The sequence below is a fragment of the Methylobacterium dankookense genome (genome assembly GCF_902141855.1).
Taxonomy (GTDB): Bacteria; Pseudomonadota; Alphaproteobacteria; order Rhizobiales; family Beijerinckiaceae; genus Methylobacterium; species Methylobacterium dankookense.
The window spans coordinates 1-53801 of record NZ_CABFVH010000016.1; the positions used below are offsets into that span (position 1 = coordinate 1).

General features: G+C 72.8%; 62 protein-coding genes and 2 pseudogenes (1 of these 64 running past the window's edge). 49 read left to right on the forward strand and 15 right to left on the reverse strand.

Annotation, left to right across the window (positions count from 1 at the left end):
* Positions 1-101 precede the first annotated feature (101 nt).
* The 7 genes and pseudogenes from MTDSW087_RS13655 to soxA form a co-directional block, all read left to right on the forward strand.
* Positions 102-572: pseudogene (locus MTDSW087_RS13655) on the forward strand (molybdopterin cofactor-binding domain-containing protein); the annotation flags it as partial.
* Positions 569-856, forward strand: coding sequence for a c-type cytochrome (locus MTDSW087_RS13660; protein ID WP_144764735.1), 288 nt, complete (start codon positions 569-571; stop codon positions 854-856). The pseudogene MTDSW087_RS13655 and the gene MTDSW087_RS13660, both read left to right, overlap by 4 nt.
* On the forward strand, positions 853-2109 hold the full coding sequence (locus tag MTDSW087_RS13665; RefSeq protein WP_186383838.1) for an NAD(P)/FAD-dependent oxidoreductase: 1257 nt from the start codon (positions 853-855) through the stop codon (positions 2107-2109). Before MTDSW087_RS13660 ends, MTDSW087_RS13665 begins: the two co-directional genes overlap by 4 nt.
* 10 nt (positions 2110-2119) lie before the next feature.
* Complete coding sequence (gene soxX, locus MTDSW087_RS13670) at positions 2120-2551, forward strand: sulfur oxidation c-type cytochrome SoxX (RefSeq protein WP_144764737.1); 432 nt, start codon at positions 2120-2122, stop codon at positions 2549-2551.
* Positions 2548-3000: a SoxY-related AACIE arm protein gene (locus MTDSW087_RS13675; protein ID WP_144764739.1), complete on the forward strand. Its 453-nt coding sequence runs from the start codon at positions 2548-2550 to the stop codon at positions 2998-3000. The genes soxX and MTDSW087_RS13675 overlap by 4 nt, the downstream gene beginning before the upstream one ends.
* Before the next feature lie 4 nt (positions 3001-3004).
* Positions 3005-3325 (forward strand): thiosulfate oxidation carrier complex protein SoxZ, encoded by a 321-nt coding sequence (locus MTDSW087_RS13680; RefSeq protein WP_142585848.1) that lies wholly within the window; start codon positions 3005-3007, stop codon positions 3323-3325.
* 6 nt (positions 3326-3331) lie between these two features.
* A complete protein-coding gene (gene soxA, locus MTDSW087_RS13685) occupies positions 3332-4099 on the forward strand; it encodes a sulfur oxidation c-type cytochrome SoxA (RefSeq protein ID WP_144764741.1) in 768 nt (255 codons plus the stop codon).
* 1003 nt (positions 4100-5102) lie between these two features.
* Here the strand turns inward: soxA and MTDSW087_RS31420 are convergent.
* Positions 5103-5204, reverse strand: a pseudogene (locus tag MTDSW087_RS31420) (putative selenate ABC transporter substrate-binding protein); the annotation flags it as partial.
* Between the two features lie 98 nt (positions 5205-5302).
* Between MTDSW087_RS31420 and selD the strand changes: the two are divergent.
* The gene (selD, locus tag MTDSW087_RS13695; protein WP_144764745.1) at positions 5303-6349 is read left to right on the forward strand and encodes a selenide, water dikinase SelD; all 1047 of its coding nucleotides are present in this window, start codon (positions 5303-5305) and stop codon (positions 6347-6349) included.
* Positions 6350-6412: 63 nt separating this feature from the next.
* Here the strand turns inward: selD and MTDSW087_RS13700 are convergent, their stop codons facing one another.
* Positions 6413-7327 carry a LysR family transcriptional regulator gene (locus tag MTDSW087_RS13700; protein ID WP_144764748.1) on the reverse strand — a complete coding sequence of 305 codons (915 nt, stop codon included), beginning with the start codon at positions 7325-7327 and terminating at the stop codon, positions 6413-6415.
* 124 nt (positions 7328-7451) lie between these two features.
* Here MTDSW087_RS13700 and MTDSW087_RS13705 point away from each other — a divergent pair, with 124 nt between their 5' ends.
* Positions 7452-8378, forward strand: coding sequence for a ring-cleaving dioxygenase (locus tag MTDSW087_RS13705; protein WP_144764749.1), 927 nt, complete (start codon positions 7452-7454; stop codon positions 8376-8378).
* Between the two features lie 56 nt (positions 8379-8434).
* Positions 8435-9079 carry an alpha/beta hydrolase gene (locus tag MTDSW087_RS13710; RefSeq protein WP_238179612.1) on the forward strand — a complete coding sequence of 215 codons (645 nt, stop codon included), beginning with the start codon at positions 8435-8437 and terminating at the stop codon, positions 9077-9079.
* 126 nt (positions 9080-9205) lie between these two features.
* On the opposite strand, the gene copM is transcribed toward MTDSW087_RS13710, so the two are convergent.
* The 3 genes from copM to MTDSW087_RS13725 are packed head-to-tail and all read right to left on the reverse strand — an operon-like array spanning position 9206 to position 12296.
* The gene (copM, locus tag MTDSW087_RS13715) at positions 9206-9592 is read right to left on the reverse strand and encodes a CopM family metallochaperone (protein WP_144764751.1); all 387 of its coding nucleotides are present in this window, start codon (positions 9590-9592) and stop codon (positions 9206-9208) included.
* 23 nt (positions 9593-9615) lie between these two features.
* Positions 9616-10977, reverse strand: a complete 1362-nt coding sequence (gene chrA / locus MTDSW087_RS13720; protein ID WP_144764753.1) for a chromate efflux transporter — start codon at positions 10975-10977, stop codon at positions 9616-9618.
* On the reverse strand, positions 10974-12296 hold the full coding sequence (locus MTDSW087_RS13725; protein WP_144764755.1) for a hemolysin family protein: 1323 nt from the start codon (positions 12294-12296) through the stop codon (positions 10974-10976). The genes chrA and MTDSW087_RS13725 overlap by 4 nt, the downstream gene beginning before the upstream one ends.
* Before the next feature lie 89 nt (positions 12297-12385).
* On the opposite strand from MTDSW087_RS13725, the gene MTDSW087_RS13730 reads away from it, so the two are divergent.
* Positions 12386-12712, forward strand: a complete 327-nt coding sequence (locus tag MTDSW087_RS13730) for a YnfA family protein (RefSeq protein WP_144764757.1) — start codon at positions 12386-12388, stop codon at positions 12710-12712.
* A gap of 64 nt (positions 12713-12776) precedes the next feature.
* Positions 12777-13346, forward strand: coding sequence for a peptidase S14 (locus MTDSW087_RS13735; RefSeq protein ID WP_144764760.1), 570 nt, complete (start codon positions 12777-12779; stop codon positions 13344-13346).
* 109 nt (positions 13347-13455) lie between these two features.
* Here the strand turns inward: MTDSW087_RS13735 and MTDSW087_RS13740 are convergent, their stop codons facing one another.
* The 3 genes from MTDSW087_RS13740 to MTDSW087_RS13750 are packed head-to-tail and all read right to left on the reverse strand — an operon-like array spanning position 13456 to position 15696.
* The gene (locus tag MTDSW087_RS13740; RefSeq protein ID WP_144764762.1) at positions 13456-13752 is read right to left on the reverse strand and encodes a hypothetical protein; all 297 of its coding nucleotides are present in this window, start codon (positions 13750-13752) and stop codon (positions 13456-13458) included.
* A 49-nt stretch (positions 13753-13801) separates the two neighbouring features.
* Positions 13802-14752, reverse strand: coding sequence for a glycosyltransferase family 2 protein (locus MTDSW087_RS13745; protein ID WP_144764763.1), 951 nt, complete (start codon positions 14750-14752; stop codon positions 13802-13804).
* Positions 14749-15696, reverse strand: coding sequence for a glycosyltransferase family protein (locus MTDSW087_RS13750; RefSeq protein ID WP_144764765.1), 948 nt, complete (start codon positions 15694-15696; stop codon positions 14749-14751). The genes MTDSW087_RS13745 and MTDSW087_RS13750 overlap by 4 nt, the downstream gene beginning before the upstream one ends.
* Before the next feature lie 147 nt (positions 15697-15843).
* On the opposite strand from MTDSW087_RS13750, the gene MTDSW087_RS13755 reads away from it, so the two are divergent.
* The 3 genes from MTDSW087_RS13755 (at position 15844) to MTDSW087_RS13765 (ending at position 18985) form a co-directional block, all read left to right on the forward strand.
* Positions 15844-16752: an aldo/keto reductase gene (locus tag MTDSW087_RS13755; RefSeq protein ID WP_144764767.1), complete on the forward strand. Its 909-nt coding sequence runs from the start codon at positions 15844-15846 to the stop codon at positions 16750-16752.
* The gene (locus MTDSW087_RS13760; protein ID WP_144764769.1) at positions 16742-17464 is read left to right on the forward strand and encodes an NADPH-dependent F420 reductase; all 723 of its coding nucleotides are present in this window, start codon (positions 16742-16744) and stop codon (positions 17462-17464) included. The genes MTDSW087_RS13755 and MTDSW087_RS13760 overlap by 11 nt, the downstream gene beginning before the upstream one ends.
* Before the next feature lie 192 nt (positions 17465-17656).
* The gene (locus MTDSW087_RS13765) at positions 17657-18985 is read left to right on the forward strand and encodes an NTP/NDP exchange transporter (protein ID WP_144764771.1); all 1329 of its coding nucleotides are present in this window, start codon (positions 17657-17659) and stop codon (positions 18983-18985) included.
* Here the strand turns inward: MTDSW087_RS13765 and MTDSW087_RS30140 are convergent.
* Positions 18967-19125, reverse strand: a complete 159-nt coding sequence (locus MTDSW087_RS30140) for a hypothetical protein (RefSeq protein ID WP_186383839.1) — start codon at positions 19123-19125, stop codon at positions 18967-18969. The genes MTDSW087_RS13765 and MTDSW087_RS30140 overlap by 19 nt on opposite strands.
* 282 nt (positions 19126-19407) lie before the next feature.
* On the opposite strand from MTDSW087_RS30140, the gene MTDSW087_RS30800 reads away from it, so the two are divergent.
* The 7 genes from MTDSW087_RS30800 (at position 19408) to MTDSW087_RS13800 (ending at position 22584) form a co-directional block, all read left to right on the forward strand.
* Positions 19408-19845, forward strand: coding sequence for a hypothetical protein (locus MTDSW087_RS30800; RefSeq protein WP_238179609.1), 438 nt, complete (start codon positions 19408-19410; stop codon positions 19843-19845).
* 4 nt (positions 19846-19849) lie between these two features.
* Complete coding sequence (locus tag MTDSW087_RS13775) at positions 19850-20269, forward strand: hypothetical protein (protein ID WP_144764773.1); 420 nt, start codon at positions 19850-19852, stop codon at positions 20267-20269.
* Between the two features lie 99 nt (positions 20270-20368).
* Positions 20369-20626 (forward strand): hypothetical protein, encoded by a 258-nt coding sequence (locus MTDSW087_RS13780; RefSeq protein ID WP_144764775.1) that lies wholly within the window; start codon positions 20369-20371, stop codon positions 20624-20626.
* Between the two features lie 87 nt (positions 20627-20713).
* Positions 20714-21136, forward strand: coding sequence for a DUF2934 domain-containing protein (locus MTDSW087_RS13785; RefSeq protein ID WP_144764776.1), 423 nt, complete (start codon positions 20714-20716; stop codon positions 21134-21136).
* 161 nt (positions 21137-21297) lie between these two features.
* Entirely contained in the window at positions 21298-21549 is a 252-nt protein-coding gene (locus tag MTDSW087_RS13790; RefSeq protein ID WP_144764778.1) for a hypothetical protein, read from the forward strand.
* Between the two features lie 13 nt (positions 21550-21562).
* Positions 21563-22249 carry an HAD family hydrolase gene (locus MTDSW087_RS13795; RefSeq protein WP_186383840.1) on the forward strand — a complete coding sequence of 229 codons (687 nt, stop codon included), beginning with the start codon at positions 21563-21565 and terminating at the stop codon, positions 22247-22249.
* Between the two features lie 131 nt (positions 22250-22380).
* Complete coding sequence (locus MTDSW087_RS13800; RefSeq protein ID WP_144764780.1) at positions 22381-22584, forward strand: hypothetical protein; 204 nt, start codon at positions 22381-22383, stop codon at positions 22582-22584.
* A 133-nt stretch (positions 22585-22717) separates the two neighbouring features.
* Here the strand turns inward: MTDSW087_RS13800 and MTDSW087_RS13805 are convergent, their stop codons facing one another.
* Positions 22718-22948: a hypothetical protein gene (locus MTDSW087_RS13805; RefSeq protein ID WP_144764782.1), complete on the reverse strand. Its 231-nt coding sequence runs from the start codon at positions 22946-22948 to the stop codon at positions 22718-22720.
* Positions 22949-23092: 144 nt separating this feature from the next.
* On the opposite strand from MTDSW087_RS13805, the gene MTDSW087_RS13810 reads away from it, so the two are divergent.
* The 14 genes from MTDSW087_RS13810 to MTDSW087_RS13875 all read left to right on the forward strand — a co-directional run bounded on the left by MTDSW087_RS13810 (position 23093) and on the right by MTDSW087_RS13875 (position 35184).
* A complete protein-coding gene (locus MTDSW087_RS13810; RefSeq protein ID WP_144764784.1) occupies positions 23093-23563 on the forward strand; it encodes a DsrE family protein in 471 nt (156 codons plus the stop codon).
* Between the two features lie 88 nt (positions 23564-23651).
* Complete coding sequence (locus MTDSW087_RS13815; protein WP_144764786.1) at positions 23652-24602, forward strand: LysR family transcriptional regulator; 951 nt, start codon at positions 23652-23654, stop codon at positions 24600-24602.
* Positions 24603-24751: 149 nt separating this feature from the next.
* The gene (locus MTDSW087_RS13820; protein WP_144764788.1) at positions 24752-25219 is read left to right on the forward strand and encodes a type II 3-dehydroquinate dehydratase; all 468 of its coding nucleotides are present in this window, start codon (positions 24752-24754) and stop codon (positions 25217-25219) included.
* Positions 25216-26148 (forward strand): 2-hydroxyacid dehydrogenase, encoded by a 933-nt coding sequence (locus MTDSW087_RS13825; protein WP_144764790.1) that lies wholly within the window; start codon positions 25216-25218, stop codon positions 26146-26148. The genes MTDSW087_RS13820 and MTDSW087_RS13825 overlap by 4 nt, the downstream gene beginning before the upstream one ends.
* A gap of 301 nt (positions 26149-26449) precedes the next feature.
* Positions 26450-27907, forward strand: coding sequence for a 4-hydroxyphenylacetate 3-hydroxylase family protein (locus MTDSW087_RS13830; RefSeq protein ID WP_144764792.1), 1458 nt, complete (start codon positions 26450-26452; stop codon positions 27905-27907).
* 223 nt (positions 27908-28130) lie between these two features.
* Positions 28131-29165 (forward strand): ABC transporter substrate-binding protein, encoded by a 1035-nt coding sequence (locus MTDSW087_RS13835; RefSeq protein ID WP_144764794.1) that lies wholly within the window; start codon positions 28131-28133, stop codon positions 29163-29165.
* A gap of 142 nt (positions 29166-29307) precedes the next feature.
* Positions 29308-30171 carry an ABC transporter permease gene (locus MTDSW087_RS13845; RefSeq protein WP_144764796.1) on the forward strand — a complete coding sequence of 288 codons (864 nt, stop codon included), beginning with the start codon at positions 29308-29310 and terminating at the stop codon, positions 30169-30171.
* Positions 30171-30989 carry an ABC transporter permease gene (locus tag MTDSW087_RS13850; protein WP_142583965.1) on the forward strand — a complete coding sequence of 273 codons (819 nt, stop codon included), beginning with the start codon at positions 30171-30173 and terminating at the stop codon, positions 30987-30989. The genes MTDSW087_RS13845 and MTDSW087_RS13850 overlap by 1 nt, the downstream gene beginning before the upstream one ends.
* Positions 30970-32139, forward strand: coding sequence for an ABC transporter ATP-binding protein (locus MTDSW087_RS13855; protein ID WP_144764798.1), 1170 nt, complete (start codon positions 30970-30972; stop codon positions 32137-32139). The genes MTDSW087_RS13850 and MTDSW087_RS13855 overlap by 20 nt, the downstream gene beginning before the upstream one ends.
* 133 nt (positions 32140-32272) lie before the next feature.
* On the forward strand, positions 32273-32698 hold the full coding sequence (locus tag MTDSW087_RS13860; RefSeq protein ID WP_144764800.1) for a GlcG/HbpS family heme-binding protein: 426 nt from the start codon (positions 32273-32275) through the stop codon (positions 32696-32698).
* A 15-nt stretch (positions 32699-32713) separates the two neighbouring features.
* On the forward strand, positions 32714-33325 hold the full coding sequence (locus MTDSW087_RS13865; protein WP_144764802.1) for a glutathione S-transferase N-terminal domain-containing protein: 612 nt from the start codon (positions 32714-32716) through the stop codon (positions 33323-33325).
* Positions 33326-33496: 171 nt separating this feature from the next.
* Complete coding sequence (locus tag MTDSW087_RS30145) at positions 33497-33664, forward strand: hypothetical protein (protein ID WP_186383841.1); 168 nt, start codon at positions 33497-33499, stop codon at positions 33662-33664.
* A gap of 155 nt (positions 33665-33819) precedes the next feature.
* The gene (locus tag MTDSW087_RS13870) at positions 33820-34038 is read left to right on the forward strand and encodes a hypothetical protein (protein WP_144764804.1); all 219 of its coding nucleotides are present in this window, start codon (positions 33820-33822) and stop codon (positions 34036-34038) included.
* A 363-nt stretch (positions 34039-34401) separates the two neighbouring features.
* On the forward strand, positions 34402-35184 hold the full coding sequence (locus MTDSW087_RS13875) for an endonuclease/exonuclease/phosphatase family protein (protein ID WP_238179648.1): 783 nt from the start codon (positions 34402-34404) through the stop codon (positions 35182-35184).
* A 116-nt stretch (positions 35185-35300) separates the two neighbouring features.
* On the opposite strand, the gene MTDSW087_RS13880 is transcribed toward MTDSW087_RS13875, so the two are convergent.
* Both MTDSW087_RS13880 and MTDSW087_RS13885 read right to left on the reverse strand, forming a co-directional pair.
* Entirely contained in the window at positions 35301-36803 is a 1503-nt protein-coding gene (locus MTDSW087_RS13880) for a phospholipase D-like domain-containing protein (RefSeq protein ID WP_144764808.1), read from the reverse strand.
* Between the two features lie 7 nt (positions 36804-36810).
* Positions 36811-37554, reverse strand: a complete 744-nt coding sequence (locus tag MTDSW087_RS13885; RefSeq protein WP_238179646.1) for a TVP38/TMEM64 family protein — start codon at positions 37552-37554, stop codon at positions 36811-36813.
* A gap of 252 nt (positions 37555-37806) precedes the next feature.
* Here MTDSW087_RS13885 and MTDSW087_RS13890 point away from each other — a divergent pair, with 252 nt between their 5' ends.
* The 4 genes from MTDSW087_RS13890 to MTDSW087_RS13905 all read left to right on the forward strand — a co-directional run bounded on the left by MTDSW087_RS13890 (position 37807) and on the right by MTDSW087_RS13905 (position 40819).
* Complete coding sequence (locus tag MTDSW087_RS13890; protein ID WP_144764810.1) at positions 37807-38241, forward strand: YybH family protein; 435 nt, start codon at positions 37807-37809, stop codon at positions 38239-38241.
* A 264-nt stretch (positions 38242-38505) separates the two neighbouring features.
* Positions 38506-39708: a LysR substrate-binding domain-containing protein gene (locus MTDSW087_RS30150; protein ID WP_186383842.1), complete on the forward strand. Its 1203-nt coding sequence runs from the start codon at positions 38506-38508 to the stop codon at positions 39706-39708.
* A gap of 15 nt (positions 39709-39723) precedes the next feature.
* Positions 39724-40140 carry a RidA family protein gene (locus MTDSW087_RS13900; protein WP_144764812.1) on the forward strand — a complete coding sequence of 139 codons (417 nt, stop codon included), beginning with the start codon at positions 39724-39726 and terminating at the stop codon, positions 40138-40140.
* Positions 40141-40144: 4 nt separating this feature from the next.
* Positions 40145-40819, forward strand: coding sequence for a DUF1028 domain-containing protein (locus MTDSW087_RS13905; RefSeq protein WP_144764814.1), 675 nt, complete (start codon positions 40145-40147; stop codon positions 40817-40819).
* Between the two features lie 7 nt (positions 40820-40826).
* On the opposite strand, the gene MTDSW087_RS13910 is transcribed toward MTDSW087_RS13905, so the two are convergent.
* Positions 40827-42377, reverse strand: coding sequence for an alkaline phosphatase D family protein (locus MTDSW087_RS13910; RefSeq protein ID WP_186383843.1), 1551 nt, complete (start codon positions 42375-42377; stop codon positions 40827-40829).
* Between the two features lie 262 nt (positions 42378-42639).
* On the opposite strand from MTDSW087_RS13910, the gene MTDSW087_RS13915 reads away from it, so the two are divergent.
* From MTDSW087_RS13915 to MTDSW087_RS13940, 6 genes are all read left to right on the forward strand, one after another.
* A complete protein-coding gene (locus MTDSW087_RS13915) occupies positions 42640-43149 on the forward strand; it encodes a (2Fe-2S)-binding protein (protein WP_144764816.1) in 510 nt (169 codons plus the stop codon).
* Positions 43146-44204, forward strand: coding sequence for an FAD binding domain-containing protein (locus tag MTDSW087_RS13920; protein ID WP_144764818.1), 1059 nt, complete (start codon positions 43146-43148; stop codon positions 44202-44204). Before MTDSW087_RS13915 ends, MTDSW087_RS13920 begins: the two co-directional genes overlap by 4 nt.
* Positions 44197-46449 (forward strand): xanthine dehydrogenase family protein molybdopterin-binding subunit, encoded by a 2253-nt coding sequence (locus MTDSW087_RS13925; RefSeq protein ID WP_144764820.1) that lies wholly within the window; start codon positions 44197-44199, stop codon positions 46447-46449. Before MTDSW087_RS13920 ends, MTDSW087_RS13925 begins: the two co-directional genes overlap by 8 nt.
* Positions 46450-47124: 675 nt before the next feature.
* Positions 47125-47412 (forward strand): hypothetical protein, encoded by a 288-nt coding sequence (locus MTDSW087_RS13930; RefSeq protein ID WP_144764822.1) that lies wholly within the window; start codon positions 47125-47127, stop codon positions 47410-47412.
* 233 nt (positions 47413-47645) lie between these two features.
* Entirely contained in the window at positions 47646-48344 is a 699-nt protein-coding gene (locus MTDSW087_RS13935) for a carbonic anhydrase (protein WP_144764824.1), read from the forward strand.
* Between the two features lie 11 nt (positions 48345-48355).
* The gene (locus MTDSW087_RS13940; protein ID WP_144764826.1) at positions 48356-49903 is read left to right on the forward strand and encodes a SulP family inorganic anion transporter; all 1548 of its coding nucleotides are present in this window, start codon (positions 48356-48358) and stop codon (positions 49901-49903) included.
* Positions 49904-50016: 113 nt separating this feature from the next.
* Here the strand turns inward: MTDSW087_RS13940 and MTDSW087_RS13945 are convergent, their stop codons facing one another.
* Positions 50017-50280, reverse strand: coding sequence for a hypothetical protein (locus tag MTDSW087_RS13945; protein WP_144764828.1), 264 nt, complete (start codon positions 50278-50280; stop codon positions 50017-50019).
* A 127-nt stretch (positions 50281-50407) separates the two neighbouring features.
* Positions 50408-50542 (reverse strand): hypothetical protein, encoded by a 135-nt coding sequence (locus tag MTDSW087_RS31220; RefSeq protein WP_280525267.1) that lies wholly within the window; start codon positions 50540-50542, stop codon positions 50408-50410.
* 198 nt (positions 50543-50740) lie between these two features.
* On the opposite strand from MTDSW087_RS31220, the gene MTDSW087_RS13950 reads away from it, so the two are divergent.
* The 3 genes from MTDSW087_RS13950 to MTDSW087_RS13960 all read left to right on the forward strand — a co-directional run.
* Entirely contained in the window at positions 50741-51925 is a 1185-nt protein-coding gene (locus MTDSW087_RS13950) for a sensor histidine kinase (RefSeq protein ID WP_144764830.1), read from the forward strand.
* A gap of 117 nt (positions 51926-52042) precedes the next feature.
* Entirely contained in the window at positions 52043-53134 is a 1092-nt protein-coding gene (locus tag MTDSW087_RS13955) for an efflux RND transporter periplasmic adaptor subunit (RefSeq protein ID WP_238179047.1), read from the forward strand.
* On the forward strand, positions 53127-53801 hold the 5' end (the start) of the coding sequence (locus tag MTDSW087_RS13960) for an efflux RND transporter permease subunit (protein WP_144764831.1). The gene runs 2514 nt beyond the window's last position; only the first 675 of its 3189 coding nucleotides appear in the window; its start codon is at positions 53127-53129; its stop codon lies beyond the right edge, outside the window. The genes MTDSW087_RS13955 and MTDSW087_RS13960 overlap by 8 nt, the downstream gene beginning before the upstream one ends.

Here is a 53801-nt window from a genome sequence, read left to right on the forward strand (position 1 = left end):
CCTCTCGAAAGAGAAGCTTCTCCACTGGCCGGCTTTTACGCCGCCCGCATCAGCACGACGCCGACGCTCCAGTGGATGGTTTTGTCACCGCCCTACACAGCATCGGCTGGGAGACCAAGCCGCCCGCCGGCGTGCACCGGGGGCTCGCCCAGATCATGGGCTTCGGCAGCTACGTGGCGGCCGCCGCCGAGGTCTCGGTCTCCGAGGACGGCAAGGTGAAGATCCACCGCATCGTGGCCGCCACCGATCCGGGCATCGCCGTGAACCCGCAGCAGATCGACGCCCAGGTTGCCGGCTCGTTCGTCTACGGCCTGTCGGCGGCGCTCTACGGCGCGTGCACGGTGAAGGACGGGCGCATCGAGCAGACGAACTTCGATTCGTATCCCGTGATGCGCCTCGACGAGATGCCGGCGGTGGAGACGATCCTGATGCCGTCCGGCGGCTTCATCGGCGGCGTCGGCGAGCCGACCATCGCGGTGGCCGCGCCGGCCGTGCTCAACGCGGTCTTCGCGGCGACCGGCAGGCGGGTGCGCCAGATCCCGCTCAAGCATACCGACCTCCGCCGGGCGTGAGGATCCTGCTGCTCCTCGCCCTCGCCGCGGCGGCGGGCACGGCCGGCGCCGCCGAGGAGCGCCCGCCGCCCGGCGCCTCCTCCTGTTCCGGCTGCCACGGGCCCGCCGACGGCGGCGCGGTGCCCTCGCTCGCCGGGCTCCCGGCCGAGGCCATCGCCGGGGCGCTCGCCGCCTTCCGGGCGGGGACGCGGCCGGCCACGGTGATGGACCGCATCGCCAAGGGCTTCACCGAGGAGGAGAGCCGGGCCATCGCGGCCTGGCTCGCCGCGCGGGGCGGCACATGAGCGGGCTCGACCGGCGCAGCCTGATCGGGGGGCTCGCCGCCGCGACGCTCGCGCGGCCGGCCCTGGCGCAGGGCGCGAAGGGCCGCGTCGTCGTGGTCGGCGGCGGCTTCGGCGGGGCCACGGCCGCCCGCGCCCTGCACGCGGCCGGCCTCGCCGTCACCCTGGTGGAGCCGGCGGAGCGCTACATCGCCTGCCCGATGAGCAACGCGGTGATCGCGGGCCTGCGGCCGGTGGACCTCCAGGTCTTCGTCTACGAGGGCCTGGCGCGCGCCGGCCTGACGCTCGCCCGCACCAAGGCCGTCGCGGTCGACGGCGCCGCCCGGCAGGTCCGGCTCGCGGAAGGCGGCACGCTCCCCTACGACCGCCTGATCCTGTCGCCCGGGATCGCGCTGCGCTTCGACGCGCTGCCGGGCTACGACGCGGCCGCGGCCGAGATCATGCCCCATGCCTGGAAGGCGGGGGCGCAGACCGAGCTGCTCGCCCGCCAGCTCGCCGACATGCCGGATGGCGGCACCGTGGTGCTCGGCGTTCCGGGCAACCCCTATCGCTGCCCGCCCGGCCCCTACGAGCGGGCGAGCCTGATCGCCTACCTCCTGAAGACCCGCAAGCCCCGCTCCAAGCTGATCGTGCTCGACGCCAAGGACACCTTCTCGAAGCAGCGCCTGTTCGAGGCGGCCTGGGCGCGGCTCTATCCGGACCATCTCGAATACGTGCCGCTGGCCGGGGGCGGGCAGGTGACCGCGGTCGACCCGAAGACGCGCATGGTCCGGACCGACTTCGCCGAGTACCAGGCCGACGTCGCCTGCATCATCCCGCCCCAGCGCGCCGCCCCGATCGCCGCGGCGGCGGGGGTCGCGGACCGCAGCGGCTGGTGCCCGATCGACCCGGTCACCTTCGAATCGCGCCTGACGCCCGGCATCCACGTGATCGGCGATGCGGCGATCGCGGGCGCCATGCCGAAATCGGCCTTCTCGGCCAATGCGCAAGGCAAGGTCTGCGCCGAGGCGGTGATCGACCTGCTGGCCGGCCGCGAGCCCGTCGTGCCGAAGCTGATCAACACCTGCTACAGCCTCGTGGCGCCCGATGACGGGATCTCGGTGGCGGGCGTGTACCACCCGGAGAACGGCGTGCTCGCCGACGTGGCCGGGGCGGGCGGCACCAGCCCGCTCGACGCCTCCGCGGAGATGCGCCACCGGGAGGCGGCCTACGGCGAGGACTGGTTCCGCACCGTCTCGCACGCGGTCTTCGGATGAGGCCGCCCGGATGCGGCCGCATCTCCTCGCCATCCTCGTCGCGCTCGGCCAGACGGCCCTGGCCCCGTACCGGATCGAGGGCGACGCGATTCCCCTGCCCCTCGGCGGGGCGGCGGGGGACCCAGCCCGGGGCCGGGCCATCGCCCGCGACCCGCGCAAGGGCCTGTGTACGCTCTGCCATGCCGGCCTCGGCGGGGCGCCCGAGGGCGATCTCGGGCCGGACCTCGCGCAGGTCGGGGCGCGGCTCGATGCCGGGCAGCTCCGCCTGCGGCTCGTGGACGGCCGCGCCTTGAATCCGGGCACGCTGATGCCCTCGTATTACCGGGCCGAGGGCGCCGAGCGGGTCGGCGCCGCCTGGGCGGACCGCCCGATCCTGGAGGCCGACGAGATCGAGGACGTGATCGCCTTTCTCCTGACCCTGCGGCCGGAGGCGCCGCGATGAGCCCGGACCGCCGCGCCGTCCTCGCCGGGGGCCTCGCCCTCGTCCTGCTGCGCCCGGCCGCGGCGGCGACCCTGCGCCCGGACCGGGAGCCGACCGCCGAGGCGATCCGCCGCTTCACCGGCGGCGCGCCCGTGAATCCGGGCCGGGTCGGCCTCGACATGCCGCCCCTCGTGGAGAACGGGAACACCGTGCCGCTGTCGATCACGGTCGAGAGCCCGATGAGCGCCGCCGACCATGTCCGCCGCATCGGCGTGTTCAACGAGAAGAACCCGCAGCCGCACGTGGTCACCCTGCATCTCGGGCCCCGCGCCGGCCGCGCCGCCGTCGCCACCCGGATCCGGCTCGCCGATTCGCAGCGCATCACGGCGATCGCCGAGATGAGCGACGGCAGCTACTGGTCCGCGAGCGCCGACGCGATCGTGACGCTGGCCGCCTGCGTGGAGGGCTGATCCTATGGCACGCGCGCTGATCAACATGCCGAAGACCGCGCCGGCCGGCTCGGTCATCGAGATCAAGACCCTGATCTCGCACCCGATGGAGACCGGCTACCGGCCGGGCCCCGACGGGCGCCTGAGGCCGCGCGACATCATCACGGAGTTCGTCTGCCACTACGACGGCGCGGAGATCTTCCGCGCCGAGCTGTCGCCGGCCTCGGCCGCGAACCCCTACCTCACCTTCACCACGCTCGCGACGGCGAGCGGCACGCTGCGCTTCACCTGGAGCGGCGATAACGGCTTCTCGCAGAGCCAGGACGTCGCGCTCACCGTCACCTGAACCACCATGCGCGGCCCCGCCCTGTCCGGCGTCTTCCTGCTCCTCGCGGGCCTTGCCGCCGCGCAGGAGATCCCGTTTCCTGAGCGCCGCTCCGGCCGCGACCAGATGGCGCCGGAGACCCGCGCCATGCAGGCCGACGACGAGGCCAATCCCGGCATGCTCTGGGTCCTCGACGGGGCGGACCTGTTCGCGCGCGCGCCAACCCCGGGGGCGCCGGCCTGCGCCGCCTGCCACGAGGCGGGCGCGCTGCGCGGAGTCGCGGCGCGCTATCCCGCCTGGGACGAGGCCGAGGCACGGCCCGTCGACCTCGAGGGCCGGATCAACCTCTGCCGCACCCGCCACCAGGGCGCGGCGCCGCTGCCGCGCGAGGGCCGCGACCTCCTGGCGCTCACCGCCTATATCGCGAACCAGTCGCGCGGCCTGCCCATCGCGCCGCCCGCCGATTCCCGGCTCGACCCCGCCCGCGCGACGGGCCGCGCCCTGTTCGAGCGCCCCCTCGGGCAGCTCCGCTTCTCCTGCGCCGGCTGCCACGACGCGCATTGGGGCCGGCATCTCGGCGCCGCCCCGATCCCGCAGGGGCACCCGAACGGCTACCCGCTCTACCGCCTCGAATGGCAGGGGCTCGGCTCCCTGCAGCGCCGCCTGCGCAACTGCCTCGCCGGCATGCGCGCCGAGCCCTTCGCGCCCGATTCGCCCGAGGCGACGGCGCTCGCCCTCTACCTGATGCAGCGCGCGGCGCCGCTGCCGGTGGAGACGCCGGCGGTGCGGCCGTGACCGTATTCCGGGCTCTGCCCGGACCCGCGAGAGGGGTGACCCCTCTCGACTCCCGGACCTCATGCGCCTCGGATCCGACCTCTCAGGCGGGTGGGGAGGCCGAGAGGCGCACCGGCAGGTCGGCGATGCGCAGGCTGCGGCGCAGGGCGCGCGACAGGGTGTCGACGGCGATGGCGAGCAGCGCGGTGGCGAGGATCAGCACGGCGGCGACGTCGAGGCGCAGCTCCGCGATGGCCGCGTCCACGTAGAAGCCGAGCGTCGCGACCCCCAGGATGCCGAAGATCGCGCTCTCGCGCAGGATGATCTCCCAGCGGTAGAGCAGATAGGCCAGGAACTGGCCGTAGAGCCGCGGCACCGTCTCGTAGGCGTAGCGGTCGAGGCCCCGCGGCGCGTCGGGGCGGTAGCGCAGGGCGTCGGCGTGGCGCCCGAGCAGGTAGCCGACGATGCCGGCATTGTGGATCGACAGCGCCAGGATCGCCGGCAGCATGGAGGGCCCGAGAAGCTGCAAGGCCACGTAGGCCAGCATGTATTCCGGCGTCGAGCGCAGGGTCACCAGCAGCACTCGGCCGAGGGGGCGCGCCAGCGGCCCGGCGAAATGCCGGGCGGTGAGGGGGAACAGCAGCGCCCCGATCGCGGTCGCCACCAGCGCCACCTGCGCGAGCACCAGGGCCTGCGCCGCGCCCGGCAGGATCTGGTTCCAGAGGATCGGCCGGAGCCACGTCCACAGCGCCGCCCAGCTCTCGGAGGCGAGGAGCGGCGCGTTCCGCAAGGGGGCCGGCACGATGTCGTGGCCGAGGAAGCGGGCGAGGTTCGCCCCGATCCCGGTCGTGCCGAGGGTCGCGGGCAGGGCGAGGACGGAGCCGAGGACGAGGAGGGGCAGGGTCCGTGCCCGCACCCAGAGCCGCCGGGTGCCGATGAGCGCGTAGAAGGCGAGGAGCAGCGCCCCGGCCTCGCCGTAGCGCCCCTGGCGGAAGGCCGATTCGAGGTAGAAGCCCATGGTCGGCAGGCCGGTGAAGCCGCCGAACCACGGGAGCTGGACCTGGCCGTTGGTGAAGGCGGTCACCGCCGCCGGGTAGTTCTTCACCGGGATGTAGCGCGCGGCAATCCTTCCCAGGAAGCGCCGGGCAGGATGGCCTCCGCGGCGCGGTCCGTTACATCATCACAGGTGCCGGCGAACGAACACGCCATCCGCGAGGACCCTCCATGCCCGACGCGCCCGTCCGTCTCAGCACGCTCGCCCATGGCGGCGGCTGCGGCTGCAAGCTCGATCCGGCGGTGCTGCGCCGCCTGCTGGCGGAGCAGCCGGCGGCGGGCCCGTTCGAGCGGCTCCTCGTCGGCAACGAGACCTCGGACGACGCCGCCGTCTGGGCGCTCGACGACGGCACCTGCGTGATCGCCACCACCGACTTCTTCATGCCGATGGTGGACGACCCGCACGATTTCGGGCGCATCGCCGCGACCAACGCGATCTCGGACGTCTACGCCATGGGGGGCCGTCCGATCATGGCGCTCGCCATCCTCGGCATGCCGGTGGGCAAGATCCCGCCCGCGATGGTGGCCGAGATCCTCAAGGGCGGCGCGAGCCTCTGCGCCGAGGCCGGCATCCCGGTGGCGGGGGGCCACTCGATCGACGCGCCCGAGCCGATCTACGGGCTCGCCGTGATCGGCATCTGCCGCCGCGAGGCGGTGCGCCGCAACGCCGACGCGCGGCCCGGCGACGCGCTGATCCTGACGAAGCCGCTCGGCGTCGGGATCTACGCGGCGGCGATCCGGCGCGAGGGCCTGCCGGAGGGCGGCTACGCCGACTTCATCGCGACCACGACCCGGCTCAACCGCGTCGGGCCTGAGCTCGCGCAGGACCCGGCGGTGCACGCCATGACCGACGTGACCGGCTTCGGCATCCTCGGCCACGGGCTGGAGATCGCCCGCGGCGCCGGCCTGACGCTGGCGATCGAGGCGGACGCCCTGCCGTTCCTGCCCGCGGCCGAGGCGCTGGCGAAAGACGGCACCGTGACCGGCGCCTCGCACCGGAACTGGGCCGCCTTCGGCGAGGCCGTGGACCTGCCCGCGGGCTTCCCCGACTGGCGCCGCCACCTGCTGACCGACCCACAGACCTCGGGCGGCCTCCTCGTCGCCTGCGCCCCGGAGGCGGCCGAGGCCGTCCTGGCGCGGATCCAGGCGGCCGGCTTCGCGCAGGCAGCCGTGATCGGGCAGGCGGAATCCGGCCCGCCGCGCGTCCGGATCGCCTGACCCAGGTCCGGGATCCCAAAGGGATCATCCCTTTGGCGGGGCGCCGGGGCAGCGCCCCGGCCTTCAGTCGCCGCGGGCCCAGGGCGCGGCGCCCAGCACCCGGGCGAGGAAGGCGGCGAGCGCCGTGGTGCGGGCTGGGCGCGGCTCGCCGGGCGGCGTGACGAGGTGGAGCGCGATGCCGGGCAGGGACCAATCGGTCAGCACCCGCTCCAGCCGGCCCGCCTGCAAGTCGTCCCAGATCAGGAAGTCCGGCTGCACGGCGAGCCCCAGCCCCGCGCGCAGGGCCGCGCTCAGGGCGTCGGCGTTGTTGGCCCTCAGCGGGCCCGCCACCGTCACGGCGGTCTCCGCCCCGTCCGGGCCCTGGAAGCGCCAGCGGTCGGCGCTCGGCAGGTAGGCGTAGCCGAGGCAGGCATGGCCGGCGAGGCCGGCCGGATGCTGCGGCCGCCCGTGCCGGTCGAGATAGGCGGGGGCGGCCACAACCGAGCGGCGGATCGGGCAGAGGCGGCGCGCCCGCAGCGAGGAATCGGGCAGGTCAGCGATACGGAGCCCCAGGTCGAAGCCCTCGCCCACGAGGTCGACCACCGCGTCGGACAGGTGCAGGTCGACCGAGACCTCCGGGTGCTCCGCCAGGAACTCCGGCAGGCGCGGCGCCACATGCGCGACGCCGAAGGACATCGGCGCGGCGAGCCGCACCCGGCCGCGCGGCGCGGCAGCCGATTCCGTGGCCTCGGCCTCCGCCGCCTCGCCCTCGGCCAGGATGCGCGCGGCCGAGAGCTTGGCGGCGCGCCCGGCCTCGGTCAGGGCGAGGCGGCGCGAGGTCCGGTTGAACAGCCGCGCGCCGATGCGCGCCTCCAACCGGCTCACCGCCTTCGAGACCGTGGCCTTGGAGGCGCCGAGATCGGCGGCGGCGCGGGCGAAGGAGCCTGTCTCGGCCACCTTCGCGAACACGGCCCAGGCCTCGAAATCCGGTAAACGCATAGTCATTCTCGGAAACGATGGATTTCCATCGTTTCTATTTCGTGGCGCCAAGGCAAGAGCCAGATTGCGGTCATCGAACGAGGCCCGGCCGAACGAAGCGCCGGGCGAGCAACGGAGGCCCCTCATGACCGCCCACGGCCTGCACCACGTCACCGCCTTCGCCGGGGACGCCGCGCGCAACCTCGACTTCTACACCCGCGTGCTCGGCCTGCGGCTCGTGAAGAAGACCGTCAACTTCGACGATCCGGGCACCTACCACCTCTATTACGGCGACGAGACCGGCACGCCCGGCACCATCCTGACCTTCTTCCCCATCGCCAACGCCGCCCCGGGCCGGGTCGGAATCGGCGAGACCTCGGAGACGGCCTTCCGGGTGCCGCGCGCCTCGATCGGCTGGTGGACGCACCGCCTCGTCGCCCAGGGCGTGCGCCACGAGGCGCCCGTGCAGGTCTTCGGCGAGCCGACCCTCCGCTTCCGCGACCCCGACGGGATGATGCTCGCGCTCGTCGGCGTCGAGGATGCTGGAGAGGCGCCCGCCTGGACCCATGAGGTTCCGGCCGAGCATGCGGTCCGCGGCTTCCACGGGGTCACGCTGCTCCTCGCCGAGGCGGAGCGGACCGCCGCGATCCTCACCGGTGTCCTCGGCTTCAGCGAGGAGGGCCGCGAGGGGGCGGCGACGCGCTTCTCCAGCGGTGCGGTGCCGGGCGGCTACGTGACGATCCGGGCGGTGGGCGGCTTCCTCGCCGGGCGGCCCGGCGCGGGCTCGGTGCACCACATCGCCTTCCGCGCCGCCGACGACGCGGCGCAGGGCGCGATGGTGGAGGTGCTGACGCGGGAGCACGGCCTCCACGTCACCGAGCAGCGCGACCGCAACTACTTCCGCTCGGTCTACTTCCGCGAGCCCGGCGGCGTGCTGTTCGAGATCGCCACCGACGTGCCGGGCTTCGCCGTGGACGAGCCGGTGGAGACGCTCGGCAGCGCCCTCAAGCTGCCGGCCTTCCTCGAGCCGCACCGCCGGCAGATCGAGGAGGTCCTGCCCGCCGTCGCCTGAACCCGCGTCCCGCCCCCTCCGAGGGGGGCGGGACCCTTCGCACGGAGTGTTTCGCCATGTCCGCCCCGATGTCCGCCACCCTGTCCTTCATCCACCGCTTCGAGCCCGGCTCCGACCGGGCGAGGGCGCCCCTGCTCCTCCTGCACGGCACCGGGGGCGACGAGACCGACCTGCTGCCGCTCGGCCGCGCGGTGGCGCCGGGGGCGAGCCTGCTCGCGCCGCGGGGGCAGGTGCTGGAGCACGGCCAGCCGCGCTTCTTCCGGCGCCTCGCCGAGGGCGTGTTCGACGAGGCGGACCTGCGCGCCCGCGTGGACGACCTCGCCCGGTTCGTGGCCGAGGCGCGCGCCGCCTACGGCCTGCCGGCCCCGGTCGCGCTCGGCTTCTCGAACGGCGCCAACATCGCCGCCGCGACCCTGCTGCTGCGCCCGGAGGTGCTGGCCGGCGCCGCGCTGGTGCGGGCGATGGTGCCGCTTGCCGAGCCGCCGGAGGCGGATCTCGGGGGCAAGCCGGTGCTGATCCTGTCCGGTGCCATGGACCCGATCGTGCCGGCCGCGAACGCGCAGACGCTCGCCGGCCAGCTCGCCCGGGCCGTCGCCCGGGTCGAGCACCGCACCCTGCCCGCCGGGCACGGCCTCGGCCAGGCCGACGTGACGCTGCTGCGCAACTGGCTCGCCGCCGACGCGACGGACCGCACCGCCTGAACCCGGGTTTCCAAAGGCCTCAGGCCTTTGGCGGGTCCGGGCGGAGCCCGGGAAGCCAAGGGCCGGGGCGCTGCCCCGGCACCCCGCCAAAGGCCTGAGGCCTTTGGGATCCCGGAATCGCGGGACTTACTCCGTGGCGCCCTTGCGCTTCAGGATGGCCTGCATCTGCGCGATCTCGCGCTCCTGGGCCGCCACGATGCCCTCGGCGAGCGCCCGGACCTCCGGGTCCTTGGAGTGGCGCAGGGCGATCCGGGCCATGGCGACGGCGCCGCGGTGATGGGGGATCATGCCGCGCACGAAGTCGACATCGACGTCGCCGGAGTAGCGGATGTCCATCTCCGTGTGCATCGCCGCGGCGGCGTCCCGGAATTCCCGGGTCGCCGGGCTGTCCGCGGCGCCCGCGCCGTGGCCGGCATGCCCGGCGTGATCGTGGCTCGCTGGGGCATTCTGCGCGCCGGCCGGGCCGGCGGCGAGCAGAGCGAGGACGAGGAGGGTTCGGGTCAGGGTCTTCATGATGGGATCCTGGCGTTGCGGGATCAGGCGAGGCCCGCGAGGCGGAGCGCGAGGCCGGCGAGCGCCGCGCCGGCGAGCACGGGGACCGTCCCGAGGCGCAGGCCGAACACCGCGACGAGCGCCGCCAGCGCGAGGAGGAGGGCGGCCGGGTCGAGGCTCGACGGCACCGGCAGGTCGAGGCGCAGGGGCCCGAGGGCGACGACCCGCGTCTCCGCGAAGATGGTGTGCAGGGCGAACCAGACGGCGAGGTTGAGGATCACGCCGACCACCGAGGCGGTGATGGCAGAGAGCGCGCCGGCCAGAGCCCGGTTGCCGCGCAGGCGCTCCACGTAAGGCGCGCCGGCGAAGATCCAGAGGAAGCAGGGCGCGAAGGTGACCCAGGTGGTGAGCAGGCCGCCCAGCGTGCCGGCCGCGAGCGGGGGCAGGGCGCCCGGGTTGCGGAAGGCCGCCATGAAGCCCACGAACTGCGTGACCATGATCAGCGGTCCGGGCGTGGTCTCGGCCATGCCGAGCCCGTCGAGCATCTCGCCGGGCTTGAGCCAGCCGTAATGCTCCACCGCCTGCTGGGCGACGTAGGAGAGCACCGCGTAGGCGCCCCCGAAGGTCACCATCGCCATCTTCGAGAAGAACACCGCGATATGGCTGAAGACGTCGTCCGTCCCGAGGGCGAGGAGGACGAGCGCCACCGGCACCAGCCAGAGCGCGCCCCAGAGCGCCAGCATGCGCAGGGCCTGCCCGTGAGCGGGCCGCTCCTGCGGCAGGATCGCATCGCCGATCAGGTAGGGGCCGGCATCGGCCTTGGCCCCGCCGCCATGGCCGGCGCCGCGGAACTGGGACAGGCCGGCGCGCCCGCCGAGATAGCCGACGAGGCCGGCCGCCAGCACGATCAGCGGAAAGGGTACGTCGAGGACGAAGATCGCGACGAAGGCGGCGGCGGCGAGCGCCACCATCACCGGCCCCTTGAGCGCCCGCCGGCCGATGCGCAGCACCGCCTCGGCGACGATGGCGAGCACGGCGGCCTTGAGCCCGAAGAACAGGCCGGCGACGAAGCCGACATTGCCGTAGAGCGCGTAGATCCAGCTGAGCGCCATGATGGCGACGACGCCCGGCAGCACGAACAGTCCGCCCGCGACGAGGCCGCCGCGCGTGCCGTGCATCAGCCAGCCGATATAGGTGGCGAGCTGCTGCGCCTCGGGGCCGGGCAGCAGGGTGCAGAAGTTCAAGGCGTGCAGGAAGCGCGCCTCGGAGATCCAGCGCCGTTCCTCCACGAGGATGCGGTGCATCACCGCGATCTGCCCGGCCGGTCCGCCGAAGGAGAGCGCGGCCACCCGCGCCCAGACCGGCAGCGCCTGCGCCAGGGTGGGGAGGACGGGGGGTGCGCTCACTGGATCGGCGTCGCCAGGATCTTGTCGATCCGCCGCCCGTCCATGTCGATCACCTCCAGGCGCCAGCGCTGCGCCTCGACGTAGTCGCCCTCGGAGGGGATGTGGCCGAGGCGGACGATGACGAAGCCCGCGAGCGTGGTGAAGTCGTCCATCTCCGGCCGCTCGCCGAAGCCGAGCCGCTCGAAGGCCTCCTCGGCCGGCATCATGCCGTCGATGAGGAGCGAGCCGTCCTCGCGCTCGACCACGGAGGGCTCGTCGCCGGGCTCGGGGATGTCGCCCGCGATCGCCTCCAGCAGGTCGGTCGGCGTGACGATGCCCTCCAGGCTGCCGTACTCGTCCACCACGATCGCCATCTGCACGGGCTTCTTCTGGAAGGTCTCCAGCACGGCGAGCACCGACATCGCCTCGTGCACCACGATGGGCTCGCGCGTCACCGCCGCGATGTCGATGGGGCGGCCGTCGAGCACCTGGTCGAGCAGGTCCTGCTTGCGCAGCACGCCCACCACCTCGTCCACGGTGCCGCGGCTCACCACGATCTGGGCGTGGTTGCAGTCGCGCACCGCCTTCAGCATCCGCTCGCGCTCCTCCTCGGTATCGACCCACTCGATGTCCGGGCGCGGCGTCATCACCTCGCGGATGCGGCGGTCGCCGAGCGCGAAGATCCGCTCCACCGCCTCCTGCTGCGCCTCCTCCAGCAGACCTGCCTGGCGGCTCGCCTCGACGAGGAGGGTCAGCTCGGCGGTGGAGTGCTGGGAGCCCTCGCCGTGGCCGGGCTGCAGCCCGCACAGGCGCAGCACGCCGTTGCCGAGGCCGTTCAGCACCACGATGGCCGGCCGGAACACCAGCAGGAACAGGCCGAGCGGCCGCACGATGGCGAGCGCCGTGCGCTCGCTGCGCTGGAGCGCGAGGCTCTTCGGGGCGAGCTCGCCCAGCACGATGTGGAGCGCCGTGATCACGATGAAGGAGACCGCCACCGCGAGGGTGTGGGCCCCGGCCTGCGGCAGGCTGCCGGGGAGCCAGGCCAAAGCCGGCTCGACGAGGTGGGCGAGCGCCGGCTCGCCGACCCAGCCGAGCGCCAGGGACGAGATGGTGATGCCGAGCTGCGTCGCGGCGAGATGCGCGTCGAGATGGTCGGTGGCGCGCATCAGCGCCCGGGCGTTGGTGCGCCCCTCCGAGACCAGCTCGCTGACGCGGCTGCGGCGCACCGCGACGAGGGCGAACTCCGCCGCCACGAAGAAGCCGTTGGCGAAGACCAGGGCGAGCACGGCGAACAGGCCCAGGGCCGTCGCCCACACGTCGTCGGGAATCGTCGTCTCCATCGGCGGTCCGAGCGGTTCTAGCCGCAAGCGTCGCCAGCGGCCAGGGGTGGGCCCGCGCAAACCGCGGCGGGATGGGCTATTCCCGCCCCATGCTCACGCTCGCCGCCTATAGCGCCGCCGCGCTCGCCGAGATCGCCGGCTGCTTCGCCTTCTGGGCGGTGCTGCGCCACGGGCGCTCCGCCCTGTGGCTGCTGCCGGGGCTGGCGAGCCTCGCCCTGTTCGCCTGGCTGCTGACCCGGGTGGAGGCGGAGGCCGCGGGACGCGCCTACGCGGCCTATGGCGGCGTCTACATCGCGGCCTCGCTGCTCTGGCTCTGGGCGGCGGAGGGGCAGCGGCCGGACCGCTGGGACCTCGTCGGCGGCGCCGTGGCGCTGGCGGGCGCCGCCCTGATCCTCGCCGGGCCGAGAGGAACCTGAGAGGGGAACCCTGGGCGCGCGGGGCGATTCTGCCGGGCGAGCCTCAGCCGGACGACCCGCCTTCATGACCGCTAAACCCCTCGCCCCCGCCGCCTTCCGCGCCCCCGCGATCCTGCTCTCGGGAACCGTCGACCACGACATGTACCGGGACTTCCGCCGCCAGCTCGACGGGGCGGAGGGGCGCGACCTCGTGGTGGTGGAATTGTCGACGCTCGGCGGCGACCCGGAGGTGGCGCGCATGATGGGCGAGGACATCCGCTTCCACAGCGAGACCGACGCGCGCCGCCGCTTCGTCTTCCTCGGCAAGGCGGCGATCTACTCGGCCGGCACCACCTTCATGAGCTTCTTCGCGCGACCCAACCGCTACCTCACCCGCGGCACGCGGCTGATGATCCACGAGCGCAAGATGAACAAGCAGCTCACGGTGAGCGGCCCGCTCACCACCTGCATCGCCGGCCTGAAGGCCACGCTCCACGAGATCGAATGCTCGATCGCGATCCAGAACGAGGGCTTCGCCAACCTGATCCGCGGCTCGCAGGTGACGATGGAGGAGGTGCTGCGACGCGCACCCGAGAACTGGTACATCGAGGCCGAGCGGGCGCGTGAACTCGGGCTGATCGAGGCGGTCCTGTAGAGCATTTTCCGCGGAGGTGGTGGCCGGCTCCGCGAAAGAAAATGCGCCCTCATCAATCGGTTAGAGGATTTTCTGTGATCCGAGGATCATGGAAGATCCTCCAGCGCGCCTACACCGCCTCCTCCCCCGGCGAGGGCTCGGCCGCAGCGGCGCCCGCCTCCGGGGCCGCCCCCGTCACAGGGGCCGCCTCGACCAGCGTGCCGACGAGGTCGACGAGCGCCCGCCGCTCCGGCGCGTCCGGATTGCCCGCGAGGAAGGACGCGAGCCCGATCCGCTCGGGGCGCCCGCCCGAGGCCGGGGCCGGCTCGTGCAGGATGTGAACCGTGCCGTGGACCGTATCCGGGTCCCGCGCCAGCGACCAGCGGTCGCCATTCGGGCTCGCATGGATCAGGCGCTGCGCGATCATGTCCGTCCCCCCTTCATCCGAGGGTCAACGCGCGCCCGCGCCGTTCGCCTCACCGCCCCGGGACCGCGCCCGGGATCACGCGCAGCAGCCCGGGCGCGGCGCCGGCCAGCAGGGCGCCGGCCCGCAGCACCTCGGCCGCCTCGCGCGGGCTGCGCCGCAGGGCGGCCAGCGCGAGGCGCATCGGCACCTGCGCGAGGAGGGAGAGGGCGAGGAGCGCGAGCGCCGTGGCGCGGCCGTGATGCTTGCCCGCGTAGAGCACGCCGCTGCGCAGGATGTAGAACAGCCGGTGCGCCCTGGCCTGCCGGGTGGTGCCCTGGCCCTCGTGGCGGATGACCGCGCCGGCCACGTGGCGCACCGCGAAGCCCGCCTGCCGCGCGCGCAGGCAGAGGTCGACATCCTCGTAATAGACGAAGAAGCGCGGATCGAAGCCGGCGAGCCGGGCGAACAGGTCGCGCCGGATCATCAGGAAGGCGCCCATCACCTGGTCGACGGCGCGGTCCTCCAGATGGTCCCACTCGGTCATGAAATGGGTCGGCACGAGGCCGAGCCGGTCGAGGAGCAGCGCCTGGCCGAGGAGGCTCGAAGCGGTGGGCGCCCGGGCGCAGCTGCGCTCGACGTTGCCGTCGGCCGCCACCTGCCGCGCGCCGACGATGCCGGTGGCCGGGTCGGCCATGAGCGCCGCGTAGGCCGTGCGCAGGCTCTCGGCCGTGACGCGGGTATCGGGGTTGAGGAACAGGATCGCCCCGGCCCGGCCCTCCGCCGCGCCGCGGTTGCAGGCCCGGGCGAAGCCGAGATTCGCGCCGGCGCGGACCACCCGCGGCCCGTGCGCCAGGGCCGGCAGGCCGTCCGCCGAGCCGTCCGTGGAGCCGTTGTCGACCACCACGACATGGAGCGCCAGCGCATCGCCGAGCTCGGCCTCCGCCGCCGCGAGGCTCGCGAGGCAGGCCCGCACCAGGCCGCCGCCGTTCCAGTTGACGATCACGATGTCGAGGTCGCTCACGGACGCGTCTCCGGCGGCGGGGTCGCGGGCAAGGGCGCGGGCAAGGTCCCAGGCAGGTCGCGCGGCGGCCCGAGGCGCCCGGCGAGCCCGTCGCGGAGCGCCTCGGCGAGGCGCAGCAGGACGCGCGGGCGGAAGCCGGAATCGGCCCAGTAGAGCCCGATCTGCACCGGCAGATAGGCCGCCTGCCGCAGCTTCCAGCGGACGGGCAGGTGGGGCAGGCGCAGGCCGTAGACGGCGTTGCGCAGGTAGGTCGCCATCCGGAACAGGGGCTGGCGCGCCATGGCGAGCCCGAAGGGCCCTCGGATCGTGCCGGAGCCGACATGGTGGTGCAGGCCCGTCGCCTCCTCCATCCAGCAGCCGTAGCCGCGCGCCCAGGCGCGGTAGCACCATTCGAGGTCGACCCCGTCGATGAAATAGTCCGCCCGGAACGGGCCGACCGCCGCGAAGGCGGCAAGATCCACCAGCGAGCCGGAGGTCGCCAGGAACCCGACCGGGACGAGGCTGCCGCGCCGCGCCGCGCCGGGATGGGCGGGGAAGCCCGGCACCTTGTGGCCCGGCCCCGCGAGCGGCCGCGGCCCGACCACGGCGGCGGCGAGCCCGTCCGCGGCGAGGCGGGCATGGGCGGCGGCGAGCGTCTCCACCATGCCGGGGGCGGGCAGGGCGTCCTGGTCGAGGAGGAGGAGGTGGCGTGCGCCAATCTCCCGGGCGGCGCCCGCCAGGCCGTTCAGCGCGGCGGCGATGCCGAGATTGGCGCCCCCCGAGAGCAGGCGCACCCCCGCCGCGGCGAGCGTGGCGGCGGCCTCCGCCGAGACGCCGCCATTCTCGAAGGCAATCAGCGGTCCGGCCGCCCCGCGGGCGCGCTCCGCCACCCGGGCGATCTGCTCGGGCGTCGGGCGGAACAGGGTGATGCCGACGGCGACGGCGCCGCCCTCTCTCGGATCCATGCGGCGAGGCTCTTCGCAGGCGAAGGCGTCCGTCTGCGGCGGGACCGGCCCGGGGTCAATCACCGGAGCGGATCGGCGCAGCCCCTTCGCCTCGGCCGCACGCGCCCTAGTTCAGCGCTCCCGAACCCCCGAGCCGGGAGGACCCGCATGTCCCTGTCCCGCCGCGCCCTCCTCGCCGCCGGCAGCCTTGTGCCCCTGATGCCGCGCGGGCTTCTCGCCGCAGAGGAGGGGCTGATCCGCCGGCCGATCCCGAAGAGTGGCGAGCCCCTGCCCGCCATGGGCATCGGCACCTCGCGCCGCTACGAGGTCGAGCCGACGCCCGACAAGCTCGCCCCCCTCGACGAGGCCGTGCGCCGCTTCGTCGCGCTCGGCGGCACGGTGATCGACACCGCCCCGAGCTACGGCACTGCCGAGGACGTGCTGGGCAAGATCTTCGCGAAGGGCGACCTGCGCTCCAAGGTCTTCCTGGCGAGCAAGGTCGGCACCGCGGGCGCCGAGGGCGGCCGGGCCGAGATCGAGCGCTCCTTCAAGCGGATGGGCGTGGACGTGATCGACCTGATCGCGGTCCACAACCTGATCGACACGAAGACCAATCTCGCCACGCTCCGCGACCTCAAGGAGAGGAAGCGGATCCGCTATGTCGGCGTCACGGTCTGGCGCGACGGGCAGTTCGCCGATCTCGAGCCGGTGCTGAAGGCCGAGCCCCTCGACTTCGTGCAGGTGAACTATGCCGTCGACAACCGCGCGGCGGCCGAGCGCGTGCTGCCGCTCGCGGCCGAGAAGGGCGTCGCCGTGATGGTCAACGTGCCCTTCGGGCGCGACCGGCTGTTCAAGGCGGTGCAGGGCAAGCCGGTGCCGGATTTCGCCAAGGGCTTCGGCTGCGAGACCTGGCCGCAATTCTTCCTGAAATACGTCCTCGGCCACCCGGCCGTGACCTGCCCGATCCCGGGCATGGCCAAGGCCGCTTACGTCGAGGACAACCTCGGCGCCGCCCGCGGGCGCCTGCCCGACGCGGCCGAGCGCCGCCAGATGGAGACCTTCATCGATGCGCTCTGAGATCTCCCGCCGCGCGCTCGGCGCGCTCGCCCTCGGCTTTGCCCTGGCCGGCCCGGCCGCAGCCGAGCCGCTCAAGATCGGCGTCATCGGCGGCGGCAATATCGGCGGCACCATCGGCCCGCTCTGGGCCAAGGCCGGGCATCCGGTGATGTTCGCCTCGCGCCATCCGGAGGACCTGAAGGCGCTGGCCGAATCCGCCGGCCCGAACGCGCGGACCGGCACGCCCGAGGAGGCGGTGAAGTTCGGCGACGTCGTGTTCCTGGCGGTGCCCTACAAGGCCTATCCGGACCTGGCGAAGGCGATCGGCCCGGCGCTCACGGGCAAGGTCGTGCTCGATGCCGGCAACGCCACCAAGGCCCGCGACGGCGCCCTCTACGACGAGGTCCAGGCCGGCGGCCTCGGCGCCACCACGGCGAAGTACTTCCCCGGCGCGAAGGTGGTGCGCGCCTTCAGCACGGCGAACTACCGGATCTTCGCCAAGAACGGCGCCAATGGCGGCGCCGACCGCCCTGGCGGCCGCATGGCGATCCCGATCCTCGGCGACGATGCCGCCGCGCTGAAGGTGGCCGAGGGGCTGGTGCGCGATGCCGGCTTCGAGCCGGTGGTGGCCGGCGGCCTCAAGGAGGCCGACCGCTTCGCCATCGGCGCCCCCGGCTTCGGCCACGACGTCACCGCGCCGGAGCTGCGCCAGAAGCTCGGGCTGACGCAGTGAGGGCCGCGACGTACCCCCTCTCCCGTTCGGGAGAGGGTTGAGAATTGTCCGGAGGGGTCGCGACGGCGAGGCGGCTCCGGCCCCGTCCTTTCCTGAACGTTCTCGACCCTCACCCTGTCCCTCTCCCGAACGGGAGAGGGGACCCGCGCTCCGCCGAAAAATCGGGCGCGGACGGAAGCAGAACGAGCGCCCATGCCTGATCCCGCCCCCCGCTCCCTCCTCGCCCGGCTGGTCGGGCTGCGCCCGGGGGAGGGGCCGGTGCTCGCCTGGGCCTGGGCCTATATCTTCTCGCTGCTCGCCGCCTACTACGTGCTGCGCCCGATCCGCGACCAGATGGGCGTCGCCGGGGGCGTCGAGAACCTGCCCTGGCTGTTCACGGCGACGCTGGTGGGCATGCTGGCGCTCAACCTGCCCTTCGCGTGGCTGGTGAAGAGCCTGCCGCGGGCCCGCTTCGTGCCGCTGACCTACCGGTTCTTCGCGAGCCACATCCTGCTCTTCGCCCTGGCCCTCTACCTGGCGCCGCCGGACTGGGACGTCTGGATCGGGCGGGTGTTCTTCGTCTGGCTGTCGATCTTCAACCTGTTCGTGGTGTCGATCTTCTGGGCCACCATCGTCGACGTGTTCTCCACCGAACAGGGCAAGCGCCTGTTCGGCTTCATCGCGGCCGGCGCGACGGTGGGCGCCATCGCCGGGTCGAGCCTCACCGCTGGCCTCGCCCGCTCGGTGCCGACCTGGGGGCTGATGCTCGGCGCCGTGGTGCTCTTGGAGGCCGCCGTGTTCAGCATGCGCGGGCTCGCCCGCCTGTCGGAGCAATTGCACCGGGTGCCGGCCGAGGCCGAGGAGCGGGCGGGCGCCATCGGCGGCAGCATGTATGCCGGCATCACGCGCACGCTGGCCTCGCCCTACCTCCTCAACATCGCCCTGTTCCTGCTCCTGTTCTCGGTGACCTCGACCTTCCTGTATTTCGAGCAGGCGGGCATCGCGAAGCGCAGCTTCCCGGACCGGGCGGCGCAGACGGCCTTCTTCGCGAGCGTCGACCTCGCCGTGAACGTGCTGACCCTCGGCGTGCAGCTCTTCCTCACCGGGCGGCTCACCCAGGCCATCGGCGTCGGGGCGACGCTCGCCATCCTGCCGGCCGTGAGCGTGTTCGGCTTCGCCGCGCTCGCCGCCTCGCCGACGATCTGGGCGATCGTCGGCTTCCAGGTGCTGCGCCGGGCCGGCAACTTCGCGATCAGCCGGCCCGTGCGCGAGGTGCTGTTCACGGTGGTGCCGCGGGAGGACCGCTACAAGGCCAAGAGCTTCATCGACACGGTGGTCTACCGCCTCGGCGACCAGGTCGGCGCGTGGTCCTTCGCGGGGATCGGGGCGCTCGGGCTCGGCTCCACCGCCGCGGCCCTCGTCGCGGTGCCGCTCTCGGCCGCCTGGCTCGTCAACAGCCTGTGGCTCGGCCGCGCGCAGGCCAAGCTGGACCGCGCCCGCGAATCGGAGCGGGCCGAGGCGGGCTACGCCGAGGGGATCTGAGTCCGGCGCCGCGAGACCGGGACCCGCACCGGGCGGAGCGCCGCGCGGCGCGCCCGCAGGGCGCTGGCGAACCCCGCAGCGAGGGCGGCCAGCAGGAGCGGCAACGCGCCCTGCGCCTCCGGGGACATGAGGATCGTCATGGAACCGCCCTCCGCCGATGGTCGATGGGAGCGAGGCTGAACCCGGAGGGTTAACGAGACGTAAAGCTGCGGCGGGCGGCGCCTGCGTTAAGGTCCGATTCACCCTGAGCCCGGAATCTGAAGGGCCGGCAGGACGGAGGCTCGGGCCGGGCAATCGAGCAGGGAATTCGGCGAAGAGATCGGCGAGAGATCGCCCAGGGGATCGGCGAAGGCATGAGATTCGACCCGCGCCGCAGGGCGCCCCGACCGGGATGCGGGGCCGCTCCCGTATCGGCCGGCCTGATGGCCGGATTCCTCGTCCTGCTTGCGCTCGGCCCCGCGATGGCCGAGGAGCCCCTGTTCCTGCGCATCCGGCCGCAGGGCGCGAGCCCGGCCGAGATCGGCGCGGGCGGCGCGGCCGAGGGCCTGTCCGAGGCCGAGGCCGCGCGGCGCGCCCGGGCGGCGCGCGAGGCGGTGTGGGAGCGCGCGAATGCCCGCGCCCGCATCGTGATCGCCTCGGTCTGCACCGGCTGTATGAAGCCCCTGCCGCCGGCGCCCAAGGCGAATGAGGATAAGGCGAGCGGGAAGGCGAGCGGGGCCGCGGAGACGCCGGCCGCCCCCGCCGGAACGCTCGCCGCCCTGCCGCCGCGGCAGGACGCGCGCCAGGACGACACGAGTGCCCCCGCCCCCCGCGCCGAGGGGGCGCCCGACGACCAGACCGATACGACGAGCCCGAGGTGACCCGATGACCCAATCCCACCCGACGAGCGGCGCCGAGCCCGACGTCAACTGCCCGGTCTCCATGGAGCTGCTCGGCTCCGTCTACCGGGCCGACGATTACGACCTGCCCGAGATCCTGGAGTCGATCCCGCCGCTGAAGCGGGCCCAGCTCGCGGCCTATCTCTACGGCAAGAGCCACATGCACCAGCTCGGCCTGAAGGTGGCCCGGGCCTGCAGCCGCGAGGACCTGATCCGGGTCGCCGGCGAGATCGGCTCGGTGATCCACGGGCAGGCGCATCTCAAGCCCGCCAGCCCCGCGCCGGAGGCCGCCGCGATGCCGGCCCCGAAGCCGAAGCCCGGCCAGAAGAAGGTCAGCCTCGCCGGCGCGCCCAAGAAGATCAGCCTCGGCGGCCCGGGCTCCAAGCGCAGCTTCGATTTCGACTGACGGGGCGTGGATCGGCGCGGGGAGGGAGGATCCCGCGCCGGATCCGGTCCGGCGCGGGGGCGTTCGGGAAATCACGGCCTTCGATCAAGGGGAGAGTGCATGTTCGGCTGGTGGACGCTCACGATGGACACGGCGATGCTCGCCCTCGAGAGCCAGCAGGTGATCGGGATGCGGCTCGCCATGCTCGCCACCGGCGGCACCGCCGCGCAGGCGGAGGCGGAGCGCATGGTCACCGAGAAGATCGCGGCGGCGGGCGAGGCCGCCCTGCTGGTGGCCACCGGCGGCACCGCCGCGGGCGTGGTGGCCGGCTACCGGCGCAAGGTGCGGGCGAATGCGCGGCGGCTGTCGCGGGCGTGACCCGGTTTGCGGCGCGAAAACCGCATTAACCCTCGCTTAACCCTACCCTCCCATCGTCCTCCCGGGGACGGTTCCAGGAGGTACGGCATGGAGATCACCGAGCATCAGGTGCGCGAGCGCGCCTACTACATCTGGGAGGGCGAGGGCCGGGTGCATGGCCGCGCCGACAGCCACTGGCTGCGCGCCGAGGCCGAGCTGCGCGTCGCGCCCGAGGCCAAGCCCGCCCGCAAGTCGGCGCCCCGCGCCGCCAAGGTCGAGGCCGTGAAGGCCGAGGCCGCCAAGACCGGGATCACGAAGACCGAGACCAAGGCTGCGAAGCCCGCGGCCAAGACCGCCGAGAAGACCGCCGAGAAGACCGCCGAGAAGACCGCCAAGCCCACGCCGAAGCCGGCCGCCAAGGTGGCCGCCAAGGTGGCCGCCAAGGCCCCGGCGAAGGGCACCGCGAAGGTCGCCGCCGGCCTCGCGGCCAAGGCCGCCCGCACGCCGGCCCCGGCCGCCGCGCTGCACTGAGCGACGATCCCGCGCGGGCCCCATGGCCCGTGCGTGCCGACAGGGCCCGCCCCCGCCCGGGGGCGGGCCTTTCCCGTTCCGGCCCGGAACGGAGCCGAACCTCGGCCGTTGACACGCACATCCTCCGAACCGGGGCCCGCCGGCCCCGCTGGAACAACCCGATGAAGCTCGCCGCCTGCCTCCTCGCCCTGGCCCTGCTGCCGCTGCCCGCGCAGGCCGGCCCGCTCGGTGCCCCGGTGCCGGTGACCGCTGGCGGCCGGGTGCCGTGGAACCCGCCCTGGGCCTACGATTCCGGCAGCGACAACGACCGCCGCCCGGAGCTGCCCTACTACCAGCAGGGCCGCGGCCAGCAGACCGGCGGCCCGGCCCGCAACCTGCTGCCCGATGACGGGCTGCACATCTTCCCGCGCTGACGGAACCGCCCCGATGGCGCTGCACGCGGTCGTCTTCGACATCGACGGCACCCTGCTCGACAGCGTCGACCTGCACGCGGCGGCCTGGGCGGAGGCGTTCGCCCATTTCGGCATCGCGGTCGAGGCGCGGGCGGTGCGCGGCCAGATCGGCAAGGGCGGCGACGAATTGATGCCGGTCTTCGTCCCCGCCGAGCGCCTCGCCCGGCAGGGGGCCGAGATCGAGGCCTACCGCTCCGACCTGTTCAAGCGGGACTATCTGGCCCGGGTGAAGCCGTTTCCCGGGGTGCGGGCGCTGTTCGAGCGGATCCGCGCCGAGGGGCTCACCCCCGCGCTCGCCTCCTCGGGCAAGCGCGACGAGGTGGAGCATTACCAGGAGATCCTCGGGATCGCGGATCTCGTCGCGGTCGCCACCAGCGCGGACGACGCCGACCGCTCGAAGCCGCATCCCGACATCTTCACGGCGGTGCTGGAGAAGCTCGGGAGCCCGCCGCCCGGCACAGTGGTGGCGGTCGGCGACACGCCCTACGATGCCGAGGCCGCCGGCAAGGCGGGGATCGCCACGGTCGGCGTCCTCTGCGGCGGCTTTCCCGAGGCGGATCTCTCGGCCGCCGGCTGCATCGCGATCTACCGCGATCCGCAGGACCTGCTCGACGGCTTCGACGCCTCGCCGCTGGCGAAGTCCCGGATCCCCGGCCCCTGATCCTCCGGGACCGGATGGGTGTGGACGCAATCACACGCCGGCTACCGAATTTCGCGCGAGGGGCTGGCCATCGCCGCGCGAAAGGCGTATCGGGCCGCCCTCAGTTCGGAATCGTTCGAGAGCGAGATACCATGCCCCAGTCGGTCAACGGCGTGCAGGGCCGGTCCGTGCCGGAGAAACCGCTCCACCAGCTCGTCACCGAGGCGGTGCAGAGCCGGGCGACCCCGATCAGCCAGCTCCTGCGGCTGATGTGGCGGCTCGATGCGGAGGGCGGCGCCAACGAGGGCCTGCGGGCCCAGCTGCGCGCCCGCATCGGAGCCCCGCTCCAGGCCTGATCGGCCTCACTCGCGAACGATTCGAGCCGGTGCCGCGCGAGCGGGGCCGGCTTCGTCGCTTCCGGGTCTCAAGCGTCCTCAGGGCAGCAGGACAGACCCGCTCCACACGCATATCGAAGCGCGAAATTGCCCCTCAGCGCCGGCGCCCCTTCGCCCGGCGCATGCAGGCATGATAGATCTGTCGGCCGATCACCTCGAGTTCGAGGCCGCGCGGATTGGGGGCCGAGAACACCTTGGCACGGGCCTCGTTGCGGCAGGCGGCGTCCTGCGGGCTGCGGATCGGCGGCTCCGCCCGCGCCGCGCCGCCCGACAATGCCGCGGCGACCAGGCCGACACAGATGAATCCGCTCCTGCCCATGCCCATGCCGCGGTCGCCCTCCCGGTGCCGCCCCGGATGCGGGGCTTGGCCGTGGAAGATAGGGCGCGCCCGCCCGCGGTGAAGCCGGTGGGCTTCCCGGATGCCCGTGGCGCGTCCATCCTCGCCGGAAACCGCCGGAAGGATCCGCCGATGAACCGTCGCCTGTTCGGCCGCGCCGGCCTGCTCGCGCTCCTCGGCCTCACGGGCGCGCGGGCCGAGGAGCGGGCCGAAGAGAAGGCCGCCCTGCGCCACCGCATCGCGCTCCAGGTCGGCGTCAACGACCCGGCCCTGATGAATCTCGCGCTCGGCCATATCGAGACCCTCGTCGCCCACTATGCCGCTGCGGGGGAGGGGGTCGCGATCGACCTCACCGCCTGCGGGCCGGGCTACCGGATGCTGCGGGCCGACGCTTCGCCGGTGCGGGCGCGCATCGCGGAGATCCGGGCGCGCCATCCCTTCGTCCTGTTCTCCGCCTGCCAGGAGGCGCGGGCGGCGCTCGCCCGCGAAGCGGGGCGAGAGCCCGCCGCCATCCCGCAGGTACCGGAGGCGCGCGACGTGCCAGCGGGCGTGGTCCACCTCACTCAATTGCAGGAACAGGGCTGGAGCTATCTCCGCCCATGATCTCCGCCATGACGTTCATCACGGTGGAAGCCTGTGAAGAACGCGACTCCGCGTTTCCCGAGCCGAAGCAGACGGATAAGAACCGCTGATGCGGTTCACCCTGCGCCAGCTCGAATACTTCATCGCCGCCGGCGAGACGGGCAGCATCACCCTGGCCTCCGAGCGCATCCACATCTCGCAGCCCTCGATCTCCACGGCGATCGCGCATCTGGAGCGGGAGCTCTCGGTGCAGCTCTTCATCCGCCACCACGCCCAGGGGCTCTCCCTGACGCCGACCGGGCGCGAGATCCTGCGCGAGGCCAAGGCCCTCGTGGCCCAGGCCGAGGGGCTCTACACCCTGGCCTCGGAATCCGGCGGGCAGGTGCGGGGCCCGCTCTCGCTCGGCTGCATGGTGACGCTGGCGCCGATGCTGGTGCCGGAGCTCGCCCACGCCTTCACCACGGCCTACCCCGCGACCCGGATCCGCTACGTGGAGGGCGACCAGGAGCAGCTCATCACCGGGCTTCGCCGCTCCGAAACCGAGGTGGCGCTCACCTACGACCTGCAGGTGCCCGACGACATCCACTTCACGCCGCTCGCCGACCTGCCGCCGCACGTGCTGGTGGGGGAAGGGCACCCCTTCGCGAGCCGGCCTGCGGTCGCCGTCGCCGACCTCGTCGGCGAGCCGATGATCCTGCTCGACCTGCCGCTCAGCCGCGAGTACTTCCTCGCCCTGTTCATGGCCGAGGGGCTGCAACCCATGATCGCGGCGCGCTCCGCCCACCAGGAGGTGGTGCGCACCATGGTGGCCAACGGCTACGGCTTCACCCTGTTCAACGTGCGCCCCCGCTCCGATCTCGCCCTCGACGGCAAGCGGCTGGTGCGCGTGCGCCTCGCCGGCAACCACCGCCCGATGCGCATCGGCCTCGCCCGGCTGAAGCAGCTCAACCGCTCGCGCCTCGTCGAGGCCTTCGAGAGCCATTGCCGGGCCTTCATCTCGGACGCCTACATCCCCGGCATGGTCGCCCCCGCCACCGAGAAGCGGGTGAAGCGGGGATGAGGAGTATCTCCTCACGCCATGCAGGCTCAGTGCACGCATCCGGGCACCTTCCCCTCCTCCCCGCAAGGGGGAGGAGAGGGCGTCGCGCTTCGGATCGACTCCGCCGGATCGCCGACCGCGCCCCTATCCTCGCGCCCCTGGAGAGTCCCATGACAGCTCCCACGACCGCCCCGATCCCGATCCTCTTCCTCAACGGCCCGAACGCCAACCTCTACGGGCTCGACCCGAGCGGCACCTACGGCAGCGAGAGCTTCCCCGCGCTCCAGGCCCGCTGCGAGCGGCACGCGGAGTCGATCGGCGTCGCCCTCGACTTCCGGCAGTCGAACCACGAAGGCGTGCTGGTGGACTGGATCCAGGAGGGGCGGGGGACGAAGGCCGGCCTCGTCATCAACGCGGCCGGGCTCACCTATAGCTCCGTGCCGATCCTCGACGCGCTGCTCGCCTTCCCAGGCCCGATCATCGAGACCCACATGAGCAACATCTGGAAGCGCGAGCCCTTCCGCCACCATTCCTACGTGTCGCGGGCGGCCACCGGCGTGATCGCCGGGCTCGGCGGCCTCGGCTACGCGCTCGCCATCACGGCGGTCGCCACATTGGTGCGGGAGGGCGGCAAGTGAGAGAGACCCTGGTCTTCGCGAGCGCGGTCGATCCGATCGAGCCCTGGCGCGCGGCGCTGGAGGCGGAGCTGCCCGACCTCGCCATCCGCACCCCCGAGGAGATCGGGCTGGAGGACGACGTGCGCTACGCCCTGGTCTGGAAGCCGCCCATGGGGTTCTTCGCGCGGCATCCGAGCCTGCAGCTCGTCACCATCCTCGGTGCCGGGGCCGATGCGCTCGCCGGCCGCGACGACCTGCCCGCCGTGCCCGTCACCCGCCTCTCCGATCCCGAGATGGCGCGGATGATGGCGCAGTACGTGCTGTTCGCGGTGCTGCGCTACGCCCGCGACATCCCGGCCTTCGAGGCGGCCCAGCGGGCGGGCCGCTGGCACTACGTCCACCCGCGCGAGGCCCGCGAGATCCGGGTCGGCGTGCTCGGCCTCGGCGAGCTCGGCGGCACGGCGGCCCAGGAGCTGGCGCGCCAGGGCTTCACGGTGTCCGGCTGGTCGCGCACGCCGAAGGACCTGCCCGGCATCGCCTGCCATGCCGGCACGGAGGCGCTGATCCCGTTCCTGCGCGAGACCGAGATCCTGGTGGTGATGCTGCCGCTGACCCCCCAGACCCGGCGCCTGCTCGGGGCGGCCGAGATCGCGGCGCTGCCCGCGGGCGCCAAGCTCGTCAACGTCTCGCGCGGTGCCGTCATCGACGAGCCGGCGCTCGTGGCGGCCCTGGCCTCCGGCCGTCTCGGCGGGGCGACGCTCGACGTGTTCGAGACCGAGCCGCTGCCCGAGGGCCATGCCCTCTGGGGCATGGAGAGCGTGCTCGTCACGCCCCACCTCGCCTCGGTGGCGATCCCGGCCTCCGCCGCCCGGCAGGTGGCCGAGAACATCCGCCGGGTGCGCCGGGGGGAGGCCCCGGAACAGCAGGTGGACCTGGCGCGGGGGTATTGAGGGGCGCACAGACCGGCTCGCGCGGGTTCCCCTCTCCCCGCCGGGCGGGGGCGGAGGCGGAGCCGCAGCGGCGGTGAGGGGGTGATTCCGGACGAGGCTCTGTCGGAATCGCCCCCTCACCGTCGGCTGCCGCCTCGCTTCATGCCCCGGCAAGGGGGCATGAGGCCCTCTCCCCGCAAGCGGGGCGAGGGGAGACGCTCCCCTGCATCAAGAAACCCGATCCAGAGCCCTCCTGAAATCGTATTTTATCGCGTCGCCCGGGCGGTCCAGATTTCGGATCAGACCAGCACGGAGCTTCGAGATGATCCGCACCGGGGACGAGTACCGCGCAGGCCTGCGGGACGGGCGCGAGGTCTGGATCGACGGCGAGCGGGTTCGGGACATCACGCGGCACCCGGCGCTCAAGCCGATCATCGACGTCAAGGCGCGCATGTACGACATGCAGCACGAGGCGGCCTACCAGGACCGGCTCACCTACGTCGAGGACAACCAGCGCAAGCCGATCTTCTACCGCCCGCCCCGCGAGCAGAAGGATTGGCACGACAAGACGAAGGCCATCGACCTCGTCCTGAAGGATATCGGCGGCGTCGTCACCCGCGTCGGCGACGAGACCATCGGCGAGATGTGGTCGCTGATGGACGGGCGCGACGTGCTCGCCGAGATCGACCCGCGCTTTGCCGACAACATCGACCGGCACGTACGCGCGGTGATCGAGACGGACGTGTTCCACGTCTCCGCCAACACCGATCCGAAGGGCGACCGCTCGCGGCCCCCGCAGGAGCAGGACCCGGACATGATGGTCCGCGTCACCCGCGAGACCGATGCCGGCATCATCGTCCGCGGCGCCAAGTACGAGACCGCCTCGGCCTATGCCGACCAAGCCTTCCTGAAGCCCACCGTCGGCGCATGGAGCAGCGAGACGCTGTCCGACTACGCGGTCGGCTGCATCGTGAAGATGGGTGCGCCCGGCGTGAAGCACATCTGCCGCTCAGGCTTCGCCGGCAAGTCGAGCCCCGCCGACTACCCGCTCGCCAACCGCTTCGACGAGGTCGAGGCGCTGGTGGTGTTCGACGACGTGCTGATCCCGTGGGAGGACGTGTTCTTCTACCGGCACACCCGCGCCGCCCAGCACGTGCGCGCGACGCTGCACCGCTACTCCGCCTTTCCTTACGTCCTGCGCCTCCTCTACAACGCCGACATGATGATCGGCGCGGCGATGTGGAACGCCAAGCAGACCGGCCTCGACAAGCTGCAATCGGTCCGGGAGAAGCTCGCGGATCTGGCCTGCTACCGCGAGGGCATCAACGCCCACCTCACCGCCTCGATCGCCATGGCCGAGACGAGCCCCGGCGGGCTGCTGATGCCGCAGCAATCGATGCTCTATGCCGGCCGCGTCTTCGGCTGCTCGCAGCTGCCCGCGATGATGCACATCGCCCGCGAATTGTGCGGCGGCCAGATCTGCATCACCCCCAATGCCGACGCCTTCGCGGCGGAAGGGTCGGGCCAGTGGCTGAACAAGTTCTACAGCCTCAACGACCAGTGGCAGGCCGACGACCGGCGCAAGCTCCTGGCCTTCGCCCGCGACCTCCTGAACTCGGACTATGCCGGCCACCGGCTGACCTTCGTGCAGTTCGCCCAGGCCCCGCACTTCAACCACCTGGCCGCGGTCTACAACAGCTTCGACTTCTCGGGCCCCCTCGACTTCGTGCGCAAATCCGCCGGCCTCTCCGACCGGATCCTCGGCGGCGCGCAGCAATAGGCGTCGCGGCTCCGCGAAGCCGCGGCGGGGAATGGCGCACCGGTTCCGGTGCGCAAGTCGATCGCAGGCCGGGATCCGGCCTGCGATCCGTATTGCGTGAACAGGGCAAGGATATCCATACTGCAAACACCGAACTGATTTCGATTTCTGCACAGCAATTCAAGAAATCGGCACGGAGTTTGCTAGGGCATTGCGGCGAAACACTCGCGAAGGAGTTGACAGCGTGAAGCGCTATCTGGCCCCCATCCTTGCCCTCACGGCCCTGGTCGCGACCGTCGCGCCCGGGCAGGCGGCGGAGAAACTCGTCGTCAGCACCTGGGGCGGCAGCTTCCGCGACCTGATCGACGAGGCCATCGCCACCAAGTTCAAGGCCGAGACCGGCGCCGAGGTCGAGTACATCACCGGCGGCACCATCGACCGGCTGAACAAGGCCAAGCTCGCCAAGGACAATCCGGAGAGCGACGTCACCTTCACCACCGCCCATGTCGGCTGGCTCTACGTCAATGACGGGCTGTTCGAGACCCTCGACCTCGGCAAGGTCCCAAACGCGAAGAATCTCGTCGAGCAGGCTAAGGTCAGCCCCGCCCATATCGGCACCTGGGGCTACGTCTACACGATCGGCTACCGCGAGGACCTGGCGCCGAAGGGCATGACCTTCGGCTCCTGGGCCGATCTCTGGGACCCGAAGCTGAAGAACAGCCTCGCCGCGCCGGATTTCGACCCGAGCCACATCATCGCCGTCTCGGCGATCCTGTCGGGCGCCGATCCCGCCACCTGGGAGAAGGGCCAGGCCAAGCTCGAGGCGCTGAAGCCCAATTTCCGGGCCTTCTACACCAACGACGCCAACAGCCAGCAGCTCATCGCCACCGGCGAGACCCCGGTCCAGGTCGTGCTGACCATGAACGCCTATTACATGAAGGGCCAGGACGTGCCGATCACCGTGGTGATTCCGAAGGAGGGCGGGGTGCTCGGCATCGACACGGTGGCGATCAACAAGGGCTCGAAGAAGGCCGAGCTCGCCTACAAGTTCATCAACATCGCCCTCGACCCCGAGGTGCAGGCCAAGATCGCCCAGCTCAAGAAGGGCAGCCCCACCGTCACCAACGCCAAGGTCGATCCCGAGACCGCGAAGCTCCCGGGCGTGTTCACCACGGCTGAGCAGTGGAAGACGCAGGCCATCAACATCGACCCGAAGCTGAGGGCCGAGAAGACCGCGCTCTGGCGCAAGTGGTTCGCCGAGAACATCATGGCGCGGTGAGGCCGGTTCCTTATTCCCCTCCCCCTTGCGGGGAGGGGCCAGGGGTGGGGGTGGCCCAGAAGGCACCGCCCCGCTCCATCCTGAACCACCCCCACCTCCGGCTCCTCCCCGCAAGGGGGAGGAGAGCCTTCCGGGGAGCCCCATGAGACCCGCGATCCGCCGCCGGCCCTTCCTGCCCCTGTTCGTGACCCCGGCCGTGCTGGTGGCCGCCGCGATCGTCGCCGCCATGGCCGCGATCCTGCGCTACAGCCTGCACGCCTACGTGCCGGGCTCCCTCGACGTCGGCGGGTTCACGCTGGAGAACTTCGCCGACCTGACCCGCCCGATCGTGCTCAGGGCCTTGCGCGACACGGTGCTGATCTGCTTCGAGACGGCGCTCATCACCCTCGTCGTCGGCTATCCCGTCGCCTACGCGCTGGTGCGGACCCGCTCGGTCCTGCTCAAATCCGTCATCCTCGTCACGGCGGTGACGCCGCTCTTCCTCGGCGAGGTGGTGCGGACCTATGCCTGGACGGTGGTTCTGGGCAATACCGGCTTCGTCAACGCGATGCTGCGCCAGGTCGGGCTGATCGAGCGGCCGATCCAGTTCATGTTCACCGAGCTCGGGGTGATCGTCGCCCTCGTCCACGTGACGCTGCCGGTGATGGTGATCATGCTGGCCGCGGCGCTCGCCCATATCGACCGCGACTACGAGCGCGCCGCCCAGAGCCTCGGGGCCGGGCCGGTGCGGGCCTTCCTCACCGTGACGCTGCCGCTCTCCATGCCCGGCGTGGTGGCGGGCTTCACCACCGCCTTCGCCTGGACCTTCAGCGCCTTCGCGACGCCCCAGGTGATCGGCGGCGGCAAGGTCGGCGTGGTCTCGACGCTGGTCTACCAACTCGGCCTGTCCTCCTTCAATTTCCCGGTCGCCGCCTCCTTGAGCCTCGCCGGCCTCGTGCTGGCGCTCGGCACGATGTGGGCGGTGCGCCGGGCCGCGCGGCCCTTCGAGGCGATGGGAGGCCATTGATGCGCCGCGGCCTCCGCACCCGGATCCTCGGGATCTCCGGCACGCTCCTCGTCGCCCTGATCCTGGCCTTCATCGTGCTGCCGGCCTTCGTGGTGACGCTCGCCGCCTTCAACGACCGGGCGATCCTGAGCTTCCCGCCGGCCAAGTACTCCACGCGCTGGTTCACCCGGGCGCTGACCTACCGCGACTTCCAGACGGGGCTGTGGAACAGCCTCGTGGTCACGGCCTGGGCCTCATCCATCGCGCTCGCCGTGGGCACGGGCTTCGCCATCGCGCTGAAGCGCTACGCCTTCCGCCTCAAGGACACGCTGGAGGGCGTACTGCTCTCGCCGCTCATCGTGCCCCACTTCACCATCGGCCTCGGGCTGCTCGTGCTGGCGACCGGGCTCGGCGCGGCGCGGGGCTTCGCGGTCGTGGTGGTCACCCACGTCATCGTGGTGCTGCCCTTCGTGATCCGCAGCGTCTACATCTCGCTGCAGAACATCGACGAGCGGCTGGAGCTCGCCGCCGCGAGCCTCGGCGCGCGGCCGGGCCGGGTGCTCACCACCATCACCCTGCCGCTGCTGGCGCCCGGCCTCGTCAGCGGCTGGCTGTTCGCGGCGATCCTCTCCTTCAACGAGTTCACCGCCTCGCTCTTCGTGACGGGGCAGGCGACCCAGACCCTGCCGGTGGCGATGTACGGCTATGTCCGCGAATTCGCGGACCCGACGCTGGCGGCGGTCTCGGTGATCTACATCGCGGTGACGGCCGCCCTGCTCACCGTCGCCAACACGTTCCTCGGGCTCGGCAAGGTGCTGAATGTTGAGCAAGGCCGTTGACCTCTCCCCGCCGGCGAACCTGCCCGGCACCGCCCCGAGCCCGCGGCCCGCGCCGGCGGTGCGCCTCGACGGGGTCGTGAAGCGCTTCGGCACGGTCACGGCGCTGGAGGAGACCTGGCTGCAGGTGGAGCAGGGCGAGTTCCTGACGCTGCTCGGGCCGTCCGGCTGCGGCAAGACCACCCTGCTCAACCTGATGGCGGGCTTCCTGGAGGCGGATGCCGGCGAGATCTTCATCGGCGGCGACCTCGTCACGGCGACGCCCCCCTACGAGCGCCAGATCGGCATCGTGTTCCAGAACTACGCCCTGTTCCCGCATATGAGCGTCGCCAAGAACGTCGGCTACGGCCTGCGCATGCGCGGGGTGGGGAAGCGCGAGATCGCCGAGCGGGTGGGGCAGGCCCTCGACCTCGTGAAGCTCTCGGGGCTGGCCGACCGCTCACCCCGCCAGCTCTCCGGCGGCCAGCAGCAGCGCGTTGCCCTCGCCCGGGCGCTCGTCATCCGGCCGAAGGTGCTGCTCCTCGACGAGCCCTTCTCGGCCCTCGACAAGAACCTGCGCGGCGCGATGCAGGTGGAGCTGAAGGAGATCCAGCGCCGGCTCGGCGTCACCACCGTCTTCGTCACCCACGACCAGGGCGAGGCGCTCAGCATGTCCGACCGCATCGTGGTGATGTCGGCCGGCCGCATCCGCCAGATCGGCACGCCGGATCAGGTCTACCGCCACCCGCAGGACCGCTTCGTGGCGGGCTTCATCGGCGACGTGAACCGGCTGCCCGCCCGGCTGGAAGCCTGCGCGGGCGAGCGCGCCACCGTGACGATCCGCGACCTGCGCCGGGAGGTCGAGGCCGGCGCCCTGCGCGACTGCGCCCCCGGCGCGGCGGTCGACGTGTTCGTGCGGCCGGACCACCTCACCCTACGCCCCGCGGGCGAGCCCGGAACCCTGCCGGCCAGGGTCGCGGCCCTCGTCTACCAGGGCTCCCATATCGACCTGCACGCAGACCTCGACTTGAGCGCCACGGAGGGCGCGAGCGCGGGCGGGCGCGTGGTGGTGCGGATGCCGGGACAGGGGGCGCTCGCCACCCACGCCCCGGGCACCGAGATCGGCCTCCTCGTGCCCCAGGCCGGCCTCGTCGCCTTCCCGCCGGAGGGGTGATGCGCTCTCGGGTCCCTGCAGCGGCACAACGCAGTCCGCATGGTGCGCGGGGGTCCCTCTCCCGAACGGGAGCGGGGACGCGTCGCGCCCGGGCAGAGCCCGTATCGAGATGGATCGAACCGAGTAGGAAACCATGGAATCCACCCGCCCCTCGTTGCGCCTCACCCATGAGGCGGCGCTGAAGGCCGTCGCGGCCGCCGCCGCCCATGCCGGATCCCTCGGGGTCGGCCAGAACATCGCGGTGGTGGACGAGGGCGGCAACCTCCTCGCCTTCCTGCGCATGGACGGGGCCAAGCTGCTCTCGCGCGAGACCGCGCTCTCGAAGGCGATCAGCGCCGCCTCGCACCGCCAGCCGACCGCGCGGCTCGATCCCGAGCTGGAGCTGAAGCTCGCCATCGCCGCGGGCGGGCGGCTGACCAACCTCGAGGGCGGGTTGCCGATCCTGTTCGGCGGCACCTGCGTCGGCGGCATCGGCGTCGGCTCGGGCACCGGCAAGCAGGACATCGCCTGCGCGCGGGCGGGGCTCGAAGCCATTGGCGCGGACCTGCCGGACGCCTGACGGAGAGACCCCGACATGAAGCTCCTCTACGCACAGACCTCCCCGTATGTCCGCAAGGTCCTGGTGCTCGCCCACGAGACCGGCCAGGCCGATGCCATCGAGCTGGTGCCGGTGGCCGCCGTGCCGACCGAGCGCAACCCGGAGACGATCCCCCACAACCCGCTCGGCAAGGTCCCGACCCTGATCACCGCGGAGGGCGCCGCCCTGTTCGACAGCCGGGTGATCTGCGAATACCTCGACGCGCGCTCCCCCGGCCCGCGCCTGTTCCCCGAGGGCGAGGCCCGCTGGGACGCGCTCGCCCGGCAGGCGCTCGCCGACGGGTTGCTCGATGCGGCGCTGCTCACCCGCTACGAGCGCGCGATGCGGCCGGAGGCCCTGCGCTGGGAGGCCTGGGAGGCCGGCCAGCGCGCCAAGATCGCCGGCGCCCTCGACCGGATCGAGGCGACGCTGCCCGCATTCCGGGACAGGCTCGACATCGGCACGGTGGCGACCGCCTGCGCCCTCGGCTACCTCGATTTCCGCTTCCCCGATCTCGGCTGGCGCGATAACCGGCCCGTCGCGGCGGCGTGGTACGCGGCATTCGGGCAGCGCCCCTCGATGCAGCGCACGGCGCCGCCGCAGGGCTGAGCGGCGCCCTGCGTAGTCGTCCCGGATCACAAGTCCCGCCCCGTGTCTCACCGTCCCCGCCGCCTACCCCAGTTGGGGCATGCGAGAGCGGCCATGATATTGAATACCATCTGGGAAAGGGCCCGCGCCGCAGCGGCGTGGGCAGGATAAGGGTTCGGGATCGTGGCCGGGATGGTATCGAGCTTGCCGTTCCTCAGCGTGGCGGGAATCGCCTCCGGCGTCGCCGTGGCCCTCCACGCGCAGCGGGGCGATGGAACGCGGCGCTACGAGGGTGTCGCCGGGCTGCTGCTGGCCGGTGGCCTGCTCCTGGTCGGCCTCGGGCTGCCGGTCTTCCGGTAGGACGGCACCGATCGGGACATCGCCGGTTCGGCCTCGATCACGATCGAGACATCCGGATTCCGGTGCGCCCTGCGACGCGGTATCCGTTTGAGGATCAAGCGCTTCCGTCGCCCCGAGGGGAACGGCATCCCGGCGCAGGCCACGGAGACCCGGCTGTGAGCACCCTGTCCGCACCCGCGATCCAGATCTGCGCCTTTGCTCTCGGCTGCGCCCTGATCCATGCCGGGCGCCGCCATGCCCGGGCGCTCACCGCCGTGCTCGCCGTCCTGGCGGTGCTGGCCGCGCTGCTGGTCCTCCTCGGCGCCTCGGCGGTCACGGCCCCCGACGCGGACGCGGCCATCATGGACGAGGTCGCCCTCTACGAGGGCATCTGACCGCGCCGCCGCGGATCCTCGCCCCGCCCGGCGTGCTCGACCGGGAGAGCCCATCGCATCGATACAACCTGTCATAGCGGCCGCCACGCCCCGGAATCGGCCCGATCCGGGGTCCGACGGCCCGCATACCCTATCCGGGGGATGCGCGGACTCTACGGGCCCGGTTATCAAAGGTCTCCCAAGACGCGAGATACTGCCCGTCCGGCGATTGCCGGGCGGGCTTTTTGTTGGTCTGCGCGCTATACCCGTTCTGGTTGTTTCCGGATCCGGGGACGCCGAATCGGGGACCGGACCAGCCCTGCGGCGGCTCCACGCGCGCCCTATCTCCCGGCGGACCCTGTCGGAGCCGCAAACCTCTCGCCCGTGATCCGCTGCCTCACCTACAACATCCGCCATGCCCGCGGCCTCGACGGCCGCATCGCGCCCGAGCGCATCGCCGCCGTGGTGGCGGCCTGCGCGCCGGACGTGGTCGCCCTGCAGGAGGTCGATTGCGGGCGGGTGCGCACCGGCGGGCTCGACCAGGCCGCCGAGATCGCCCGCATCCTCGGCATGCGCCACCATTTCCACCCGGCCCTGGAGACGGAGGGCGAACTCTACGGCGACGCGATCCTCACGCGCCTGCCCTCGCGCCTCGTCAAGGCCGGGCCGCTGCCGGGCCATCCGCGCCGGCCCCATCTCGAGGCGCGGGGCGCGCTCTGGGTCGAGGTCGAGGCGGGGGTGCAGCGGCTCCAGGTGATCAACACCCATCTCGGCCTGTCGGGGCACGAGCGGATCGTCCAGGCCGAGGCGCTGCTCGGGCCGGACTGGCTCGGCCACCCGGCCTGCCGGGCGCCGCTGATCCTTCTCGGCGACCTCAACGCCACGCCCTGGTCGCGGGCCTACCGGCGGCTCGCCGCCCGGCTCACCGATGCGCGCCACCTCGCCGACGAGACGGCGGGCGGCGCCACCTTTCCGACCCGCTGGCCGGCGCTCCGCCTCGACCACGTCTTCGTGGGCGCGGGCGTCGGCGTCGCCCGGCTCGCGGTGATCCGCGGCGGCCTCACGGGAATCGCCTCCGACCACCTGCCGCTCCTGGCCGAGATCGAGATCGGCGCCGGGACCGCGGCGGAGCGGGCCACGCGCGAGCCCGCCCTCGACGTGGGCTGATCCCGGGCTTCGAAGGGGATCATCCCCTTCGCGGGGTCCGGGCGGAGCCCGGGAAACGCCGGGGCCCTGCCCCGGCACCCCACCAAAGGGACTTGTCCCTTTGGGATCCCCGGATTTCAGCCCGGGAGGAGGGTCCGTGCGGCCCGGCGCAGGAGGCGGGGGCGGCGCCAGGGGCGCCAGGCGTCGCCCGTCCCGACCGGGTCGCCGATGTGCCAGGCCTCGACCAGGCGGGCGAGCGCCGAGCGGTGCGAGGGCACCACGGTGCAGAGCCGGCGCGGCGGGGCAAGGCCCGGATCGTCGAGCGCCGCGCACAGGCCGCGCTCGGCCGCCACCGCGGCGAAGGCGCCCGCCGGGCAGGCGGCGTGGTGGGCGAGGAGCCGGTCGCGCAGGCGGGTGATGGCGGCGCGGGTGTCCGCGTCCTCCGGGCCTGCCTCCAGCACGAGGTCGCACTCGGTGTCATAGCCGAAGGAGCGGTTGTTGAGGTTGGTCGAGCCGACCCGCAGCACCCGGTCGTCGAAGATCGCGACCTTGGAATGGACGAGGATCGGCAGGCCGCGCTCCGTATGCGGGGCGCGGATGCGGAAGCGGCCGTGGCGGTCCTGGCGTTTGAGCCAGCGGATCAGGCCGCGGCGGGCGCTGTCCATGGTGAGGCGGTCGAAGCCGTTGGGGCTGCACTCGGCCACCACCACCACGATCTCGGGCCCGTCCGGCTCGGCGAGCCGCGCGGCGAGCGCCCGGGCGATCAGGGGCGCGGTGAAGTACTGGTTCTCCAGGTAGATGGTGCGGCGCGCCGCGCGGATCTGCTGGAGATAGAGCGCCTCGCACTCGCGCACCGCAGGCCCGCCCGGCACGGCCGGGATCGTGCGGGCGATCGCGACCGTGGCCGCCGCGAAGTCGGGGGCGATCGCGCCGGGCCACGGGTCCTGGTCGCCGGGGCCGTCCGCCGCCACGGGCTCCAGAGCCTCGCCGGTCGCCGCCCGCCAGCGCTCCCGCGCGAGGTCGCCGAGCGCGCGCGCCGCCGGGCCGTCGACCAGCATCATCACGTCGTGGCGGGGCGGGTAGGGCTCGCCGGAGGGCAGGCGGCGGCGGGTCTCGCGGTCGCGGTGGGCGGGGGTGTCCCAGCGGTTCGCCTCGAAGTCGCTGCCGCCGCAGAAGGCGACCCGGTCGTCCACCACCAGGATCTTCTGATGCTGGCAGGCGCCGTAGGGCAGGGTGGCGTCGACCCGGTAGTCGATCCCGGGGGCGAGGGCCGCGCGGACCCGCTCGGGCGTCATGTCGGACTGCACCGAGAGCGGCCAGGGCATGGTCCAGACCAGCAGGCGGATCGCGAGACCGGGCCGCTCGGCCTTGAGCCGCCCGAGCAGGTCGCCGAGGCTCTCGTCGCCCTCCGCGCCGCCATCTGCACCACCCGGGCAGAGCCGCGTGCGCGGGTCGAAGCTCCAGCCGATCAGCAGGATCGAGCGGCGCGCGGCAAGCAGCGCGGCGCGGGCGGCGGCGAAATAGGCCGCCCCGTCATGCAGCAGGGCGACGCGCTCCGCCCGCTCGCGGCGCCAGACCGGATCGGGGAGGGCGGGGGAGGCCAGGGCGCGGGCCTCGCGCGGATCCACGGCGACGGTCATGTCACAGTCATGTCCCGGCGCAGGCTTCCGTCCGGACGCGGGATTCCCGCGCCTTGAGCTTGGCCCGCACCCGCCGCCGGGTGAGGACGACGAGGCCGAAGGTGGCGGCGAGGCCGAGGCCGAGGGAGAGCCAGTGCACCGGGCCCTCCTGCCCGGCCGCACGGCCGATCACCCCGAGATAGACGCAGAGCACCGTGCCCGGCAGCATGCCGAGCACGGTCGAGAGCAGGAAGGCGCCGGTGCCGACATCGGTGATGCCGAGCGCGTAGTTCTGGGCGTTGAAGGGCACGAAGGGGCTCAGGCGCATCAGCAGGAGCAGGCGCCAGTCGCCGTCGCCGACCGCCTCGGCGGTGGCCTTCCAGCCGGGCCGCCGGTCGATGATCCGGCGCACCCGGTCCTGGAGGAGGGAGCGGGCCGCCAGGAAGGCCGTCAGCGAGCCGAGCGTCGCCGCGGCCAGCACGATCGGCATCGACCACCAGCCGAAGGCGACGGCCCCCGCGATGGTGAGCGGCGTGCACGGGACGACGAGCAGGGTGGCGAGGAGGAAGATCGCCGCGAAGGCGAGGGGCCCGTAGAGGCCGAGCCCCGTGGCCCAGGCCCCGAACCCGCGCAGCCACGCATCGACCGGCAGGAGATACCAGATCGCTACCGTGACCGCGGCGGCGGCGGCCACCACCAGCCCGTCGCGCAAGGCGCCCGCGCGCAGGATGCCCTCGGCCAAAATCCGCCCGCGCATGACCCCTTTGCCCACGCCGATCCTTTCCCGCTCGACCCCTGCTCACAAAGTCTTGAGGCGGCCACAGGTTTCCTCTCGCGCCGCGCGCCAGCGCCGTCCATCGCACGGCGTGACCCGGCATCGGCTAGGGACCGGATCGGCCCGAAGCTTTCGATCGGACCAGAACTGTATCCGTTTGAGACCAGCGCGCGATTTCGGACGGCCGGGGATGCGCTAAAATCAATTTCCGCGGCACGGACCGCGATCCACATCAGACCGGAGGGGACAATGATACGTGCCGGAGCCGCCGCTCTCCTGTTCCTGGCTGCCGCAGCCCTGCGGCCGGACGCCGCCGTCGCGGACCAGCCCCTGAACGAGGCCCAGGCCGCGGCGAATGCGTGGGACGAGGTCTACAATGCCGGCGACATGGACCGCCTGTCCAAGCTCTACGCCGCCGACGCGATCGTCGTGACCAAGGGGCAGCCGCAGAGCGGCACGGGCATCGCGACCTTCTTCTCGGGCCTCAAGGCCAAGGGCTGGGACGACCACAAGGTCACGGTGAAATCGGCCCAGCCGAAGGGCGACCTGCTCATCGCCACCGGCCGCTGGGCGATGTCCGGCCCCGGGGAGGGGGGTGCACGCAAGACCTTCGAGGGCAACTGGGTCAACGTGCTGGAGCGCCGTGACGGCGCGTGGCGCACCGTGCTGCACACCTGGAACTGATCCGGTTTCCGGTCGATCCAAGCGGAAGCCGGATCGGCAGGCCCGCGCGGCGCGTGAGCGACATCGACATCCGCGATCCCGAAGGGATCGCGGATGTCGTATGAGACCCTCGTCCGGGCCGTCCCGATCCGCCTTGTGCGGGAGGAGGGCCCGCTTCGCATCTTCCGAACCAGAGCCGCGGAAATGCTTTCTTGGCCCCCGCGCCGCCTGCGCTAGGGTTGCGCTCACCGCGCCAACCCGGGGACGAATCCCCAGGAGGACCGCATGCTCCAGCCGACGCCGTCCGACCCGGACCTGCGCGCCCGCTTCCTCGGCGGCATGGCGGCGGCCGCCTGCACGGTGAACGTCGTCACCACGGACGGGGCGGCCGGCCGCTTCGGGGTCACCGTCTCGGCCATGGCCTCGGTCTCGGCCGATACCGAGCGGCCGACGCTCCTCGTCTGCGTGCACCGCCAGAGCCGGGCGGCCGAGGCGATCCGCGAGAACGGCGTGTTCTGCGTGAACGTGCTGCGCGACGACCAATCCTACATCTCGGACTGCTTCGCCGGCCGCTACCGCACCCCCGACGGCGACAAGTTCTCCTGCGCGCGCTGGACCACCCAGGTCACCGGCGCGCCGCGGGTGGTCGACCCGCTGGTGGCCTTCGATTGCCGCCTGGTGAGCCAGGTCGAGGTCGGCACCCATTACGTCTTCTTCGGCGCGGTGGCCGACCTCTACCGGGCCGAGCCCGGCTCGCCGCTGATCTACGCCAACCGCGCCTACGGCACGCCGACCCGCCACGCGGACCGCGCCGCCGAGGCGCCCCCGGCCACCGAGGCCCTGCGGGTCGGCGCCTTCCACACCTTCGGGCCGCATCTCCTGCCGGGCCTGCTCGGGCGCCTGTCCGAGGCGGGCCACGCGATCGACCTGAAGCTCCTCGAAGGCGACCAGCGCCGGGTGGTGGAGGGCCTGAAGGCCGGCGAGGTCGACCTCGCCCTGGTCTACGACCTCGACCTCGGCGAGGGGCTCGCCACCGACCCGCTCGACGCGTTGCAGCCCTACGTGCTGCTCGCCGAAGGCCACCCGCTCGCCGCGCGCGCCGCGCTCGCGCTGGAGGACCTCGCGTCCGAGCCGATGATCCTGCTCGATGCGCCGCCGAGCGGGCGCTACTTCCTGTCGCTGTTCGAGGCGGCGGGGCTCGCCCCCACGGTGCGGGTGCGGACCCTCTCCTTCGAGATGGCCCGCGGCCTCGTCGCCCACGGCTTCGGCTACGCGCTCCTCGCGACGCGGCCGGCCTCCGGCCTGTCCTATGACGGGCGCCCGCTGGTGAGCCGCCCCCTCGACCGCGCCGTCGCGCCGAGCCGCCTCGTCCTCGCCCGCCGGGCGGAGGGACGGCTCGGCCCCGCCGCGGAGGCCTTCCGCCGGGCCTGCGCCGCCCGCTTCGCGGACGCGCCCGCCGAGATGCCCGCCCTCGAACCCACGCCCTGAGGCAGACACGACCCGATGACCGTGCACAAGCGCATCCGCCCCTTCAACACCCGCGACACCTATCCCGAGCAGGCCATCGACAACGACCTCTGCCAGACCGTGGTGGCGCGCGGGCAGATGGTGTTCGTGCGCGGCCAGATCGGCCAGGACCTCGACACCGCGGAGAGCGTCGCCATCGGCGACGCGGCCGGGCAGGCCGACAAGGCCATGGCCAACATCGCGATGCTGCTGGAGGAGGCCGGCGCCAAGCTCGAGCACGTCTGCAAGATCACGATCTACCTGATCGATCCGCGCTACCGCGAGCCGGTCTACCGCACGGTCGGGCGCTGGCTGAAGGGCGTGCACCCGGTCTCGACGGGCATCGTGGTCTCGGCGCTCGCCCGGCCGGAATGGCTCGTCGAGATCGATGCCATCGCCGTGATCCCGGATTGAGAGCATGACCTTCTCGATCGTGGCGCGCTGCGCGTCGACCGGCATGTTCGGGGTCGCCGTCTCCTCCTCCTCGCCGGCGGTGGCCGCGCGCTGCGCCCATGCGCGGGCCGGCGTCGGCGCGGTGGCGAGCCAGAACGTCACCGATCCGCGGCTCGGCCGCCGCGCCCTCGACCTGATGGCGCTGGGGGCGAGCGCGGCGGAGGCCGTCGCCGTGCTCCGGCGGACGGGCGGCCCGATGGAGTACCGCCAGGTGCTGGCGGTGGATGCGGGCGGCCTTTCGGCGATCCATTCCGGCCCGAAGGCGCTCGGCATCTGGGCGGAGGCGCGCGCTGAGAACGTCGCCTGCGGCGGCAACCTGCTCGCCGATGCGGGCGTGCCGCAGGTGATGGTGGACGCCTTCCTCGGCTCGAACGGCCATCTCGGCGACCGGCTGATCGCGGCGATGCGGGGGGCGCTCGATGCGGGCGGCGAGGCGGGGCCCGTGCACTCGGCCGGGCTGATGCTGGTGCGCGAGGTCGCCTGGCCGGTGGCGGACCTGCGCGTCGACTGGACGGAATCCTGCCCGATCGCCGCGCTCGCCGAGCTCTGGGCGCTCTACAAGCCCCAGCTCGACGCCTACGTCACCCGCGCCCTCGATCCCGCCGCCGCCCCGAGCTACGGCGTGCCGGGGGATCTGTGACCGCCCCTCACGCCGGATCGATCACCGTGCTCCACAGGCCCGTGTCGGCGGCGTCCTTCAGGGTGACGGTCATGCGGCGCGTCGCGCCCTCGATCGCGACGTGGCCGAAGAACTGGTAGCCCTCCGCCGGCGAGAGGTTCTGGCGCCCGCCCTCGGGCGCCTTGATGTAGCGGAGCTGGGGGCCGAACGTGTCGTCGAGCCGGTTCGGGCCGAAGGTGCCCGCGTGCAGCGGCCCCGAGACGAACTCCCAGAACGGCGCGAAATCCTGGAAGCGGGCCTTGTTCGGGTCGTAGTAATGCGCCGCCGTGTAGTGCACGTCGGCCGTGAACCAGACCGTGTTGCGGATCCCCTCGTCGCGGATGAAGCGCAGCAGGCCGGCGATCTCCAGTTCCCGGCCGAGCGGCGGCCCGTCGCCCTGCGCCACCGCCTCCGAGCCGAAATTCCGGTCGGTGTCGTAGGTGACGACGAGGCCGAGCGGCATGTCGGCGGCGATCGCCTTCCAGGTGGCGCGCGAGGCCTTCAGCTCGCGCTTGAGCCAGGCCACCTGCTGGGGGCCGAGGAACTGCGTGCGCGCGCTCTCCTCCGTCTCGTCGTTGGTCCCGTTCGGCCCGCGATAGCTGCGCATGTCGAGCAGGAACACGTCGAGCAGCGGCCCGTAGGAGATCTTCCGGTAGACGCGGCCCGGCTCGGCCGGCTCGAAGCGCATCGGCATGTATTCGTGGAAGGCGCGCGCTGCGCGGGCAGCGAGCACGAGGCTGTTGCCGGCCTCGTATTTCTTGCGCAGGTGCTCGGGCCGGGTGAGGGGCTCGCCCGGCCACCAGTTGTTGGTGACCTCGTGGTCGTCCCACTGCGCCAGGATCGGAACCGCGCGGTTCATCGCCAGCAGGTTGCGGTCGAGGAGGTTGTACTTGTAGGCGCCGCGGAACTCGGCCAGCGTCTCGGCGGGCCTCGCCTTCTCCTCGGTGACGAGGTTGCGCCAGAGGCTGCCGTCGGGAAGCTTGACCTCGGCCTGGATCGGCCCGTCCGCGTAGATCGTGTCGCCGGAATGCAGGAAGAAGTCCGGCCGGTTGCGCTGGATCGCGGCGTAGATCGTCATGCCGCCGCGGTCTTCGTCGATGCCCCAGCCCTGGCCGACCGTGTCGCCCGACCAGCAGAAGCTGACGTCGCGGGGGCTCGCGGGCGCGCTGCGGAAGCGGCCGACCAGCGGCTCGCCGAGGAGCGCCGGCTCGGCGAGGCTCTGCAGGCGGACCCGGTAGAAGATCTCCTGGTCCGGCGGCAGGCCGGGAAGCGCCGCCTTCACGGTGAGGTCGCTCTCGGGCAGCGCATCGATGAAGACGCCGCCCTTGATGTCCTGGAAGCTCTCGGTGGTCGCCCACTCGATCACCGCGCGGGCCGGGCGGTCGGCTCGGGCCCAGACCATGGCGGAATCCCCCGACACGTCGCCCGATTGCAGGCCGTGGCTGAGGGCCGGCCGGTCGGCGGCGCGGCTGATCCCGGGACGGGCGACGGCCAGGGCGGCTCCGCCCGCGAGGAGACGGCGGCGGGTCAGCAGGGTCATCGGGCGCTCCGCGTCTGTCATACGGCTGGCGGTCGATCCGACCGGGGGCGAGCACCTGTCCCCCTCCCCGCAAGGGGGAGGAGAGGGTGTCTGCCGATTCGAAACGATCGACCGGGACCCGCCCTCCCGACAGAGAGCGCACACGTCTGACAGGGGAATGACGATGTGCCGTTGCGCACATGCGGGAGCGGAAGCCCCCCTGGGCGGTTGCCGGGCCGGATCTAGCTGAAGTCGTTCCAGACTGCGCTTCCGGGAGCCCGTATTGAGCATTCCCCTCACGCTCACCGTCAACGGCGAGCGGCGCGACCTCGTCCTGGAGGATCCGCGCGTCACCCTGCTCGACGCCCTGCGCGAGCGCCTCCACCTCACCGGCTCGAAGAAGGGCTGCGACCGCGGCCAGTGCGGCGCCTGCACGGTGCTGGTCGACGGGCGCCGCGTGAATGCCTGCCTCGCCCTCGCGGTGAGCCTCGACGGCGCCTCGGTCGAGACCGTCGAGGGGTTGGCCAAGGGCGACGCGCTGCATCCGGTCCAGGCGGCCTTCATCGCCCATGACGGCTTCCAGTGCGGCTTCTGCACCCCCGGCCAGATCATGAGCGCGGTCGGCCTGATCCGCGAGATGCGCGAGGCCGGCGAAGAGATCGACGTGGAGCGGGTGCGAGAGGGCATGAGCGGCAATCTCTGCCGCTGCGGCGCCTATGCCGGCATCACCGAGGCGGTGGTGGACGCCGCCCGGGCGGACAGCGCGAGCGAGACCCGGGAGAAGGCGGCGTGAACCTGTTCGAATACACCCGCGCCGCCAGCATCGCCGAGGCGGTGACCGCGGCTTCCGAGCCCGGGGCCGCCTATCTCGCCGCCGGCACCAACCTCATCGACCTGATGAAGGGCGGGATCGCGACGCCGTCGCGGCTCGTGGACATCACCCGTCTGCCCGGTCTCGACAGGATCGAGCCGCAGCCCGACGGATCGACGCGGATCGGCGCGCTGGTGCGCAACAGCGACCTCGCCCGGAACGCGCATGTCGCGAAGACCTATCCGATGGTGGCGGAGGCGCTGCTGGCCGGGGCCTCGGCGCAGCTGCGCAACGCCGCCACCACGGCGGGCAACCTGATGCAGCGCACCCGCTGCGCGTATTTCTACGACCCGGCCTCCCCCTGCAACAAGCGCGAGCCCGGTGCCGGCTGCCAGGCCATCGGCGGCGCGACGCGCATCCACGCGGTGCTGGGCTGGAGCGACCGTTGCATCGCGACCCACCCCTCCGACCTCTGCGTGCCGCTGGCCGCGCTCGGAGCCCTGGTGGAGATCGAGGATGCCGGCGGCCGCCGCACGGTGCCGATCGGCGACTTCCACCTTCTGCCCGGCGACCATCCGGAGCGCGAGACCGTGCTGGAGCCGGGCGCGCTCGTCACGGCCGTGATCCTGCCGCCCGAGGCCGCGGCCTTCGCGGGCCATGCCCGCTACCTCAAGGTCCGCGACCGCACCTCCTACGCCTTCGCCACCGCCTCGGCCGCCGCCGCCCTGACCCTCGACGGCGGGCGGATCGGCGCGGCGCGCCTCGCGCTCGGCGGGGTCGCGCCGAAGCCCTGGCGGGTCGCCGAGGCCGAGGACGCCCTGAGCGGGGCGAGCCCGGACGATGCCGCTTTCGCCAGGGCCGCCGCGGCGCTGGTGGCGGGGGCCAAGCCCTCGGGCCCCGAGAACGCCTTCAAGGTCGAACTCGCCCGCCGCACCGTCATGCGCGCCCTCGCGCTCGCGCGCGCCGGCACGCCGACCCGGATGCCGGCACTTCCCGCCTCCCCCTTCTCGCACGCCGCCGGAGCGATCCATGCCTGAGACCGCACCCCGCCTGCGCCAGGGCGCCGGCAATGTCGGCAGCATCGGCGAGCCGCTGACCCGCCGCGAGGGCCCGCTCAAGGTGACGGGGCAGGCGCGCTTCTCCGCCGACAACCTGCCGCCCGGCACCCTGCATGCCGCCCTCTGCACCGCCCGCATCGCCCGCGGGCGCGTCACCGCCCTCGACGTGGCGGCGGCGGAGCGCCATCCGGGCGTCGTCGCGGTGATGACGCCGGACAACGCCCCCCGGCTCGCCAAGGACCCGGACGCGAAGGACGGGCCCTTCACCTTCCGGCTCGACCTCCTGCAGAACGCCTCCGTGCGCTACGCCAACCAGCCGGTGGCGGTCGTCATCGCCGAGACGCTGGAGGCCGCCACCGAGGGCGCGCGCCTGCTCGCGCCCCGCTACGAGGCGGAGGCACCCCGCATCGGCCTCGACGCGGAGGCGCCGTTCAAGCCGCCGGGCGTCGGCATCGGCCAGCCGCCGGACGAGGGCCACGGCGACGTGGAGGCCGGCCTCGCCGCCGCCGCGCAGCGCATCGAGGCGGTCTACGAGACGCCCGCGCAGTACCACAACGCCATGGAGCCGCACGCGGCGGTGGCCGCGTGGGACGGCGACCGCCTCACCCTGCACACCCCGAGCCAGGGCCTGACCGCCGCGGTCGGCCGCCTCGCCGGGCTGTTCGGCATCCCGCCGAAGAACATCCGCATCGAGAGCCCCTATCTCGGCGGCGGCTTCGGCTCGAAGGGGGTGATCTCGGGGCCGCAGGTGCTCGCCTGCATGGCCGCGCGCCTCGTCGGCCGCCCGGTGAAGCTCGTGGCGCGCCGCGAGAACATGTACGGGCCGATGGGTCACCGGGCCGAGACCCGCCAGACCCTGCGCCTCGGCGCGGATGGCGCCGGAAAGCTCACGGCGCTCGACCACCACACGCTGACCGCGTCGAGCCGCTTCGACGACTTCTTCGAGCCGGCGGGTGGGGTCAGCCACACCCTCTACGCCACCCCGAACCTCTCCGTGCGCCACAGCGGCGTGCGGGTCGATACCGGCACGCCGCTCTTCATGCGCGCGCCCGGCGAGGCCACGGGCAGCGCGGCCTTGGAGAGCGCGATCGACGAGATGGCGATCGCCTGCGGTATGGACCCGCTGGAATTCCGCCTCGTGAACTACGCCGAGGTCGAGCCGATCTCCGGGCGGCCCTTCTCCTCGAAGGCCCTGCGCGCCTGCTACGAGCAGGGCGCCGCGCGCTTCGGCTGGGAGAAGCGCCCGCGCGAGCCGCGCCAGATGCGCGACGCCGACGGCTTTCTCGTCGGCTGGGGCCTCGGCACCGCCACCTTCCCGGCCCTGATGTTCGAGGCGCAGGCGAGCGCCGAGCTGCGCGCCGACGGCAGCGGCACGATGGTGATCGGCGCCCAGGATATGGGACAGGGGGCCTGGACGGCGCTCGCCCAGATCGCCGCGGACGGGCTCGGGATCGACATCGACAGGCTCACCTTCGAGATCGGCTCGTCCACCATGCCGAGCGGCGGCATCGCCGGCGGCTCGGCCCATACCGCGACCGCGGGCGGCGCCATCCACGCGGCGGGGCAGGCGGTGATCGCCGAGCTCGCGCAGATCGCCACCACCGATCCCGCCTCGCCCCTCTACGGGGCCGGCAATGCCGGCGTGATCGCCCGCGCCGGGCGCCTGATCCGCCGCGACGACGAGAGCCGCTCGGAGAGCGTCGGCGAAATTTTAGGCCGCGCCGGGCGCGACCGGATCACCGGGACGGGCAAGGCCTCGGCCGATCCGGCGGCGCAGAAGAGCTACGCCATGCACGCCCACGGGGCGGTCTTCGCCGAGGTGAAGGTCGATCCCGATCTCGGCCAGATCCGGGTGAGCCGCCTCGTCGGCGCCTTCGCGGCAGGCCGGGTCATCAATCCGCGCCTCGTGCAGAGCCAGTATTTCGGCGGGATGATCTGGGGCCTGTCCTTCGCGCTGCACGAACATGCGGCACTGGACCCGCGCACCGGGCGCTTCCTGAACGACAACCTCGCCGAGTACCACGTGCCCGTGAACGCCGACACGCCGGAGATGGAGGCGATCCTCGTGCACGAGGACGACCCCCACGTGAACGCGCTCGGCGTGAAGGGCGTCGGCGAGATCGGCATCACCGGCACCGCCGGCGCCATCGCCAACGCGGTCTGGCACGCCACCGGCGTGCGCGTGCGCGAATTGCCGATCACCCTCGACCGGCTGCTCGGCTGAGGGACGCCGCGCTTCCGGACGCCATCGCCCTCTCCCCGGTTCAGGCCGGGGCGCGGGTCTCCCTCCCCCTTGCGGGGAGGGGTCATACGACATCCGGGTGATCCCTTCGCGATGGCGGATGTCGCCTTCGCTCAAGCGCCGCGCGGGCTTGCCGAGACCGCGTCCGGTCCGATCAACCGGACGCGGTATCACCCCTCACCCTGTCCCTCTCCCGACAGATCCCGGGCCTGCCCGAGATCTGCAGCCCAGTGACCAAGCCGGTGCCCAAAGCCGGTGCCCAAATCGGGCAGGCCCGACTTGGGTGGAGAGAGGACCCACGCCCCATCCGGCACCGTCGCTTCCCTCTCGCGACCCGCTTCGGGCGACGCCCTTCCCCATTCCAGATCGAGCCGGCCCGCCTCGGGCACGGACCGCGCATCCCGGGCATCCCTCAGATCAGCGGGAATGATGCGGCGCACCCAACGGCCGAGCTCGCGATCTCATCCATTGCATCCAATATTTGATTGCCCCATGTGCGCTCAGGCACGCAAGTGTAAAAGCATAATGGATTATATTTAGTAGTACATCTACGTGCCATTACGCACAGATAAAATTGTTACTTGCGGCTATCTTCCTCTCATCGACGCAGAACACACAGACTGCGCGCAAACACCGCACAAGAGGAAGGATTAGATCATGAAACACTTCGTCACCGCCGCCGCCCTGGCCATCGCCCTGGGCCTGCCCGCCGCCGCCCTGGCCGGCGAGGGGGGTGGGGGGAGCCGCATGCCCGCCGGCGGCGCGCATATGAGCTCCTACGTCAGCGACCCCTACCACGACCCCCGCTCGCTGCACTCGCAGCGCCGCGGCACCGGGCAGATCCTCGGCGCGCCGATGTACCGCGACGGCCCCGCCATCGCCGTCGAGCGCCGGGCCGTGAGCCCGCACTGGGCGATCGGCGGGAGCGCACAGCCGCGACGCTGATCCCACCCGCTCCCGCACGCCACGAAACTCGGGCCTGCACCGCAGCGATCCTGCGGCGAGGCCCCCCCTCGCGCAGAACGCCGCGCAGGCGGCCGGCCCCCGTGCCGGCCGTCGCCACGCCGATCTCTAGCGAAGCCGATCGCTGCGACGCCGATCGCTGCGGCGCCCTCGGGCCCCGCCTCGCGCGCCGCACGTCACCGTAGACCTTCTCGCCAATCACGAGGATCTCTCACGTGGACACCATCATCCAGGGCATCTCGACCTTTCGGGCCCAGGTCTTCCCCGGCCAGCGCCGGATGTACGAGCAGCTCGTCCGCGACGGGCAGCACCCGAACGCGCTGATCATCGCCTGCGCGGATTCGCGCGTCTCGCCCGAGCACATCACCCAGGCGGGGCCGGGTGAATTGTTCGTCTGCCGCAACGCGGGCAACATCGTGCCGCCCTTCGCGCAGCAGAACGGCGGCGTCTCCTCGGCGATCGAGTACGCCGTGGTGGCGCTCGGCGTGCGCGACGTCGTGGTCTGCGGCCATTCCGATTGCGGCGCCATGAAAGGGCTGATGAACCCCGAGGCGCTGGCGAAGATGCCCAACGTCGCGGCCTGGCTGCGCCACGCGGCGGCGGCCGAGCGCATCGTCTGCGAGGCCTATCCCGCCGGCATGGACCCGAAGGAACACCACCGGGCGCTGGCGCTCGAGAACGTCATCGTCCAGCTCGCGAACCTGCGCACCCATCCGAGCGTCGCCGCGGCACTCGCCAAGGGGCGCTTGCGCCTGCACGGCTGGTTCTTCGAGATCGAGACCGGCACGCTGCTCGCCTATGACGGAGAGGCCGGCCGCTTCGTGCCGCTGGTGCACGAGGCCGAGCTGCCGGTGGCGGAGGCGCCCGCCCCCCGCGTCGCCGCGCCCGAATATGCCCGGGTGGCCGCCGAGTGAGGAGAGATCCGGTGCAGGCTCTCTCCCGCTTCCTGCCGGCCTCCGCGCGCCAGACCCTGTCGCGCGACCTGCCGGCCTCCGTCGTCGTCTTCCTCGTGGCGCTGCCCCTCTGCATGGGCATCGCCATCGCCTCCGGGGTGCCGCCGGAACGGGGCCTGATCACGGGCATCGTCGGCGGCATCGTGGTGGGCCTGCTCGCAGGCTCGCCGCTCCAGGTGAGCGGGCCGGCGGCCGGGCTCGCCGTCATCGTGTTCGAGTTCGTGCGCCAGCACGGGCTCGACATGCTGGGCCCGGTGCTCGTGCTCGCGGGCGCGTTCCAGCTCGCCTTCGGCGCCTTGCGCGTCGGCGGCTGGTTCCGGGCGATCTCGCCGGCGGTGGTGCACGGCATGCTCGCCGGCATCGGCGTGCTGATCGTGCTCGCGCAGATCCACGTCCTCACCGACGCGGTGCCGCAGGCGAGCGGGCTCGACAACCTCGTGGCGATCCCGGCCGCCTTCTTCAACTTCGTCACCGGGGAGGGCAACCGGATCGGCGCGGTCGCGGTCGGCCTCGTCACCATCGCGGCGATGATCGGCTGGGAGCGCGTCCGCCCGGCCTCGCTGAAGGTGCTGCCCGGCGCCCTGATCGGCGTCGTGGCCGGCACCGCGCTCGCGGGCTTCGGCGCCCTCGACGTGAAGCGCGTCGAGGTGCCGGAGGCCATCCTGTCGAGCATCGGCCTGCCCGCGGCGGAGCTGTGGGGGCGGCTGGCCGAGCCGGCGCTGATCGTGATGGCGCTCACCATCGCGGTCATCGCCAGCGCGGAGAGCCTGCTCTCGGCGGCCGCCGTCGACCGCATGCATGACGGGCCGCGCACGCAGTACAACCGCGAGCTCGGCGCGCAGGGTGTGGGCAACGTGATCTGCGGGTTCCTCGGCGGCCTGCCGATGACCGGCGTGATCGTGCGCTCCTCGGCCAACGTCCAGGCCGGGGCGGCGAGCCGGGCCTCCACGGTGCTGCACGGCACCTGGATCCTGGCCTTCCTGCTCGTGCTGCCCTGGCTGCTGACGCTGGTGCCGACGGCCGCGCTCGCCGGCATCCTCGTGGTCACCGGCTGGCGCCTCGCCAGCCCGGCCCACGCCCTGCACCTGCACGAGCGCTACGGCCTCCTCACCGCCGGGATCTGGCTCGCCACCATGCTCACCGTGGTGCTGGTCGATCTGCTCTCCGGCGTGGTGCTGGGCCTCGTGCTCAGCCTGATCCAGGTGATCCCTGCGCTCCGCAAGGGTCCGCTGAAGATCGAGCACGCGGCGGCGCCGGAGCGGGCGGGCGTGCCGGAGCTGCGCCTCTCCGGCTCGGCGACCTTCCTCCAGCTGCCCCGCCTCACCGAGGCGCTGGAGAAGACGCCGGTCGGCGGCGAGGTGCGGCTCTCCACCCACCGCCTCGCCCATATCGATCACACCTGCCTGGAGATGATCGAGGACTGGGCGAGCCGCCGCGCCGCGGAGGGCACCCGCGTCGCCGTGGTCGGCGGCGAGGGCACCCCGCACCGCAAGCTCGCGGCCGCCGTCGCCGCGGCCTGAGCCCAAGCCCTCCCCCGTCCGCAGGGGAGGGCCCCTTTCATTCCGGGTTTCCAAAGGCCTCAGGCCTTTGGCGGGTCCAGGGCGGAGCCCTGGAAGACGCCGGGATCCCGCGATTACCGGCCGGCTTCGCGGCGCATCGCCTCGACGAGCTGCTCGGTGAAGGCCTCGGCCGCCTCGCCGAGGTCGATGCGGGTCTCGTCGGCGGTGGCGAGGCCGCGGCTCTCCAGCTCCGCCACGCCCTCCGCATCGGCCTCGTGGCCGGCGCCGTCCTTGCGCACCACCGAGGCGACGCGCCCGCCGCTGAGCAGGCGGTGATAGGCCGCGAAGGCGAAGATCGAGAGCGCCTTGTCGGATAGTCCCTGCGTGTCGCCGGCCATGCCTGCCCTCCTCGTCGGTCAGCTCGACCAACCGCTCCTGGAGGGGCCGGGGTCCCGCGAACGGGCCGGAGCGGCGAACCGCCGCGGAGCGGTCGCCGCGCGCCCCCGAGGCGCGCGGCGCCGGAGATCAGCCCTTCTTGAGCACCGGCGTGGGCGCCGGGGCCGGCGGCGGCTTGGTGGCGCAGGCGGCGGTGCCGAGCACGATGACGGCCGTCAGCGCGGCGAGGGCGAGCGACTTCGAGGCGGAGCGATGAAAGGTCACGGATTGTCTCCCAAGAGCGACGAAATCCGTCTATCCGCGCCGGGATCCCAGGAAAGTGCAGATCTGCAACACATGAATCCAAAATGAATTTGGTCGTAAACGATGAAGTTATTCCAGATCCATGGTAGCCGCCGGAGGGCTGCCCAGCGGGCCCGCGCATCGCGTCCGGCCCCGGTTCCTGCTAGAGATCCGGTCGCCATGGACCCCTGTTCCGCAGACCTGTCCGTCCGCCTGCGCCAGCAGGCCATCCTGTCCGAGTTCGGCGTCGAGGCCCTGCGCGGCGACGACGTCGACGGCCTGCTGCAGCGGGCGGCCGAGCTCTGCGCCGAGGGGATGGGCGCGCAGTTCTGCAAGGCGCTCGAGTATCGCCGCGGCGAGGACATGCTCCTGGTGCGCGCCGGCGTCGGCTGGGCGCCGGACGTGGTCGGCAAGGCCCGGGTCGGGGCCGACCTCGCCTCGCCCGCTGGCTTCGCCATGAAGACCGGCCGGCCGGTGATCTCGAACCACCTCGCCGCGGAGACGCGCTTCCGCACGCCCCGGCTCATGGCGGAGCACGGCATCCGCCGGGCGATCAACGTGCTGATCGAGAACCGGGACGGCGCCTTCGGCGTGCTGGAGGTGGACGACGCCCGCGAGGGCATGTTCGGCGAGGCCGACATCGCCTTCATGCAGGGCTTCGCGAACCTCCTCGGCAGCGCCATCGAGCGCCAGCGCACGGAGGAATTGCTGCGCGCGGCGCTCGCCCGGCAGGACCTGCTCGCCCGCGAGATGAGCCACCGCGTCAAGAACAGCCTCGCCATCGTCGCGAGCCTGCTGGCGCTCCAGGCCCGCAGCGCCGAGACCGGTCCGGACGGGGAGGCGGTGCGGGCCGCGCTCATCGACGCGCGCTCCCGCGTCGAGGCCATCGCGGGCGTGCACGACCAGCTCTGGCGGCAGGGGGACCGGGACCGCGACGAGACGCCCGGCGAGATCGACCTCGCCCCCTTCCTCCTGACCCTGACCGCCAACCTGCAGAGCGGCGCGCCGCGCCACCGCCTCGTCTGCACGGTGGCGCCCCAGCGCATCGCCGCCGACCAGGCGATCCCGATCGGCCTCCTCGTCAACGAGCTCGTCACCAACGCGGTCAAGTACGCCTATCCGGAGGCGGCCTTCCCCGCGGGCGGCGAGATCCGCGTGCGCGCGGCCCGCATGGCGGAGGGCCTCGCCCTCGACGTCGCCGACGACGGCGTCGGCCTGCCGGAGGATTTCGACATCGCCCGGGCCTCGCGCAGCCTCGGCATGCGCGTGGTCCTGAACCTCAGCCGCCAGCTCGGCGCGACGCTGACCACGCCCCGGGACGGGCAGGGCGCGCATTTCCACCTCGCGGTGCCGCTGGCGGGGTAGGGGACGCGGCTCGAATACGGGTAGATCCGGACATCAAAACCGGGCAAAAGTGGCAATGGCCGTATCCGATCCTCCGACGTAGGGAAGGGCGAAGCGGCCGGGTCGCGAGCGGGAGGGGTGTCTGTGGTTCAGCGGCGGCGACGCCCGGTCCTGCTTGCGGGCCTCGTCCTCCTGGCCGGGGCGCTGGTCGCCCTCACCGCCACGGAGCAGGGCGCCGCCCTGCGCGCCCGCACCGAGCCGTTCTTCGCGGACCTGCGCCGCGCGCCCGCCGCCGAGGCGCCGCTGCCGGCCCCGCGCACGGCAGTGGAGGACGGCCGCACGATCGTGCGCCTCAGCCCCGAGGAGCGCGCCCAGGTCGGCCTCGTCACGGAGGTGCGCCGGGCGCTGCCCCACCGCCAGGAGCTGCAGGCCTACGGCCTCGTCCTCGACCTCGCCCGGGTCACCGAGCTGACCAACGCCTATCTGAGCGCCAAGGCGCAGCTCCAGCAGGCCCGGGCCCGGGCCGAGGTCTCGGGCAACGCCTCGCGGCGGGCGAAGAATCTCGGCCCATACGCCACCCCCGTGCAGGTCGAGACGGCGGAGGGCACCTACCAGACCGACCAGGCCGCCCTGATGGCCGCGGAATCGCAATTGCGGACGCTCGCCGCCACCGCCCAGCAGGAATGGGGGCCGGTGATCGGCAAGGCCATCGTCGAGCGCGCGCCCGCCGTCACCCGCCTGATCGAGCGCACCGACTTCCTGATGCAGGTGACCCTGCCGCCGGGCGAGTCCGTGGGCGCCGCCCCGGGTGCAGCCTTCGCCGAGGTGCCGCCGCAGAGCGACCGGGTGGCGCTGCGCTTCGTGAGCCCGGCCACGCGCACCGATCCGCGCATCCAGGGCCAGAGCTTCTACTACCTCGTCTCCGGCGAGAGCGGGCTCCTGCCCGGCATGAGCACGCTCGCCTTCCTGCCCTCCGAGCGCACGGTGACCGGGGTGCTCGTGCCCGAGGACGCGGTGGTGCACGGGCAGGGCGGCACCTGGGTCTACCGGGCGGTGGGGGAGGGCGCCTATGTCCGCCACCCGATCCGCTCCGACCCGCCCATGTCGGACGACGCCTACGTGGCCGAGGGGCTCGCCGACGGCACCGAGATCGTGCTGAAGGGCGGGCAGGCGCTGCTCTCGGAGGAGCTGAAGAGCCAGATCCGGGTGGCGGGCGACGACGATGACTGACAGCGGGACTGGCGGCGGGCACGACGGCCGGCCCTCGGGCCTCCAGGCCGCCCTCGTCGGGTTCTCGGTGCGCCTGCCGCGGGTGGTGCTGACGCTCGCCTGCGCGCTGCTCGTCTTCGGCCTGTTCGCGCTGGGCCGGGCCAAGTACGACGTCTTCCCCGAATTCGCGCCGCCCACGGTGGTGATCCAGACCGAGGCGCCGGGCCTCGACCCGGAACAGGTCGAGGTGCTGGTCACCCAGGCGATCGAGGTCGCGGTGAACGGCCTGCCGGGGCTGGAGACCCTGCGCTCCTCCTCGATCCAGGGCCTCTCGGTGATCACCGCCGTGTTCCGCGCCGGCAGCGACATCGACCGGGTGCGCCAGCGCGTCGGCGAGCGCCTCGTCGCGCTCACCGGCCGCCTGCCGCAGGGGGTGATGCCGCCCTCCATGACGGCGCTGACCTCCTCGACCAGCACCGTGCTCCTCGTCGGCCTGACCTCGCAGACCCGCGACGACCTCGACCTGCGCACCGTCGCCGACTGGACCGTGCGCCAGCGGCTGCTGGCGGTGCCGGGCATCGCCCAGGTCTCGGTCTATGGCGGCGGCGTGCGCTCGCTCCAGGTGCAGGTGCGCCCGAACGACCTCGTACGCTTCCGCGTCGGCCTCAACGACGTGCTCGCCGCCGCC

Coding starts and splice junctions, on each gene's coding strand:
- MTDSW087_RS13665 (WP_186383838.1), top strand. CDS start 853: ATGAGCGGGCTCGACCGGCGCAGCCTGATCGGGGGGCTCGCCGCCGCG.
- soxX (WP_144764737.1), top strand. CDS start 2,120: ATGCGGCCGCATCTCCTCGCCATCCTCGTCGCGCTCGGCCAGACGGCC.
- MTDSW087_RS13675 (WP_144764739.1), top strand. CDS start 2,548: ATGAGCCCGGACCGCCGCGCCGTCCTCGCCGGGGGCCTCGCCCTCGTC.
- MTDSW087_RS13680 (WP_142585848.1), top strand. CDS start 3,005: ATGGCACGCGCGCTGATCAACATGCCGAAGACCGCGCCGGCCGGCTCG.
- soxA (WP_144764741.1), top strand. CDS start 3,332: ATGCGCGGCCCCGCCCTGTCCGGCGTCTTCCTGCTCCTCGCGGGCCTT.
- selD (WP_144764745.1), top strand. CDS start 5,303: ATGCCCGACGCGCCCGTCCGTCTCAGCACGCTCGCCCATGGCGGCGGC.
- MTDSW087_RS13700 (WP_144764748.1), bottom strand. CDS start 7,327: ATGCGTTTACCGGATTTCGAGGCCTGGGCCGTGTTCGCGAAGGTGGCC.
- MTDSW087_RS13705 (WP_144764749.1), top strand. CDS start 7,452: ATGACCGCCCACGGCCTGCACCACGTCACCGCCTTCGCCGGGGACGCC.
- MTDSW087_RS13710 (WP_238179612.1), top strand. CDS start 8,435: ATGTCCGCCCCGATGTCCGCCACCCTGTCCTTCATCCACCGCTTCGAG.
- copM (WP_144764751.1), bottom strand. CDS start 9,592: ATGAAGACCCTGACCCGAACCCTCCTCGTCCTCGCTCTGCTCGCCGCC.
- MTDSW087_RS13725 (WP_144764755.1), bottom strand. CDS start 12,296: ATGGAGACGACGATTCCCGACGACGTGTGGGCGACGGCCCTGGGCCTG.
- MTDSW087_RS13730 (WP_144764757.1), top strand. CDS start 12,386: ATGCTCACGCTCGCCGCCTATAGCGCCGCCGCGCTCGCCGAGATCGCC.
- MTDSW087_RS13735 (WP_144764760.1), top strand. CDS start 12,777: ATGACCGCTAAACCCCTCGCCCCCGCCGCCTTCCGCGCCCCCGCGATC.
- MTDSW087_RS13740 (WP_144764762.1), bottom strand. CDS start 13,752: ATGATCGCGCAGCGCCTGATCCATGCGAGCCCGAATGGCGACCGCTGG.
- MTDSW087_RS13750 (WP_144764765.1), bottom strand. CDS start 15,696: ATGGATCCGAGAGAGGGCGGCGCCGTCGCCGTCGGCATCACCCTGTTC.
- MTDSW087_RS13755 (WP_144764767.1), top strand. CDS start 15,844: ATGTCCCTGTCCCGCCGCGCCCTCCTCGCCGCCGGCAGCCTTGTGCCC.
- MTDSW087_RS13760 (WP_144764769.1), top strand. CDS start 16,742: ATGCGCTCTGAGATCTCCCGCCGCGCGCTCGGCGCGCTCGCCCTCGGC.
- MTDSW087_RS13765 (WP_144764771.1), top strand. CDS start 17,657: ATGCCTGATCCCGCCCCCCGCTCCCTCCTCGCCCGGCTGGTCGGGCTG.
- MTDSW087_RS30140 (WP_186383839.1), bottom strand. CDS start 19,125: ATGACGATCCTCATGTCCCCGGAGGCGCAGGGCGCGTTGCCGCTCCTG.
- MTDSW087_RS30800 (WP_238179609.1), top strand. CDS start 19,408: ATGGCCGGATTCCTCGTCCTGCTTGCGCTCGGCCCCGCGATGGCCGAG.
- MTDSW087_RS13775 (WP_144764773.1), top strand. CDS start 19,850: ATGACCCAATCCCACCCGACGAGCGGCGCCGAGCCCGACGTCAACTGC.
- MTDSW087_RS13780 (WP_144764775.1), top strand. CDS start 20,369: ATGTTCGGCTGGTGGACGCTCACGATGGACACGGCGATGCTCGCCCTC.
- MTDSW087_RS13785 (WP_144764776.1), top strand. CDS start 20,714: ATGGAGATCACCGAGCATCAGGTGCGCGAGCGCGCCTACTACATCTGG.
- MTDSW087_RS13790 (WP_144764778.1), top strand. CDS start 21,298: ATGAAGCTCGCCGCCTGCCTCCTCGCCCTGGCCCTGCTGCCGCTGCCC.
- MTDSW087_RS13795 (WP_186383840.1), top strand. CDS start 21,563: ATGGCGCTGCACGCGGTCGTCTTCGACATCGACGGCACCCTGCTCGAC.
- MTDSW087_RS13800 (WP_144764780.1), top strand. CDS start 22,381: ATGCCCCAGTCGGTCAACGGCGTGCAGGGCCGGTCCGTGCCGGAGAAA.
- MTDSW087_RS13805 (WP_144764782.1), bottom strand. CDS start 22,948: ATGGGCATGGGCAGGAGCGGATTCATCTGTGTCGGCCTGGTCGCCGCG.
- MTDSW087_RS13810 (WP_144764784.1), top strand. CDS start 23,093: ATGAACCGTCGCCTGTTCGGCCGCGCCGGCCTGCTCGCGCTCCTCGGC.
- MTDSW087_RS13815 (WP_144764786.1), top strand. CDS start 23,652: ATGCGGTTCACCCTGCGCCAGCTCGAATACTTCATCGCCGCCGGCGAG.
- MTDSW087_RS13820 (WP_144764788.1), top strand. CDS start 24,752: ATGACAGCTCCCACGACCGCCCCGATCCCGATCCTCTTCCTCAACGGC.
- MTDSW087_RS13830 (WP_144764792.1), top strand. CDS start 26,450: ATGATCCGCACCGGGGACGAGTACCGCGCAGGCCTGCGGGACGGGCGC.
- MTDSW087_RS13845 (WP_144764796.1), top strand. CDS start 29,308: ATGAGACCCGCGATCCGCCGCCGGCCCTTCCTGCCCCTGTTCGTGACC.
- MTDSW087_RS13850 (WP_142583965.1), top strand. CDS start 30,171: ATGCGCCGCGGCCTCCGCACCCGGATCCTCGGGATCTCCGGCACGCTC.
- MTDSW087_RS13855 (WP_144764798.1), top strand. CDS start 30,970: ATGTTGAGCAAGGCCGTTGACCTCTCCCCGCCGGCGAACCTGCCCGGC.
- MTDSW087_RS13860 (WP_144764800.1), top strand. CDS start 32,273: ATGGAATCCACCCGCCCCTCGTTGCGCCTCACCCATGAGGCGGCGCTG.
- MTDSW087_RS13865 (WP_144764802.1), top strand. CDS start 32,714: ATGAAGCTCCTCTACGCACAGACCTCCCCGTATGTCCGCAAGGTCCTG.
- MTDSW087_RS30145 (WP_186383841.1), top strand. CDS start 33,497: ATGGTATCGAGCTTGCCGTTCCTCAGCGTGGCGGGAATCGCCTCCGGC.
- MTDSW087_RS13880 (WP_144764808.1), bottom strand. CDS start 36,803: ATGACCGTCGCCGTGGATCCGCGCGAGGCCCGCGCCCTGGCCTCCCCC.
- MTDSW087_RS13890 (WP_144764810.1), top strand. CDS start 37,807: ATGATACGTGCCGGAGCCGCCGCTCTCCTGTTCCTGGCTGCCGCAGCC.
- MTDSW087_RS30150 (WP_186383842.1), top strand. CDS start 38,506: ATGCTCCAGCCGACGCCGTCCGACCCGGACCTGCGCGCCCGCTTCCTC.
- MTDSW087_RS13900 (WP_144764812.1), top strand. CDS start 39,724: ATGACCGTGCACAAGCGCATCCGCCCCTTCAACACCCGCGACACCTAT.
- MTDSW087_RS13905 (WP_144764814.1), top strand. CDS start 40,145: ATGACCTTCTCGATCGTGGCGCGCTGCGCGTCGACCGGCATGTTCGGG.
- MTDSW087_RS13910 (WP_186383843.1), bottom strand. CDS start 42,377: ATGACCCTGCTGACCCGCCGCCGTCTCCTCGCGGGCGGAGCCGCCCTG.
- MTDSW087_RS13925 (WP_144764820.1), top strand. CDS start 44,197: ATGCCTGAGACCGCACCCCGCCTGCGCCAGGGCGCCGGCAATGTCGGC.
- MTDSW087_RS13930 (WP_144764822.1), top strand. CDS start 47,125: ATGAAACACTTCGTCACCGCCGCCGCCCTGGCCATCGCCCTGGGCCTG.
- MTDSW087_RS13945 (WP_144764828.1), bottom strand. CDS start 50,280: ATGGCCGGCGACACGCAGGGACTATCCGACAAGGCGCTCTCGATCTTC.
- MTDSW087_RS13950 (WP_144764830.1), top strand. CDS start 50,741: ATGGACCCCTGTTCCGCAGACCTGTCCGTCCGCCTGCGCCAGCAGGCC.